Raw genomic sequence first — 55,636 nt, 5'->3', positions numbered from 1 at the left:
CAGCCACTTGGCGATGACGCTGGTATCGAGACCGCCCGAATAGGCGAGGACGACTTTCTGGGGCTGGGCCATGGGAGAGGTTCCTTGGGAGACGATTGCGCGGGCCCCTAACAGCGAGGAGAGGGCGGGGCAATCGGGCTTTCGACCGGGCTTCGGCGTGGCAATTGCAACGTCATGAGATCATGATCGATTGTGCGCGACTTGCGCGGCCGATGGGTGTACAAGCGGGGCGGGATCCTCATCGATGGAGTCCCGCGTCATGTCCCGAACCTCGATCCTCGCTCTTGCGGCCGTGCCGTTCCTCGCCGCTGCCGCCCCCGCTGTCGCGCATGAAATCCTGCACGCGGCGCACGAGGGCCATGTTCACGCCAAGGGCTGCGGCCACCAGGCGATCGAGCACGAGGGGCACGTCGACTATCTGCACGACGGTCACCTTCACCACGGCCACGGCGGCCATGTCGACGAGCACGCGATCGCGGTGAGCGATGCGAATCCCGATGCGGAGGAGCTGGTGAAGAGGGTGTCAGGCGAGCCGCATCCGCACGGTCATGCGGGCGAGGAGCACATGATGGTGCAGCACGGGGACCACATGGATTTCGTCCATGACGGACACCTCCACCACCAGCACGGAGACCACACGGACGATCACGGCGCGGTGAAGCTCATCAGGGCTTGACCGCAAGGGGGAGCGTCGACCGCGGCCTCCCCCCTTTCGGGCATTCGCTGATGGACGGTCGCGCTCCCGCCCGGGGGCTCTATCCCAGCACGCCGCGCTTCCCGAGCCGGCGAGCGAGCCACAGGAGGCCCGCCGCGACCGTGACCACGAAGCTGAGCACCACGACCTGCGGCGCGCCGAAGGCGGCAAAAACACCGTAGATTGCGTCTCCCGCCCAGAGCGCGGCGTAGGCGACGAGCGAGATCGCGAGCACAGCTACGCTCGCCTTGCGGGCCGCAAGCAGCAACACGCTGCCGATCGAGCTGCCGATGGTGCCGAGCGCGAAGGCGACCGCCATCCAGGCCGGAAGGCCCGCATAGAGCTGCGCCTGTCCGGGAGTCATCCCGTTCGCGATCAGCCCCGCCTCGTCATTGAAGGTCTGCACAACGAATTGGAAGGCGCCGAACAGGCTCCACAACAGGCCGAGCCCAGCGGCGATGCGAGCGGCGAGCGGGTGGGGGGTAGCAAGCGGAGAGGCGGTGGTGGTCATGCAAGGCGTCCTTCTGCAGGGCCCGGCAGAGGAGGTCTGCCGGACTTCTGACAGGAAGACGCACGCGCAGATGCGGATTCGACAGGCCCCCGCAAGAACAATCGCGCGAGGGCCCGCGCTCTAGCTGCCGATCAGGTAATCCCGCGTGATCGGCAGGGCGTGGCGGCTGCGGATATACTGGATCTGGTAATTGCCCATGCCCCCGTTCTCGAACACGGTCGCCGCGCCCGCGAGGTAGAAGGTCCACATCCGGAAGAACTTCTCGTCGTACATGGCGACGATCGCGTCCTTGTGTTCCATACAGTTGGCATACCAGGCGCGGATCGTCTTGGCGTAGTGCAGCCGCAGCGTCTCGATGTCCGACGCGATCAGGCGATACTTCTCGGACGCCGCGACAGTTTCCGACAGGGCGGGGATGTAGCCGCCGGGGAAGATGTACTTGCGGGTGAAGGCGTCGGTGGTGCCGGGCGTACCGAAGCGGCCGATGGTGTGCAGCAGCATCACCCCGTCATCGGCGAGGATGTTGGCGCAGGCCTCGAAGAACGTCTCGAACTGCGCGCGCCCCACGTGTTCGAACATCCCGACCGACACGATCCGGTCGAACCGGCGTCCGCTCGCGGCGGTGTCGCGGTAGTCCTCGAGGAGGATCGTCACCTTGTCGGCGACGCCGGCCTCGCGCACGCGCTCGCGGGCGAGTGCGGCCTGTTCCTCGGAGAGGGTGATGCCGGTCACGCGAACGTCGTGGTGCTTTGCGAGGTGGATCGCCATGCCGCCCCAGCCGCAGCCGATGTCGAGCACCGTGTTGCCGGGCTTCAGCGCCAGCTTGGCCGCGATATGCGCAAGCTTCGCGCCCTGCGCCTCGGCAAGCGTGGTCACGCCTTCGGGCCAGTAGGCGCAGGAATATTGCCAGTGTTCGGAATCGAGCATCAGCGCGTAGAGATCGTTGCCGATGTCATAGTGGTGCGCGACGTTCTTCTTCGCGCCGACCCGGTTGTTGATCTGTTCGGCAAAGAAGGTCGCGCGGTTAACGACGCGGTTGAAGGCGCTCGGCGGGCCGATGTCGCCGCCCTTGTCCCACGGGTTGTTGGCGCGCAGCAGGCTGACGAGGTCCATGACGTCGCCTTCCTCGATTACGAGCCGCCCGTCGATGAAGGCCTCGGCCGCGCCCAGGCGCGGGTCCATGATGATGTCGCGCGGCACGCGGTCGTCGGTGAAGCGCAGGACGACTTCGGGAAAGCCCGCGGCCGGCGCGCCATAGGTGCTGGCGCTGCCGTCGGCGAAGACGACGCCGAGGCGGCCCTGGGTGACGCCGCGGGTCAGGAAACGGTCGAGGAGAGGCTTGCTCATGAAACTCCTTTCGAGGGGTTGCGATCAGCGATAGACTGGCGCGCGGGATTGGCAATATCGCAGCTGCGGGAGCGGCGCGGGGCGGGAGTGCGGCTGATGGCAGAGGCCAAGACGACGATCACCGGGATTGCGGCCGAAACGTTCCTCGACGGTGTCGAGCCGGCCGGACGCCGTGACGAGGCGCGGGTGCTCGATACGCTGTTCCGCAAGGTGACCGGGCGCGAACCGAAGATGTGGGGGCCGAGCATCATCGGCTACGGCGAATACGACACCGTCTACGACAGCGGGCGCAAGGTGAACTCGCTCAAGATCGGCTTCAGCCCGCGCAAGCCCAAGCACGTGCTCTATCTCTCCTCCGGCTATAGTGACGAGGCGGAAGCCGCGCAGCGCGACGATGCGCTGGCGCGGCTCGGAAAGCACGAAAGCGGCAAGGCCTGCCTCTACGTCAAGACGCTGGCGGACGTCGATCTCACGGTGCTCGAGGAGCTGATTGCCAACGGCTGGGGGACCATGCAGCGGGTGTTTCCGGAAGGCTAGACCCCGGCGTACCACTGGTAGCCGGCGACATCCTCCCAGAAGCCGCCGCCGCCCTGGCCGATCTTGTCGAAGCTCTCCACCGCCTCGATCGCCTTCACGTATTTCGCCTGCTTGTAGCCCAGCTGCCGCTCGATCCGCATCCTCAGCGGCGCGCCGTTCTTCTCCGGGAGAGGCTCGCCGTTCAGCGAATGGGCGATGATCGTCTGGGGGTGGTAGGCATCGACCATGTCGATGCTCTCGTAATAGTCGCGCCCGTAAAGCGTGTCGGCGCAGCGGAAGACGATGAACTTCGCCTCCTTCTTCACCTTCGCCGCATCGAGAAGGTGGGCGAGCTGGGGCCCCTGCCATTCGCCGATCGCGCTCCAGCCCTCGACGCAGTCGTGGCGGGTGATCTGGGTGCGCTGGGGCAGGGCCTTCACCTCCGCCAGCGACAGCGCGAGCGGCTGCTCGACGAGGCCCGTCACCGCGAGCCGCCAGTCGGGAAAGCCACTGGCGAGCTGCTGCTGGTAGAAGGGATCGGCGACCGTCACCGAGCCATTGCCCCGGAAGGTGGGCGAGCGCTGGTCGGGGCGGAACTCCTTGGCCATCCCCTGCTTGCTCGCGAGCGCGCGGTGAAGCGCGCGGTGCCCGTCCTCGGCGGCCTTGAACAGGCCCTTGGTGGCCGGGCTTTCGTTTATCTTGGAGCACGCGGTCGCGCCCAGGGCGGCGATCCCGGCGATCAGCGAGCGGCGCGGCAGGTCAACCATGGGCGGGCGCTCCCTCTTCGGCGGCAAGGACGGGGTCGGGCAGGGGTGGGGCAGGCGGCGGCGCTTCGGCAGGTGCCTCCTCACGCCGGCCGCCGGTGAACATCTCGAGGATCAGCCGCCAATCGGCGAGCGCCAGCACGATATGGATCACGAAGAAGGCGAAGATGCCCCAGGCGGCGATAAAGTGCAGCGAGCGTGCGGTCTGGCGGCCGGCGAACAGGTCGATGAGCCACGGGGCATAGCCGCCCGCGCCGGGGCTGATCGCAAGCCCGCTGAGCAGCATCAGCGGCAGGAGCACGCCGAAGACGCCGCCATAGAGGATCTTCTGCACCGGATTGTAGCCGTGCCCGTGTCCACCTGCGCCCGTGCCGGAATGCGCCCTGATCGAGGCGATCACCGCGCCGGGTGTCCAGTCGCGAGGCGTCGTGGTGAGATCGCGGCGGAAGTGGCCATTCGCCAGCATCGCTATCCAGATGAAGAGCACGCCCACGCCGAAGGGCCAGGCCATGGTGATGTGCCAGTCGCGGGCGAGCGCGAGGTTGTAGTGCCCCGGGATCGTCGCCCAGCCGGGGAAGCGGATCACGTGGAGCCAGGCGTCGGCAGGGTCGAACCCGTATTCGCCCCAATAGAGATTGCGGTGGGCATTGGAGATGTTCAGACCCGACATGAACAGCACGATGATCGCGACGGCGTTGATCCAGTGCCAGATCCGCGTCGAGAGAGCGTGCTTCTTGGCCATGCGTGTTCCCCTATGCCTCTTCGCGCGCGAGCCAGATCACGTCGCGCGGCTGGTCGAGCAGGTGCTGCCCGCTGTCGATGAAGAGGCTCTGCCCGCTCGTCAGCGCACCGCCGGCGAGGAACAGTGCCGCATCGGCGATCTCCCCGGGGCCCGTCTTGCGCTGGAGCAGGTTCAGCCGGTGCGAAATCTCCGTTTCCTCCTCGCGCTGGTCGTGGCTCGCCAGCACCGCGCCGGGAGCCAGGCCGTAAATCCGGACTCCCGGATCGCCGGCGTGGCCCTTGGCCAGCATCCCGATAGTGGACGCCAGCGCGTGTTTGGCCATGGTGTAGCTGAAGAAATCGGGGTTCGTATTTTCAATTTTCATGTCCGTGACGTGGATCACGGTGCGCAGCGGCTGGCCTGCAGCATGGGCGAGAAAGGCCTGGGCGAGCCGGGCCGGGGCGAGGGCGTTGACCTGCATCGCCTCCCGGTTCGTTGCCGGGTTCAATGCGGTTACACCGTCATAGTCGAAGACCGAGGCCGAGTTAACGAGGCACCGCCAGCCGGGGAGCCGCGCCGCGAGGCTGGTCACCGCACCGACCGCCGCCTCGTCGTCGAGAAGGTCGAAGCGGATCGTCTCGGCCGAAGGCAGCGCTGCGGCGAGCGCCTCGGCGTCCTTGGCGGAGGCGCGGTGGTGGATGACGACGTGCCAGCCCGCCGCGGAGAAGCGGCGGGTGATGGCGGCGCCGATGCGCGTCGCCCCGCCGGTCACGAGGACGGCGGGGCGAGCGGCTGTGCGGGTGCTGTCGGGATCGGGCATGACAGCGGGGCTATCAGCGCCGGGGCTCCGCTTCAATCGGGGAGGGGCTTGCGGACCGCTCCCGGCGCTTCAGCGGATCAGCGGCAGCGGATGTCGCCGCGGTCGATCTCGCGGCCCAGCAGGCCGCCGCCGACAGCACCGAGCACCGTGCCCAGCGTGCGGTCGCCGCGGGTGTCGATCGCGCGGCCGGCGAGGGCACCCACGCCCGCGCCGATCAACAGACCGGTGGTGCCGTTGTCCCGGCGGCAGCGCCAGCGCCCGTCGTCGCCGCGCCACACCCGGTCGTCCCGGCCAAGCCGGCGCGGCTCGTAGTAACGGCCACGGCTGTCGTAGATGCGCTGCTGGTCCTTGGCGCGCTTGCCCCAGGCGTTGGCGTGACGCGGCGGATCGGCCATCGCCGGGGTTGCGACCGGCAGGGTCATGGCGCCGGCGGCGATGATCAAAGCGAGTTTCTTCATGGCAGTTTCTCCTTGCGGTTCTGGCTGCTTCTGAACGCGTGAGTGCCCAAGCGCATTCACGCAGGAAAGATAACACGCGGCAGGACGGGCTTCCGATACGCCGGAAGCCCGCCTCGCACCGGCTTCATCTCAGCGGCAGCGTGCGCCGCCGCGGTCGATCTCGCGACCCAGGAGGCCGCCGCCCACCGCACCCAGGATGGTGCCGAGCGAGCGGTCGCCGCGGGTGTCGATGGTGCGGCCGAGCAGGGCCCCGCCGACAGCGCCGACCAGGAGGCCGGTGGTGCCGTCGGCACGGCGGCAGCGCCAGCGGCCGTCGTTGCCCTGCCAGTAGTCGGCGCGGCGGTCGTCGAAGCGACGGTCGTTCCAGCGACCGCGATCATCCCAGCGGCGGTCGTCGCGGAAGCGGCGATCGTCCCAGCGGCGGTCGTAGTTTGCAACCTCGGCGAAGGGCGAGGCGACCGCGACGTGGCTGGCGGTCACCGGCGCCGGGGCGACGGGAGCGTCGAAGGCCTGCGCGGGGATCGCGGTGGCGGCGACCGATCCGGCGGCGATGAGGAGAGCGATGTTCTTCATGGTCGTTATCCCTGATTAGGGCTCCCCGATGGAGCACGACCCTTTTCGTTCAGTTTGCAAGAACCTCAGCTGAACAATCTTGTCAGCCAGCAGCAGGATTTGTTCAGATTACAGCTTTGCACGATGAACCGTGCCTCATCCGAGCTTGGCGGCCGCCTTGGCGCGCAGATAGGGGGTGAGTGCGGGCAGTTGGGCGAGTTCGGCAAGGTCCTCGCGCGTGGCCTTGCCGCCTGTCAGGGCGCGGAACACCCGCGCGATGCTCCAGTCGGCGGCGCCCAAAGCAACCCGCTCGAGCGAATCGCCCGCCGCGACATCGCCTGTCTCGATCACCCGGAAATACCAGCCGCAGCGCCCGGTCTTGATGACCTGCGCAACCATCCCCTTGTGGCCGAAACGGTGCTCGATCTTCCAGCACGGGCTGCGTGGGCGGCTGACCTCGATCAGCGCCGAACCGCAGCGGAAGCGGTCGCCGATGTGGACCATCTCCTCGGTGAGGCCGGTGACGGCGAGGTTCGAGCCGAACCCGCCCGGCTCTGCGAGCGCCGGGTGGTCGCCGATCACCCCGCGCCAGAAGGCGTGGTGATCGAGCGGATAGAGGTGCAGCGCCTGTTCGGGCCCGCCGTGGACGGTGCGGTCGGCCTGCTCGTCGGGCGCAAGGCCCTCGGCGTGGATCTGGACCGGACCCTCCTGCGGGCGCTTGGCGAAGGCGCTGAGTTCGGCGCCGTGGAACGGGCGGGCGGTGCCGGTGCAGACGGCCTCGATGGTCCAGCGGGTCATGCTTTCCTCGCGATCAGATCGATCCAGTCGCGCTGCTTCCCGTCGCTGGCTCTGCCGGCGTAGATTGTGTGCGACTCGATGGTGAAACCGGCCCCGGCGTAGGCCCCAAGCAGCCATTCGGGCGAGGGGAAATTGTGGAGCCGGCCCAGAAGATCGCGGCCTTCGCCGTCGCCGAGCTTGTAACTCGAAAAGAACCATCCCTCCTGCCTCAGCGCGCGGTGGATGCGGGCGAGCACATCGGGGAGCGCGGCGCGCGGGCAGTGGAGCAAGCTGGCGTGCGCCCACACCCCGGCATAGGCGGCCTCGGCGTCCAGTTCATGGAAGGCCATCACCCGCGCAGCCAGAGCGAAAGCCTCGTTGGCGCGCTTGACGAGAGCCGGCGCCGCATCGGTCGCGTCGATTGCGAAGCCGCGCCTGCGGATGTGGTCGGCATCGCGCCCGCCGCCGCAGCCGAGCTCCAGCACGGCGCTGCCTTCGGGCAGGCGGTCGAGGAAGGCGTCAAGCTGGTGGCTGTGCGCCTCGCCCGAGTGGAACACCCAGTGCGGCGCGCGCGCCTGGTAGAAGGCGATGGTGTCGGGGTCGGCGCTCAAGCCTGCTCGGCAGCTGCCGCAGCCGCTTCACGATCCCGCTGAGCGCGCGACTTCTTTTCGGCCGCCGTCTTCAACTGCCCGCAAGCCGCATCGATATCGCGCCCGCGCGGAGTGCGCACGGGGGCCGAAAAGCCGCCTTCGAAAACGATTTCGGAGAAGCGACGGATGCGCTCAGGCGCCGAGGTCTCGTAACCCGCGCCCGGCCAGGGGTTGAAGGGGATCAGGTTGACCTTGGCGGGGAGGTTGAACTGCTTGAGAAGGCGGACAAGCTCGCGCGCGTCATCGTCGCTGTCGTTCTTGTCCTTGATCATGACGTATTCGAAGGTGATCCGCCGCGCGTTCGACGCGCCGGGGTAGTCGGCGCAGGCCTGCAGCAGCTGCTCGATGCCGTATTTCTTGTTGAGCGGCACCAGCTCGTCGCGCACCTCCTTGCGCACGCCGTGCAGGGACACCGCAAGGTTCACCCCGATCTCCTCGCCGCAGCGTTCCATCATCGGGATGACGCCGCTGGTCGAAAGCGTGATGCGGCGCTTGGAAAGGGCAAGGCCATCGCCGTCCATCACCAGCTTCAGCGCATCGCGCACATGGTCGAAATTATAGAGCGGCTCGCCCATGCCCATCATCACGATGTTGGTGAGCAGGCGTCCGTCGGCGGTGTAGTGGCCGGCCTCGTCATCCTCGTCGATCGCGTCGGCGTCCGAGACCATCGTCCCGCGCGGCCATTCGCCCAGCGCATCGCGGGCGAGCATCACCTGCCCGACGATCTCGCCGGGGGTGAGGTTGCGCACGAGCTTCATCGTGCCGGTGTGGCAGAAGGAGCAGGTGAGCGTGCAGCCGACCTGGCTGGAGACGCACAGCGTGCCGCGGGTTTCATCAGGGATGAAGACCATCTCGAAATCGTGGCCATCGGCGGTGCGCAGCAGCCATTTGCGGGTGCCGTCGACCGAGTGCTGCGCCTCGACCACGTCGGGGCGGCCGATCACGAAGCGCTCCGTCAGCCACGGGCGCATCGGCTTGGCGATGTCGGTCATCGCCTCGAAATCGGTGACGCCGCGGTGGTAGAGCCAGTGGAACACCTGCTTGGCGCGCAGCTTGGCCTGTTTGGCATCAAGCCCTGCTTCCTCGAAGATCTCGCGGATGCGCGGGCGAGGAAGGCCGATCAGGTCGACGCGCCCGTCGGCGCGCGGCGTGATGTCACGCGCGGCGGGCACCGGGTCGACGAGGCCCGGGATGGACATGAGTGCGGTATCGGCCATGGGTGCGCGGGCATATAGTGCCGGTTGAAGGTTTTGACCAGACAAGGCTTCAATCGCCTCCCCGGGCTTGACCCGGGATTCCGCTGATTTCGCGAAGTTGCACCGGAAGAAGCGGGGCCCCGGGTCAAGCCCGGGGAGGCGAGGAGACCAACCTATCGGCTCGCACACCCCACGGTCGCGGCATCGATGGCGGTGGCGGCACCGCTGAGGAAGTAACGATCCGTGAAGCCCGCGCCCGATACGCTCATGCGGGTAGCGGAGCGGATCGCGGCGATGATAGCGGCCTCGCTCTGCGGGTCGGCCGCCCAGGCATTCCGGCCCTTGGTGACGAGGGTGAAGCGCTTTTCGCCCACGGTGAGGCGGACGGTGGCCTTGGCAGGCACCTCGCGGCTGAGGACGATGTGCACCGCCCCGCGCACGCCCTTGCCGGGCCAGGTCGATATCGTCGCATAGGCGGGGGCGGGCAGCTTTCCTCCCGCCTTGGCGATGGCATAGCAGCGCGCCGGAGAGGCATCCCGGAACGCCGCCCAGCTGTCATAGACACCCAGGCTCTCGCGCGCGGCCAACGGCGAAGCGACGGCAAGCAGGGCAAGGGCGGCGAGCCTAGTCATAATCGATCGCCATGACTTCCCACTCGCGCGTGCCCGAGGGCAGGCTGACGACGCGCACGTCCCCGATCCCGGCCCCTCGCAGCGCCCGCGCGAGCGGGGCGTTCCAGCCGATCCGGCCTTGGGCGGCGTCCTGCTCGTCGTCGCCGACCAGCTGCACGGTCTGGCGGTTGTCGTCCTCGTCCGCGATCTCGACCCGCGCGCCGAAGAACACGCGGCTCCGGTCCACGGCGGCACCCGGATCGACCACCCGCAGCACCTTCATGCGCCGCGCGAGATGGGCGAGCTCGCGGTCGATCTCGCGCATCTTCTTGCGGCCGTAGAGGTAGTCGCCGTTCTCGCTGCGGTCGCCGTTCCCCGCCGCCCAGCTGACGATCTCGACGATCGCCGGGCGCTCGGTGGAGAGCAGGTGATCGTAGCGCGCCTTCAGCGCCGCCATGCCGGCGGGCGTGATCGGAGGTCCGGGCGGTTTCATCGCGCGCGGCTTAGCGCAGCCGTGTCAGCGAAGGAAGGTGTCCACGGTGCGCGGAATGCCCGCTTGCTGCGGATACATATGCGAATAGGTCACCGCGTTGCCGATGACGCGCATGATGTAATAGCGCGTCTCGAAATTGGCGGGGATCTTCTCCACCCAGGTGACCCAGTCGATCGCCCCGGTGCGCGGATCGCCGTTCATGCGCAGCCACTCGTTCACCCGCCCCGGCCCGGCGTTGTAGGCGCCGACCGCGAGCGGATAGGAGCCGCCGTAGTAGCTCATCATCCGCGCGAAATAGCCATCGCCCAGCTGGATGTTGTATTGCGGCGAGTTGGTGAGATCGGCGGACAGATACTGGATCCCGAGCTTGCCCGCCTGCTCGCGGGCGGTGCCCGGCATCAGCTGCATGAGCCCGCGCGCGCCGGCATGACTTTCGCGGTTGCGGTCGAACTCGCTTTCCTGGCGGGCGATGGCGTGGACCATCACCCAGTCGTTGACGAAGCCGGGGGTCTGCACCGTCGGGAAGCCGATCCGTTCGAGCCCTGCAAGCCCGTTCTCGCCGGCCTTCAGGCCGAGTACCACGGCCAGCTCGTCGAGCCCGGTCTCGCGCGCCAGCTGGCCGGCCATCAGCATCTTGGCCGGCGTGTCGGCCTCGTCGCCGAGCGCCTCGAAGAAGCGCCGTTCGGTGCGCCAGTCGCGCCGCGCCCGGGCGATCGAGCGGATCGCCTTGACCACCGGGCGCGCCTCGAACTCGGCGCGCGCGCCTGCGTCCATCGCCGGCTGGGGCAGGCTTGCGAAGGAAGGCATGGGCCGGCCGAGCGCGGAGATCGCGAGCTGGCCGTAATAGTAATCGGGGAAGCGCGCGGCGGTCTCGAAATAGCGCGCCGCGCCCGCCCGGTCGCCGGCCTGCCGCGCCGCGCGGCCCGCCCAGTAGTAGCCCTTGGTCTTGGTCAGCGGGGTGCGCGCCCCGTCGCCGTAGCGCTGGAAGAGAGGCGCGGCGGCCATCCCGTCGCCCAGCTCCCACAGCGCCTTGGTGCCGCCCAGCCACATGAGATCGGTGTAGCGATCGCGCAGGGTGAAGCTGGTCAGCGAGATATCGGTGCCCGGCGCGAAGAGATCGTCGACGCGCCCCGCGATCCGCGCCGCATCGCGCCCGCCGGCCGCCTTGGCGAGCGCGAGCAGCTCGCCGACGAAGGCCTCGGGATCGAGCGCGGGGCGGACGAAGGCCGGGCGGCTGGTGAACACCCGCGCCGCCTCCCACGCCTGTCCGCTCGAGCGCAGGAACTTCACGAGATTGAACATATAGCCCGGATCGGTCTCGGCTCCGGCAGGGACGATGATGCCGCTGCTTTCGGGCCGCGCGCCGTTCAAGAGCGCAAGGCGGGCGAGCGCGAGCGGGCGCTGCGGCTCGGCGACATACATCAGCTGACGCGCGGCGGCATCGGCCTTGCCCTGCCACAGCAGCGCATCCATGCGCACGGCGTGGTCATCGGGGCTGAACTGCCCGCTGTAGAGCCCGGCGAGCGCAAGCTCGACCGCGTCGTTCATGGTTCCCCCGCGCCACGCCCGGCGCGCTTCGGTAAGCGCCTCGGGCCGCTGCGCGCCCGACAGGGCGAGGGCATAGCGCGCCCGCGCCGCATTGGTGAGCGGCGGGTTCGCGTCGAAATAGCGCAGCACGTCGTATTGCGAGGGCGCCGAGGTCTCGAGCGCGGCCTCGGCGCGCTGCTTGAGGATCTCGATGCGCGGGAAGCTGGGATAGGCGAGCACGAAGCCCGCGTAGTCGGCGAAGGACGCGGTGCGGCTCGCCTGGAGCATCTCCCAGCGCGCCACCGCCTGGTCGATCGAGGCCGGCTGCCGGGCGACGAGGTCGTTCCCGGGGAAATCCTGCGCCTGCGCCGGACCGGCCAGGGCAAGGCCCGCCCCGAGTCCCAGAATGACAGCACGAATCCGGTGAGACATCAGTATGTTGCGGACCATGCTGGACATAGTGCCAATCGGCTCCTTATTGGGCGGTGAACGAGGGAGGGGCACGGCGTTCCCGCCGCTCGTGCGGGCACCCTAGCGATTCAGGCAGGACAAAGGCAATGTTCAGCGGTTCCATTCCGGCTCTTGCGACTCCTTTTCGCGGCGGGGCGTTCGACGAGGCGGCGTTCCGCCGGCTGGTCGACTGGCAGATCGCGAACGGCTCCGCCGCGCTGGTCCCCTGCGGCACGACAGGCGAGGCCTCGACGCTTTCCAACGCCGAGCACCACCGGGTGATCGAGGTGTGCATCGAGCAAGCCGCGGGCCGCGTGCCGGTGATCGCCGGTTGCGGGTCGAACGACACGAGGAACGCCGCGCTGCACATGACCTTCGCCAAGAAGGCGGGGGCGGCGGCGGGGCTGTGCGTCGCGCCCTATTACAACCGGCCGAGCCAGCGCGGGCTGATCGCCCATTTCAGCTATTTGGCCGAAAACTGCGAGCTGCCGATCGTGCTCTACAACGTGCCCGCGCGCACGGTGACCGACATCCTCGACGACACGGTGGTCGAGCTGGTGCGGAAGTATCCGGACAAGATCATCGCCATCAAGGACGCGAGCGGCGACCTCAGCCGCGTGGCGGACCACCGCATGGGCATCGGGCGCGAGTTCTGCCAGCTGTCGGGCAACGATGAGCTGTGGCTGCCCCACGCGGCCGCGGGCGGGCGCGGGTGCATCTCGGTGACGGCCAATGTCGCGCCCAAGCTGTGCGCCGAATTCCACGCGGCGATCGCGGCGAACGAGCTGAAGAAGGCGCGCGAGCTGAACGACCGCCTGTTTCCGCTGCACTATGCGATGTTCTCCGACGCAAGCCCTGCGCCGGTGAAGTATGCCTTGAGCCGCGTCCACGACTGGATCGAGCCCGAGGTGCGGCTCCCGCTGGTGGAGTGTTCGGACGAAGCCAAGCGCGCGGTGGACGAGGCGCTGGTAAGCGCGGGCGTGCTGGAGGGGTAGTTTAGCGATTTTCCCACCCCCAACCCCTCCCGCAAGCGGGAGGGGAGCGAGACTTGCCAGCTTGCTGGCTAGTCGCAGCGGGGTGGGCCTGCGCAGACGCCTAAACCACCTCGTCCTCGTCGAGCATCCCCTGCGCCAGCCCCTGCGGCTCGCTGGCGAGGATCGCCTCGGTGATAGAATCGATCCGCGCGCCGACGCGGTCGGGGTGGTCGATCGCCGCGATGTGGAACAGCGCGTCGCCCTGGTGGACCACCGGCAAGGTCGCGTGGCCGATGATGATGCCCTCGAGGGGACTGACGATCTCCTCGGGACATTCGCCGAACAGGCCCGCGACGGTGCCCAGCACCTCCCCTTTCCGCACCGGATCGCCGCTTGTCCGCACCATCTGTGCCACCCCGCCGCGGGGCGCGCGCACCCACACCGAGCGGTTGGCGCGCGCCGGGATGCCGACCGTGGTGAGGCCGTCGTCCGCCTCGATCATCCCGAGATGGGCGAGCACCCGCGTTACGCCCTCGACCCCGGTCTCGATCGAAAGGCGGTCGAAGCGCAGCGCCTCGCCCGCTTCCATCAGCAGCATATCGACCCCCTGCCGCTCGGCGAAGTCGCGCAGGGACCCATCGCGCAGGGGGCTCTCGATGATCACCGGCGCGCCGAAGGCCATGGCCAGTTCGACCAGGTGGCGGTGCCCGGCGGCAATGCGGATCTGCGGCAGGTTGTAGCGTCCCGTGGCGGCCGAATGGATGTCGATGCCGAGCGAACAGCGCCGCACCACCTCGCAGGTGAAGATATGCGCAAGCTGCCCGGCGAGCGAGCCGCCCGCGCTCCCCGGGAAGCTGCGGTTCAAGTCGCGCCGGTCGGGCAGGTAGCGCGAACGGCCGATGAATCCGAAGATGTTGGCGACCGGCACCAGCAGCACCGTCCCGGCAAGCGCCTCGGGCCGCAGCGTCTGGGCGAGGCGCTGGACCACGGCGGTGCCGATGATCTCGTCGCCGTGGATCGCGGCGCTGACGAAGACGCGAGGGCCCGGCTTCGCCCCGTGCAGCACCCTGACCGCGAGCGCCGAGGAGGCGCCGTTCGCCATGGTGGTGATCGGGAAGGCGACATCGGCCTGGGTTCCAGGAGCGATGTGTTGCCCGGCAATCGCGAAGCTTTCGGTCGTGTCCATGGCGCGCTCCCGTTTGCCTGCGCGCCGCAGCCTAGCCACAACCCGGCCCCTTGCAAGCATCGGGCCCGCGTTTCCCCCCTCGCTTTTTTCGCGCGCCCGGCCTAAGGCCCGCGCCCTCATGGCCCGCCCCAAACCCCTCACCTTCGACAAAATGAAGACCGTCGCCGAGAACCGCCGGGCGCGCTTCGACTACCATGTCGAGGACGTCTACGAGGCCGGGCTGATGCTCCAGGGCACCGAGGTCAAGGCGCTGCGCGCGGGCGAGGCTTCGATCGCGGAAAGCTATGCCGAGGTGAAGGACGGGCAGGTGTGGCTGATTAACGCCAACATTCCCGAATACAGCCACGGCAACCGCCTCAACCATGAGCCGCGCCGCCCGAGGAAGCTGCTGCTCCACGAGCGCGAGATCGACAAGCTGTTCGGCGCGGTCGAGCGCAAGGGCATGACGCTGGTGCCGCTGTCGGTCTACTTCAACCGCATGGGCCGGGCGAAGGTCGAACTCGCGCTCGCCAAGGGCAAGCAGACCCACGACAAGCGGGCGAGCATCAAGGAACGCGACTGGAAGCGGGACAAGGCCCGCCTGATGCGCGAGCGCGGCTGAGATGGCCGCGCGGGACAATTCTCGCGAGGGGGCGATTCACCACCTAGTCAGTTGTCGCGTGCTACCCATATGGGCAGCCACCATGCCGAGCCTGTCCGCCCCCTGCGATGTCCGCCGCGCACCGCGCCTGTCGGAGGCACGCCGATGAGCGCGCCGCAGACCCCGCGCGCGCGCGGCCTCAAGGGCTGGGCGGCCGAGCAGATCCGCAAGAACACCCCCACGCGCGAGGAAATGGCGGCGAACAAGTATCTCGCCCCTATCGCGCACCGCTTCCTCAGCCCTGAGCTGTGGCGCTTCACCCGCCGTTCGGTGCCGCGCGGGGTGGCGCTGGGGCTGTTCGCCGGGTTCATCATCCCGATCGGGCAGATCTTCCTCGCCGCCTTCCTCGCCCTGCCGGCGCGCGCCAACGTGCCGCTCGCCGCGCTCGTGACCTTCGTCACCAATCCCTTCACGCTGCCCTTCTGGCTGGTGGTCGCGAACAAGGTCGGCAGCGTCACCTTGCGGCTCGATGCGGCCGGGCCCGCGTTTGCCGGGGGCAAGGCGCAGTCGGGCGCGTGGCACGCCTTCATCGAATTCTCGCAGATGGCGGGCGCCACCGCCTTCGGCTTCGTGGTGCTCGCGATCGTCGCCCCGGCGCTCGGCTATGTGGTGTCCGGATGGGTGTGGCGCGCCGTGGTGTCCCGCAAGCGCGCCAGACGGTTGAAGGCGATGGAAGCGCGGCTCGACCAGCGGCTCGGCGCGCAGTAGGGACTGGCGCTTCACCCCGCGCCCATTCGCCCACAGGAGCCCTGCCGCCTTGTCCCGCCGTCCCGGTTCCCGATCCTCTCCCGACCACCTTCCCCTCGATCCGGCTGCGGCGGCAGGCGATGCGCCGCCCGCGCAGCTCGTCGGCGGGCTCGCCGCCGCGCTGGTGGCGAGCGCCGGGGTGCTGTGGTTCGCCACCGGGAGCGGCATCGTCGCGCTCGCCTTCATCCTTGCCGCGAGCGTGCTGCTGGGCGGGGTGGTGATGCTCGACCGGATGCGCGCCGCGCCGTCCGCCGAAAGCGCCGCCGGTGCCGACTGGAGCGTCACCGTCGCCGCCATCGAGAGGCCGGGCGAGGCGATCGCGATCACCGACCGGGCCAACCGCATGGTCTGCGCCAACCGTTTCTTCCTCGACAGCTTCGGCGCCAATGCCGCCCCGCCGCAGCTCCCGCTCGGGCGCGCGGCGCTCGAGGCGGTGACCCTGCTGGCGCGCAACGCCTGGCGCGACGGGACCGCCGCGCTCGAGGATCTCGAGGCGGCCGACGAGACCCGCTGGCAGATCGCCGCGACCCGCGCCGGGCGGGGCGAGGATCACCTCATCTGGCGGCTGAAGCCGATTGCCCGCACCGCCGCCACCAGCCTCCAGGCGCTCGACCTTGCCGGGCCCTTCGGCAAGATGCTGAGCCGTGCGGGGATCGAGACCGCGATCACCACCGCCGACGGGGTGATCCGCATGGTCAGCCCCGGCTTCGCCGAACGCGCCGCCGGCGACGAGCGGGCGAGCCTCGTGGGGCAGGATTTCGTGAGCTTCCTGCGCTCGGACGAGCGCGACCGCATCTTCTTCGCCCGTGAGGGCCGGGGCGGGACGCCGCAGACCCTCGTCGATGTGCCGCTGGTCGACCCGGCCGAGCGCGTCACGCCCGCCGGACCTGACGAGGCGACCTCGCTGATGCTGCTGATCGATTCGGGCGTGGGCATCGGTTCGGGCTTCGACGGGGCGGCGCAGGCGGGGGTGGCGCAATTGGACGCGCTGCTCGCGCAGCTCCCGCTCGGCCTCGCCATGACCGACCGCGACGGGCGCTTCCTGTTCGGCAACGAGGCGTTCCTGCGCTCGGTCGGCCGCGAGGGGCGGGGGCTGCCCCCGTTCCCCACCGATCTCGTGGTGCGCGAGGACAAGGCGGCGCTGTCCGACGCGGTGCGCCGTCACGGACGCGGGCCTTCGACCAGCGGCGATGTCGCGGTGCGGCTGATTTCCAGCCCTGAAGAGCCGGTGTCGCTCGGCCTTGCGGGCGTGCGGGGCTTGGGCGAGGCGGCGGTGCTCCTCTCCCTTGCCGACACCAGCCAGGAGAACCAGCTGCGCCGCCAGGTCGCGCAGGCGACCAAGATGCAGGCGGTCGGCCAGCTCGCGGGCGGCGTCGCGCATGATTTCAACAACGTGCTCACCGCGATCATCGGCACCTGCGATCTCATGCTGCTGCGCCATATCCCGGGCGACAGCGACTATGACGACATCCAGCAGATCCGCGCCAATTCCAACCGCGCCGCCTCGCTGACCCGCCAGCTGCTCGCCTTCTCGCGCCAGCAGACGCTGCGGCCCGAGATCATCCAGCTGCCCGACGTGGTCAGCGAGGTGAGCCCGCTCATCAAGCGGCTGCTCGGCGAGAAGATCACCTACTACGTCCAGCACGACCGCAATCTGGGACCGGTGCGGGCCGACCCGCAGCAGCTCGAGCAGGTGATTATGAACCTTGCCGTCAATGCCCGCGACGCGATCCAGTCGCGGGGCAACGGGCAGGGGCGGATCAGCCTGTTCACGCGCTCGCTTCAGGCCAAGCAGGTCATCCAGCTGGGCTCCGAGGTGCTGCCGGCGGCGGACTACACCGTGCTGATCGTCCAGGACACCGGCGGCGGCATCCCGCCGCACGTCCTGCCCAAGCTGTTCGAGCCGTTCTTCACCACCAAGGAGCAGGGCAAGGGCACCGGCCTGGGCCTTTCGACCGCCTACGGGATCGTCAAGCAATCGGGCGGGTTCATCTTCGCCGACAACATCACCGACAAGACCGGGCACCCGGTGGGCGCACGGTTCACGGTCTACTTCCCGGTCTACCGCGGCGAGGTGCCCAAGAAGCGCCCGGTGCAGGAGCTGGTGTCCTCCGACTGGTCGGCGGGCGGCAAGGTGCTGCTGGTCGAGGACGAGGACATGGTCCGCGCCGTCGCCGAACGCGCGCTGACCCGCGCGGGCTACGAGGTCACGGCCTGCGCCAACGGCGAGGAGGGGCTCGCCGCGATCACCGAGGGCGGCGCCTTCGACCTCGTGGTGAGCGACGTGGTGATGCCCGGGATGGACGGCCCGGCGATGGTCCGCGCGATCCGCGCCCGGCGGCCGGGGATGCCGGTGCTGTTCATGTCGGGCTATGCCGAGGAGCAGCTGCGCCGCGACATCGACATCCCCGATATGCACTTCATCGCCAAGCCCTTCAGCGTCGCGGCGATCGGCGACAAGGTCGGCGCGGTGCTGCGTCAGGCCAAGGCGGCGGCGGGGGCGTGAGCCTGCCGCCGGGAATGCGGCAGGCCGTTCGCGTTCACCTTGGATAAAGCCGCAGGATCGTTCATCCTCTCCCTGTGACCGGAAGGGGAGGGATGGGAATGACCGAGTGCAAGGGCAGCCTGTGGGGTGCCGCATCGCTGGCGGCGGTGCTGGCGGCAAGCGGCGTCGCCGCGCAAGGCGTGCCCGATCCCGACGCCTCGGCGCAGGGGCAGGTCGCGCTCACCATCTACAACAACAACCTCGCGCTGGTGCAGGACCTGCGCCAGATCGACATCGCGCAAGGCCGCAGCCGGGTGGAGTTCCCCGATGTCTCGGCCGCGATCCGTCCCGAGACGCTGAGCTTTTCCGCCGCGAACACGACCATCGTCGAGCAGAACTTCGACTATGACCTCCTCACCCCCGGCAAGCTGATGGAGAAGGCGGTCGGCCAGACCGTCACCCTGCTGCGCACCAATCCCGCAACCGGCGCCGAAACCCGCGAGCGCGCCAAGGTGCTGTCCGTCGCGGGCGGCGTCGTCATCCAGATCGGCGACCGCATCGAGGTGCTGCGCGACGACGGCCTGCCGGTGCGCGTGATCTTCGACCGCGTGCCCCCCGGCCTGCGCGCGCGGCCCACCCTCTCAGTCAACCTCGATTCGTCGCGCGGCGGGACGCGGCCCGTCAGCTTGCGCTATCTCACCGGCGGGCTCGGCTGGAGCGCGGATTATGTCGCGCTGTTCAACGAGGCGGCGGGCACCATCGACATGCAGGGCTGGGTGACGCTCACCAACACCTCGGGAACCACCTTCCGCGAGGCCGACACCGTGCTGGTCGCGGGCAACCCCTATGACAGCGGCGGGCGCGGCGGCTATCGGCAGCGCGGCACGACCCGCGCCGGCACCGAGACGCCGGATCGCGAGCGCTTGGGCGACTTCTACCTCTATCCCATCAAGGGCCGCACCACCGTCGCCAACGCGCAGACCAAGCAGGTCAGTTTCCTCGACGTCCAGGCCGTGCCCGCGCGCCGCATCTACGCCGTCACCATCGGCTGGCAGCAGAACGACGACGCACCGCGCAACGCCGAAAGCCGCATCGCCTTTTCGACCGCGCGGGCGCAAGGCCTCGGCGACGCGCTCCCCGCGGGCGCGGTGCGCTTCTACCAGCGCGACCGCGAGGGCACTGCGCAGTTCATCGGCGAGAAGGCGATCGCCCACACCCCGATGGGCAGCGACCTCGCGCTCGCCACCGGGGATGCCTTCGACGTCACCGTTCAGGCCGAGATCGAGAAGCGCGAGACGATCACCGCCGCCGAATGGGAAAGGTCCGCGCGCTTTCGCATCACGCAGGGCGGGCGCACCTCCACCGTCGAGGCCGAGCGGCCCAGGACCTTCTACCGCACCACGATGCGCTACACCCTCACCAACGCGCGCGGCAGCCCCACCGAGGTCGAGCTCGACCAGACCGGCCTCGCGCCCGGCTGGTGGAGCGACGACACGCGGGTGACGAGCGAGGACGTGAAGGGCGAGCAGGTCAACGCCGACCGCCGCAAATACCGTATCACCATCCCCGCGAACGGCGAGCGGGTGGTGCGCGTTACCTACGAAACCCGCTACTGAGGCGGAGCCGTGGGACGCTGGGTCTGCAATCGCCTTTCCCTTCCGGAAGGCGCCGGGGGCGGGGCGAGGCCGCAGGCCTCGCGCGTGGCCGCTGGCATGGAGCCCCCACCCCCAACCCCTCCCCGAGGGGAGGGGAGAAGATGGGCGGGCCTCGTCGCCGCGCTGTGCCTCGCGTCCGCCGCACCTCTCGCCGCGCGCGAGGTGGTCGACGCCGCGGCGCCTTCCGATATCGCCGTCACCGTCTACCGCGATCCCGACCGCCCCGCGGATGCCGCGCTCGACCGCCGCAATCCGCAAGGCCTCGCGATGATCTCCGAGACGCGCCGCGTCACGCTGCCGAGGGGCCAGTCCACGATCCGCTTCGAAGGCGTCGCGGAAGGCATGATCGGCGTCTCGGCGATCGTCACCGGCCTGCCCGGCGGCACCATCGAGAAGAACCGCAACGCCCAGCTCCTCAGCCCGGCCGCGCTGGTCGACGGGACGCTCGGCAACCGCGTCACCATCACCCGCACCGATCCCGCCACGGGCGCGGCCCGTTCGCAGCAGGCGATCGTGCGCACCCGTGCCGACGGCGGGCTGGTGCTCCAGACAGACGAGGGCTTCGAGGCGGTGCGCTGTTCGGGCCTGCCCGAGAGCCTATCTTTCTCGCGTGTCCCGCCGGGTCTCTCGGCGCAGCCGGTCTTCTCGGTCGACACCCTCTCGCCCGAAGGCGGCACCTACGAGGTAACGCTCACCTATCTCGCCTGGGGCTTCGACTGGCAGGCGAACTACGTCGCGACGCTCGCGGAGAAGGGCGCGGGCGGCGAGGTCGGGATGGCGCTGCTGAGCTGGCTCACGCTGGTCAACGACAATGCGCAAGGCTTCGGGCAGGCGCGGCTCCAGATCGTCGCCGGCCGGCTTAACGTGGAGAGCGACTATCGCAGCCTCGCCGATCCGCCGCGCGCCGCGCCGCTGCGGCTCGAATGCTGGCCGATCGGCAGCACCGCGGCCGGGGTCCCCTTCGCTCCGCCGCCGCCGCCCCCTCCGCCGCCACCGCCGATGAGGGCCGCGCCCGCGCCCGCCATGATGGCGCGCGAGGCGGACATGATCGTCGTCACCGGCGCGCGGGTGATGACCGCGAGCGAGGAGGACCTTGGCGATCTCAAGCTGTTTCGCGTACCCGGACGCATCGACGTTTCCGCCAAGGCGATGAAGCAGGTCGCCTTCCTCGACAAGGAAGCCGTCAGGGGCCGCTACCTCTATCAGGCGTCCTGCGATCCCTCTGCCGATTTCGGGAACGGGGGCGAGGAGCCTGCCCCGGCAAGCCTGTTGCTGATTACCCGCAACGAGGAGGCAAGGGGCCTCGGCATCGCCCTGCCGCAGGGGGCGCTGACGCTCTACGAACCAGGCCCGCGCGGCGACCAGCTCGCCGGCAAGGCCGCTGTGCGCGACTATGCGCGCGGGCAGGAGATGGAACTGGCGCTGGGCGAGAGTCGGCAGGTCTTTGCCCGCTGCGCGGCGCTTGCCGCGGCAGGGCGGGGCGTGCGCGACTGGACGCGGATGCGCGCCGAGCTGACCAACGCCAATCCGCATCCGGTGACCGTGCGGCTCCAGCTCGCCCCGCCCGGCACGGCGCTGCGCGCGCCGGGGAAGGTGGTGGTGAAGAACGGGATGCAGACGGTGGAAGTGACCCTGCCGGCCAATACGGCGCGCAGCTTTGACTGGCAGCTGCGCGGGGCGGCAGGCGGGTAGGAAAGCCCCGCGCAAGACGCCGCGCGATTTATTTTCGTTCCCTACTTGTTCCAGTAGAACAAATGGTATACATCGGCTCCCACAGGGCGGCGGAAAAGTCCTTTTCCTCCCCTAGGCAAGCGAAGGAGCGCGTGCGATGGCTACCCAACTGAAACTGGTCGAAGAGGACAGGAAAGCCGTGGATCGTCAAAAGGCTCTGGAAGCCGCGCTGTCGCAGATCGATCGTGCCTTCGGCAAGGGTTCGGCGATGAAGCTGGGCTCGAAGGAGACCATGCAGGTCGAGGCGATCTCGACCGGTTCGCTGGGTCTCGACATTGCCCTGGGCATCGGCGGCCTGCCGCGCGGCCGGGTGATCGAGGTCTATGGCCCGGAAAGCTCGGGCAAGACCACGCTCGCGCTGCACGTCATCGCCGAAGCGCAGAAGGCGGGCGGCACCGCGGCCTTCGTCGACGCGGAGCACGCGCTCGATCCGGTCTATGCCAAGAAGCTCGGCGTCGATATCGACGAGCTGATCGTCTCGCAGCCCGACACGGGCGAGCAGGCGCTGGAGATCACCGACACGCTGGTGCGCTCCAACGCGATCGACGTGCTGGTGGTGGATTCGGTCGCGGCGCTGGTGCCGCGCGCGGAGATCGAGGGCGAGATGGGCGACAGCCACGTCGGCCTCCAGGCGCGCCTGATGAGCCAGAGCCTGCGCAAGCTGACCGGCTCGATCAGCCGCTCGCGCTGCATGGTGATCTTCATCAACCAGCTGCGCATGAAGATCGGGGTGATGTACGGGAACCCCGAAACCACCACCGGCGGCAATGCGCTGAAGTTCTACGCTTCCGTGCGTCTCGACATCCGCCGCACCGGCCAGATCAAGGAGCGCGACGAGATCACCGGCAACACCACGCGGGTGAAGGTCGTCAAGAACAAGGTCGCGCCGCCCTTCAAGCAGGTCGAGTTCGACATCATGTACGGCGAGGGCATCTCGAAGATCGGCGAGATCCTCGATCTCGGGGTCAAGGCGGGCCTCGTCGAAAAGTCGGGGAGCTGGTTCTCCTACGATTCGATCCGCATCGGGCAGGGGCGCGAGAACGCCAAGACCTACCTGCGCGAAAACCCGGAAGTTTGCGACCGGCTGGAAGCTGCGATCCGCAGCCGCACCGACCAGGTCGCCGGGGAGATGATGACCGGGCCGGACGCGGACTCGGACATGTGATTCCCAAGCGGGCGTGAGCCCGGGCCCGGCGGAGTGTCCCGCTCCCGTGCGGCCCGGCTGTCCCCACTACACGCCCGGACAAGCGGAACGCCGGCGTGGGCCTCCCCCAAGGGCCCGCGCCGGCCTTTCGCTTTGTGGGGGGCGGCGATCGGAGACCTCGTTCACGCCCTCTCCAGCGGCGGCCTGCCTGTGCCCTCGTCCCCGCCAGAGCCCTGCTCGACCCCCGCCAGAGCCCCGCTCCGCCCCCGTCAAAGCCGCCTCTTTTCGCGGTCCATTGCGCAAATCGCTCGTGTTCCCTAACTGCACGGCCATGACGTCGACCAACGAGATCCGCCGTTCCTTCCTCGACTTTTTCGGGAGGAACGGCCACGCCCCCACGCCGAGCGCGCCGCTCGTTCCCTACAACGATCCGACGCTGATGTTCGTCAACGCCGGGATGGTGCCGTTCAAGAACGTCTTCACCGGCCTCGAGACCCCGGCCAGCCCCCGCGCGGCCTCCGCCCAGAAATGCGTCCGCGCCGGCGGCAAGCACAATGACCTCGACAATGTCGGCTACACCGCGCGGCACCATACCTTCTTCGAAATGCTGGGGAATTTCTCCTTCGGCGACTATTTCAAGGAACAGGCGATCACTCACGCCTGGACCCTGCTGACGAAGGAGTGGGGCCTGCCCAAGGACCGGCTCACCGTCACCGTCTACCACACCGACGACGAGGCCGCGGGCCTGTGGCGCAGGATCGCGGACCTCCCCGAGGACCGCATCATCCGCATCCCCACCAGCGACAACTTCTGGTCGATGGGCGACACCGGCCCCTGCGGGCCCTGCTCGGAAATCTTCTACGATCACGGCGAGCACATCCCCGGCGGCCCTCCCGGCAGCCCCGAGGAGGACGGCGACCGCTTCGTGGAGGTCTGGAACCTCGTGTTCATGCAATACGAGCAACAGGCCGATGGCACGCGCCGCGACCTGCCCAAGCCCTCGATCGACACCGGCATGGGGATCGAGCGCGTCGCCGCCGTCCTGCAGGGCGTCCACGACAACTACGACACCGACACCTTCAAGGCGCTGATCGCCGCCTCGGAATCGCTTACCGGCGTCGCGGCGAAGGGCGACAATGCGGCCTCGCACCGGGTCATCGCCGATCACCTGCGCTCCACCAGTTTCCTCATGGCCGACGGTGTGCTCCCCTCGAACGAAGGGCGCGGCTATGTCCTCAGGCGCATCATGCGCCGCGCGATGCGCCACGCCCACCTCCTCGGCGCGAGCGAGCCGCTGATGCATCGCCTCGTGCCTGCGCTCGTCGGCGAAATGGGCCAGGCCTATCCCGAACTCACCCGCGGCCAGGCGCTGATCCAGGAAGTGCTCGAGCGCGAGGAGACCCAGTTCCGCCGCACCCTCGACAAGGGCCTGAAGCTCCTCGACGAGGCGACCGGCACGCTCGCCGAAGGAGCCGAGCTCGACGGCGAGGTCGCCTTCCGCCTCTACGACACCTACGGCTTCCCCTACGATCTCACCGAGGACGCCCTGCGCGCACGCGGCATCGGCGTCGACAAGGCGGGCTTCGACGCCGCGATGGCCCGCCAGAAGGCCGCCGCGCGCGCCGCGTGGAAGGGCTCGGGCGAGGCGGCCTCGGGCGAGGTGTGGTTCGACATCGCCGAGCGCGAGGGTGCCACCGAGTTCACCGGCTATGCCGCCACCAGCGGCGAGGGCCGCGTGGTCGCGATCGTCAAAGGCGGCAAGGAAGTCGACCGCGCCTCCGCAGGCGAGGAGGTGGTGATCCTCACCAACCAGACCCCCTTCTACGGCGAGAGCGGCGGCCAGACCGGCGACGCCGGCACCATCGCCAGCCTTTCCGGGCTGAAGGCGACCGTCACCGACACATCGAAGCCGCTCGGCCGGCTCCACGCGCACCAGGTGCGCATCGACGCGGGCGCGGTCGCGGTCGGCGACACGGTCGAACTCAAGGTCGACGCCGAGCGCCGCGACCGTATCCGCGCCAACCATTCGGCGACGCACCTCGTCCACGCCGCGCTGCGCAACCGGCTTGGGCAGCACGTCACCCAGAAGGGCTCGCTGGTCGCCGAGGACCGGCTGCGCTTCGACTTCTCGCATCCGGGCGCGCTCACCGCGCAGGACATCGCCGCCATCGAGGAAGAGGTGAACGCCGAGATCCGCGCCAACGAGACGGTCGGCACCCGCCTGATGACCCCCGACGATGCGGTCGCCGCAGGCGCGCTGGCGCTGTTCGGGGAGAAATACGGCGACGAGGTCCGCGTGCTATCAATGGGCCGCGCCGGCAAGGAAGGGCGCAACTATTCGGTCGAGCTGTGCGGCGGCACCCATGTGCGCGCGACGGGCGATATCGGGGTGTTCCGGATCGTCTCGGAAAGCGCGGTCTCCTCGGGCGTGCGTCGCATCGAGGCGCTGACCGGCGAGAGCGCGCGGCAATGGCTGGTCGGCCGCGAGGAAGCGCTGAAGGCCGCCGCCGGCGTGATCCGCGCGACCCCGGAAGAAGTGCCCGCGCGCCTCGCCGCGCTGCTCGAGGAGAGGAAGCGGCTCGAGAAGGAGCTGGCCGAGGCCAGGAAGGCGCTGGCGCTGGGCGGAGGCGGCGCGGGCGCAGGTGCCGCGAGCGCGGACGAGACCGTCGCAGGCGTGACCTTCTCGGGCCAGGTGCTCGACGGCCTCGATCCCAAGGAACTGCGCCCGCTGCTCGATGCGGCCAAGCAGCGCATGGGTTCGGGCGTTGCGGTGCTGGTCGCGGTGAACGAGGGCAGGGCGAGCATCGCCGCCGCCGTCACCGACGATCTGACGGCGCGGTTCAGCGCCGTCGACCTCGTTCGCGCCGGCGTGGAGGCGCTCGGCGGCAAGGGTGGCGGCGGACGGCCCGACATGGCGCAGGGCGGCGGCCCGGACGGCAGCAAGGCGGCCGAGGCGATTGCCGCGGTGAAGGCCGTGCTGGCCGCCTGAGCCTCCGCGATTGTCGTGCAATGACAGAAAATTAACGGGACACGCCTGATATCCCCGATCGCACGTAAGGGGAGCACACTATGCGGACGATCATCAGGATCCTTGGCCCGGGGATGGCAACGCTGGCCGCCGCCTTGATGCCTTATGCCATCGCCCAGGCCCAGGCCCAGGCCCAGGACGCAGCGCCGCGGGTGACACCGGCATCGTCCGCCGGTCAAAGCCCGCCCGAGCCGGTGCGGATCGCGCCGCCGCCGGCGATGATCTACACCTCCGAGGCCCCCGCGACCGGCAGCCAGGTGCCGCCTGCCGACGTCTTCGTGCGGATCACCGGCGGCGGCAGGGAATTGTGGTCGGGCGACCTGCGTGTCGAAGCGCAGCGGGGCGCTCAGTTCAACATGACCTTGCAGCAAGGCGATGCGGTCTGCGCCGACCAGAGCGAGCGCCAGATCTACGCGCGGCGTCAGACGGGTCTCAATTTCACCTTGCGCCAAGCCTATGGGCGCAGCGAGGGCCAGCCGCTGTCGCTGACCGCATCATGGACGCGGCCGTCTGCGGATTGCGCGCTTCCCGGGACGCGCACGGTCGGGATCGAAACCGCCATCGTGCTTGCGCCTGGACAGAGCCGGGCGATCGAAGGCGATGGGGGGCTGCGCATCGAGCTCACCCGGCGGCGGTGATGCGCGGACCCGTCCGGGCCGGGGCGCTCCCTGCTTTCCTGCTGGCCGCGTGCCTCGGGATGGCGGCCCCGGCGGCGGGACAAGAGCGCGAAATGCCGGCCGCGCAAGACGACGCGCCGCAGCGCGATCATCGCCGAGGTGGTGCCGATCGATCTGGCCCATGGCTACGAGTTCAAGGTCTATGCCCATTGGACCCGGCGACCCGACGACTGCGCCGAAAGCGGCCAGCGCGTCTCGCAGATCAAGGTGTTCGTCCCGATCGGCGCGGGCGAGACGCGGGTGATCGAGGGAGCGGGCGGGCTGGTGGTGACGGTCACGCGCCGGACGTGATCCGGGCGGCCGTCAGGTGCCCTCCGCCATCCGCGAGCTGCGCAGCTTGGGCTTTTCGCTGAGCCCGCCGTCGCGTTCGAGCTGTTCGCGGTATTCGTCGCGCTTGGCGTGGATCGAGGCGATCACCGGTCCCATCGCGACGCCGATCTCGACCAGCACGGCTTCCGAGAGTTGCAGCGAGGCCTCCAGCGTCTCGGGCACGGCGTGGCTCGCCCCGGCGCGGTAGAGCGCGGCGGCATGATCGGGGTCGCGCGCGCGGGCGACGATCAGGAGATCGGGATAGGTCTGCCGCAGCTTGGTCACGAGCCGCTGGGCGAGCACCGGCTGGTCCATGGTCAGCACCACCGCCGGGGCGGTCTCGACCCCGAGCCGGGCGAGCGCGTCGCCGCGCGCCGCATCGCCGAAGGTCGCGCGGTAGCCGTCGCGGATCGCGGCGGTGACGAGGTCGGGGTCGGTGTCGATCATCACATAGGGCTTGCCATGCGCCTGCATCATGTCGGCGACCAGCCGTCCGACGCGGCCCCCGCCGACGATGATCGTGCGCTCGGCCGCGTCGTCCTCGAGCGGCGCGGCAGGCGCGCCGTCGACCCGCCGGGCGAGCATGGCGCCGAGCCGGGCGAGGAGCGGGGTGATGGTGAGGCCGATCGCGGTGACGGTCTGCCAGAAGCGCGCGGTTTCGGTGTCGACCACCAGCGCGCTGGTCGCGGCGGCGAGCACGATGAGGGTGGTCTCCGACGGGGAGGCCATCAGCACGCCGGTCTCGGCTGCCGTGCCGCGCCGGGCGCCCATCAGCCGCAGCAGGATGCCGGTGACGACCGCCTTGAACACCAGCACGCCGACCACGGCGGCCGCGAAGGCGCCGAAGCTCGCCGCGATCTCGGCAAGGTTGATGCTCATGCCGACGGTGATGAGGAACACGCCCAGGGCAAGGCCCTTGAACGGCTCCATGATGAGTTCCACCTCGGTGTGGTATTCGGTCTCGGCGATCAGCAGCCCGGCGATCAGCGCGCCGACGATGGGGGACAGGCCGACCAGCGCGGTGGCGAGGCTCGCGCCGATCACCACCAGCAGCGAGGCGGCGAGGAACAGCTCGGGGTTCTTGGTGCGCGCGGCCTGGGCGAACAGGCGGGGGAGGGCGAACCGGCCCGCCACCAGCAGCACGCCGACCACCAGCGCGCCCTGCCACAGGGTTTCGGCCAGGCCCGACCACCCCTCGTCCGCCGCATTGGGGGCAAGCGCGCCGAGGATGAAGATGATCGGCACGATCATGATATCCTCGAACAATAGCATCGACAGCGCCGCGCGGCCCACCGGGGTGCGCGTGCCGCTGATCGGCAGGACGATGGCGGTCGAGGAGAAGGCGAGCGCGAAGCCCACCGCCAGCGCGCCCGCAAGGCTCATGCTCCCCGCCACCCCGAGGAAGGCGGCGAGCGAGGCGCCGATGATCAGCAGTTCGAGCGCGCCGAGGCCGAACACCAGCCGGCGCATCTCCCACAGGCGGTTGAAGGACAGCTCCAGCCCGATCGCGAAGAGCAGCAGCACGATCCCGAAATCGGCGAAGGGCGCGAGCGCCTCGCGGTCGCTGATCGTGACGTAGTAGAGCCAGGGCACCCGCTCGACCAGCGAGCCGAGCCCGAAGGGGCCGACCGCCACGCCGATCAGGATGAAGCCGATGATCGGCGTGATGCGGAACCGGGCGAAGACCGGGATGACGATGCCCGCCGCGCCGAGGATCACCAGCGCGTCCGACAGCATCGGGGAGAGTTCGAGTTCGCCAGCCACGTGGTGGGCTTAACCGGCGGGGGCGGGGCTGTCACCCCTTGCGACCCGGGCACGAAAAAGCCGGGCGGTCCGATGGCGCCGCCCGGCTTTCGCGGTGTCGGGTCGGATCAGGTCAGGCCCAGGAGGCCATCTCCGTCTCGAGGTTCTGGACGATCGTCTCGAAGAACTGCTCGGTGGTCTGCCACGCCTGGCCCGGGCCGATCAGCAGGGCAAGGTCCTTGGTCATGTAGCCCTTTTCGACGGTCTGGATGCAGACCTTCTCGAGCGTTTCGGCAAAGCGCACTACGTCGGGCGTCCCATCGAACTTGCCGCGATACATCAGGCCGCGGGTCCAGGCGAAGATCGAGGCGATCGGGTTGGTCGAGGTCGCCTTGCCCTGCTGGTGCTGGCGATAGTGGCGGGTGACGGTGCCGTGCGCGGCTTCGGCCTCGACGGTCTTGCCGTCGGGCGAGAGCAGCACCGAGGTCATCAGGCCGAGCGAACCGAAGCCTTGCGCCACGGTGTCCGACTGCACGTCGCCGTCGTAGTTCTTGCACGCCCAGACGAACTTGCCCGACCACTTCAGCGCCGAGGCGACCATGTCGTCGATCAGGCGGTGTTCGTAAACCATGCCCTTGGCCTTGAACTGCTCGGCGAAGCCTTCGGTGTCGAACACCTCCTGGAACAGGTCCTTGAAGCGCCCGTCATAGGCCTTCATGATCGTGTTCTTGGTGCTGAGGTACACCGGCCAGCCGAGGTTGAGGCCGTAGTTGAAGCTTGCGCGGGCGAAGTCGCGGATCGAATCGTCCAAGTTGTACATCGCCATCGCGACGCCGGCGCTGGGGAAATCGAACACGTCGAGGTCGATCTTTTCGCCGTTTTCGCCGTCCCACACCAGCCGCAGCTTGCCGGGGCCGGGGATCAGGGTGTCGGTCGCCTTGTACTGGTCGCCGAAGGCGTGACGGCCGACCACGATCGGATCGGTCCAGCCCGGCACGAGACGCGGCACGTTGTCGATCACGATCGGCTCGCGGAACACCACGCCGCCCAGGATGTTGCGGATCGTGCCGTTGGGGCTCTTCCACATCTTCTTGAGGCCGAATTCCTCGACGCGCTGTTCGTCGGGGGTGATGGTGGCGCACTTCACGCCGACGCCGTACTGCTTGATCGCGTTGGCGCTGTCGACCGTCACCTGGTCATCGGTCGCGTCGCGGTTCTCGATCGACAGGTCGTAGTAGTGAAGGTCGATGTCGAGGTAGGGCAGGATCAGCCTTTCGCGGATCCACTGCCAGATGATGCGGGTCATCTCGTCGCCGTCGAGCTCGACGACGGGGTTGGCGACTTTGATTTTCTGCATGGCCTATGCCCTATCCTTCTTGCCCCGTCGGATGCGGGGCCGTTCATGATCGACAGGAAGCTGTCCTGAGCCCGTCCGAGGCCCGTAGATCCCGCGGGGGCTTTAGCAGAGGGACGGGGGCTTGCAAGCACGCGGCTTGCGAATGATACGCAACAGGAGTTGCGCGCGCCGCAGGCACGAAAAAGCCCGCCGGAAGGGCGGGCTCGGCGGAAGATCAGCCGATGGTGGGCGTAGCAAGGATTGAACTTGCGACCCCTACGATGTCAACATAGTGCTCTACCACTGAGCTATACGCCCGCACCATCGGATCGGCACCTCCCGTGGGAAGCGCGGAGCGGCCCTGTATCGCAGCCCTTTGCAAGGTGCAAGCGATTCGCGCCGTGCTTGTCTCAGGCGCCCGCTTCCTCGAAGACGCGTTCCACTTCCAGCACCAGATCGCGCAGGTGGAAGGGCTTGGAAAGCACCCGTGCGGCGGGCTGTTCGCGGCTGGCGCGCAGCGAGACCGCGGCAAAACCGGTGATGAACATCACCTTGGTGCGCGGGGAAATCGCCGCGCAGCGCTGGGCAAGCTCGATCCCGTCCATCTCGGGCATGACGATATCGGAGAGCAGCAGGTCGTAGTCGCCTGTCTCCAGCAGCGGCACGGCATCGGTGCCGCGATCCACCGCGCTCACCTCGTAGCCGGCATTGGTGAGTGCCCGTTCGAGATAGGCGCGCATGGCGTCCTCGTCCTCGGCGAGCAGGATGCGGGGGGTGCGTGTCGCTGTCATGCGGGCGGGTTAACAGACCCGGCTTAAGAAATCTTTGTTCAGCGGCGCGATTTGCTCCGGTGCGGGGTGGATTGTGCGGCGGGCGGGGTGATCGGGCTTTGACAGGGGAGGGCAAACCCGGCAGCAAGGCTGGCGATCATGTCGCCGCGCGCCAGCCCCTCCCGGCCCAATCCCACGCCCTTCCGCGTTTCGACAAGCGGGGGGAGGGTGCCGGGTCTCGAGGATGCGCCCGCCTTCACGCTCACCCGCCCGCCGCGCCTGCGCCTGCCGGTGCTGATCGCCGTGCCCCACGCGGGCCGCGCCTATCCGGCGAGCGTGACCGAAAGGATGCGCGATCCTGCGCTGGCGCAGCTGCGGCTCGAGGATCGGCACGTCGACCGGCTGGGGGTGGGGGTCGCGCGGGAGACCGGCGCCGCGCTGCTGGTCGCCCATGCCCCGCGCGCGCTGCTCGATCTGAACCGTGCCGAGGACGATGTCGACTGGGACATGGTCGAGGGCGGCCGGCCCGCAGGGCTCGCCGCGCCCGATCCGGGCCAGCGCGGCAACGCCCGCGCGCGCAGCGGCCTCGGGCTGGTGCCGCGCCGGCTGCCGGGTTCGGGCGAGATCTGGCGCGGCCGGCTCGCGCCCGAGGAGCTTGCGGGGCGCATCGAACATATCCACCGCGCCTATCACGAAGCGCTCGCCGCCGAACTTGCCCGCATCCATGCCGAATGGGGCGCGGCGCTGCTGATCGACCTGCACTCGATGCCGCCGCTGCGTGCCGCCGAGGGCGAGGTGCGCGCGCCGGTGCTGGTGCTGGGCGACCGTTTCGGGGCTTCGTGCCATCCGGCGCTGATGGGCCGCGCGCTCGCCCATTGCGACGCGCGCGGGGTGCCCGCGGCACAGAACCGGCCCTATTCGGGCGGCTATGTGCTCGACCGCCACGGCGCGCCGCGCGGGGGCGTCCACGCGATGCAGATCGAGGTGTGCCGGGCGACCTATCTCGACCGCAGGCTGGCCGAACCGGGCGCGGGCCTGCCGGCGGTGGCCGCGATGCTGGCGGGGCTGGTGCGCGAGCTTGGCGCGGAGGCCGCGCTGCTCGGCGGGCAGGACGGGTTGCAGCACGCCGCGGAATAGTGTGCTGCTGATGGCAGGGTGACGCTCGGCCGGTGCCAGGCCCCGCCTTGCCCCGCTCCAGACCCCCCTCAGGCCCCTCCTAGGCTTCTGCCAGACCCCGCACAGGCCATCGCTGCGGCGGTGTTTCACGTGAAACATCGGCGGGCCGCAATGCCCGAACGCAAAACGGGCAGGGGCCCTGCGGCCACCTGCCCGTTCATGTGTAAAGGGGTCCCGGAACCCTGCGGGTCCCGGCCTGCCAAGATCAGTTCAGCGCCGGCGCCGGGGTGCCGTCAGCGTTCATCGGCACCTTGCCGAGCGCCATCTGCCGCTCGAAGATCACGCGCATCAGGTTGAGCGAGAAGAGGTGCGCATAGATCAGCGCCAGCATCCCGTTCTTCTGCAGCTCCTCCAGGGTCGCACCCGGCAGATCGCGCAGCTTGTTCTCGTCCACCATGCGGAAGCCGCGATAGACGAAGGGGGTGTCGGGCATATCGTTGCGGGTGATGGCGATCTCGCCGTCCATCAGCAGGCCGTGCCGCTCCAGCTCTTCCATGAACAGCTTGGTGCGCTGGCCGGCTTCCTCGAAGCGGCGGCAGAAATCGAGAACACTTTCAGTATATTCGCTCGGCTTGCCGTCCTCGAACAGGGCCACGCCCTCCTTGTCCTTGCCGAGCATTCCCGGGGTCGGATCGAAGCACAGCGACATATCCTCGCTGCCCGGCTGAAGCTTGGCGAGGATGAAGGGGTAGCGGCGCGCATAGGCGGGCAGGTAGATCGGCTCGGCGATCATCTTGTCCTCGCCGACGAAGACGTTGACGCCCTCGTTGAGGCCGAACAGCGCGATCGGCAGGGCGCCTTCGCCGGTGGTGAACACGATCGGGAAATCGCGCTGCGCGTCGATGAACTCGTCGGTGGTCAGCGGGATCGCGTGGGTTTCGGTGAGGTAGGACGCATCGCCGAGCGAGCCGGCCTTCCAGTCGGCATGGTCGACGCTGTTGACGGGCAGCAGGTCCTTGTAAAACAGCGGAAGTTGGGGTTGCGGCGCGCTGGCCATGACGACATCTCCGGTAGACGTGTAGTGGATGATCCCCTCAGCGAAACCCGAGCGCCCCGCCGAAAGCGCGGCCCTTAGGCGTTTGCGGTGACGGGTGCAAGCGGCTGCGGATCAGGCCGAGGCGGGGGCGGCGATGAGCTTGCCCGGATTGAGCAGCCCCGCCGGATCGAGCGCCTGCTTGACCCGCGCCATCACCGCCAGCGCGACCGGATCGTGGAGCCGGGCAAGCTCGTCCACCTTCATCTGGCCGATGCCATGTTCGGCGCTGATCGAGCCGCCCCATGCGGTGACGAGATCGTGCACCCGGGCGCTGACCGTCTTGCCCTCGGCCTCCTCCCACACGCCGCGCGCGGCGCCGGTAGGGGCGAGGACGTGGAAGTGGACATTGCCGTCGCCCAGGTGCCCGAAGGCGAGGGCAGTCGTGCCGGGGAAGGCCGCCTCGATATCGGGCACGGCGGCGAGGATGAACTCGGGCATCCGCTCGACGGGCACCGAGATGTCGTGCTGCACCGCCGGCCCGCGCGCGCGCTCGGCGGCGGAGATGCCGTCGCGCAGGTGCCAGAACGCCTCGGCCTGCGCATCGCTCGCAGCGATCGCGGCGTCGGCAATGAGGCCGTCTTCGAGCGCCGCGCCGAGTGCGGCTTCCAATGCCTCGCGCAAAGCGGCGTCGTCGGCGGCAGGGGAGACGCATTCGACGAGCGCGTTCCACGCGTGCCGGGCCGCCAGCGGCGCGCGCGCGGAAGGCTGGTGGGCGAGCACGGATTCGAGGCAATGCGCCGGCACCACCTCGAAGCCCTCGAGCGTCTCGCCCATCGCGCGTTCCACGTGCCGCAGCAGGGTGCGCGCCTCGACAATCCCGCCGAGCCCGACCCAGGCGGTCGTCCGCCCGGTCGCGGCGGGCAGCAGGCGCAGCGTTGCGGCGGTGACGATGCCGAGCGTGCCTTCCGATCCGATCATCAGCTGCTTCAGGTCGAAGCCGCGATTGTCCTTCTTGAGCGGGGTCATGAGGTCGAGCACCTCCCCGCTCGCGAGCACCGCCTCGATCCCCAGCACCTGCGCGCGCATGGTCCCGTGCCGCAGCACCTGCGTGCCGCCGGCATTGGTGGCGATCAGCCCGCCGATCGTCGCCGAGCCCTTGCCGCCGAGCGTGAGCGGGAAGCGCAGGCCCGCCGCCTCGGCCGCCTCGTGCAGGGATTGCAGGATCACCCCGGCCTCGCACACCGCCTGCCCCGCGTCGGCCGAGATGCTGCGGAGCGCGTTCATGCGCCGCAGCGAGAGCAGGATCGCGCGACCGCTCGCATCGGGGGTCGCGCCGCCCGCCATGCCGCTGTTGCCGCCCTGCGGGACGATCGGCACGCCATGCGCAGCGCACAGCCTGACCAGCGCGGCGACCTCGGCGGTGGTGGCGGGCGAGGCCAGCGCCAGCGCCCGGCCGGTGTAGCGCCCGCGCCAGTCGGTCAGCCACGCGTCCATGAGCGCGGGATCGGTGGTAATCCCGCGCGGCCCCAGCAGCCCGGCGGCAGCGGCGAGGAAGTCTTCGGTCAGCTCGGGCGTGCGCGCCCCACAAGGGGCGGAAGGTTCGGGAATCATCGTGTCCTTCATGCCACACTTCGGGGACAATATGCCAAGCATTTGGGGGCTTCGTGACCGGCAGTTAAGCCACGGTTCAATCGCCGGTGCTAGGTCGGCGCCGAGCATCTTTGACCCGCCTGCCGGTCAGGCCGCCTTCGCCTTCGGCGCCGCTTCGAGGAGTGATTGTCCCGTCCCATGCACGGCCTGCTCGCCCTGACGCCGCTCGCGCTGGCGCTCCCGCTGCTGGCAGCGGCTCTCGAGCCTGTCGGGGCGGCCGGTGCGCAGGGACCGGCGCGGCAATGCCACGCGCGCGCGATGCCGCAGGCGCGGGGGGTGCCGCATTCCCTGAATCCGTTTATCGCCCTGCGCGATGCATCCACGGCGCAGCAGATCCGCATCGAACAGCGCGTGGTGATCCGTGTGACGCCGCCGGCGCCCTCGGCACGCCGCAACCTGCTGGCCGAACTTCCCCCGGGCGATGCCGCGCCCCGCTACGAGGAAAAGCGCAAGGAGAAGTGCGTGCCCCTCGAGGATATCGCCGCGGTCCAGACCGGCAGCGGCAACCGCCTCGTGCTGTTCATGCGCGACCGGCGGATGCTCTCGGTCAATCTCGAAAAATCCTGCCTCGCCCGTGACTTCTACTCCGGCTTCTATGTCGAGAAGAGCAAGGACGGGCGACTGTGCGTCTCGCGCGACAGGCTCCAGTCGCGCACCGGCGCGAGCTGCGAAGTCGAGACGATGCGCCAGCTTGTCGCCAGAGGCGGCTGACGGACGCGCAGACTGGGCGCGATTCCTTGACTTTTGCACCGCTTTGCGTTGAAAGGCGCCCCAGCCTGACGCAGCGCCTGCGCGCGCGGCGCACCAGCAAACCCGGCAGCACCCCTGCCGCCCATTCTCGGACAGCACACACCTGATGACTTTCGCCGATCTCGGCCTCTCGCCCGAATTGCTCAAGGCCGTGGAAGACGCGGGCTACACCGTGCCGACCGCCATCCAGGCGCAGGCCATCCCGACCGTGCTGATGATGAAGGACCTGATCGGCATCGCCCAGACCGGCACGGGCAAGACGGCGAGTTTCGTGCTGCCGATGATCGACGTGATGGCCTCGGGCCGCCGCCGCGCGCTGATGCCGCGCTCGCTGATCCTCGAGCCGACGCGCGAACTCGCCGCGCAGGTCGCCGAAAACTTCGAGAAATACGGCAAGAACCACGATCTCAAGATGGCGCTCCTGATCGGCGGCGTGCAGATGGGCGACCAGCTCAAGGCCCTGTCGGACGGCGTCGACGTGCTGATCGCCACCCCGGGCCGCCTGATGGACCTGTTCGAGCGCGGCAAGATCCTCTTGAACGGCTGCGAGCTGCTGGTCATCGACGAGGCCGACCGGATGCTCGACATGGGGTTCATCCCCGATATCGAGTTCATCTGTTCCAAGCTCCCCGAAACGCGCCAGACGATGTTGTTCTCGGCCACCATGCCCGCGCCGATCGAGAAGCTGGCCAAGAAGTTTCTCAACAATCCCAAGCGCATCGAAACCGCGCGCGCGGCGACCACCAATGCCGACATCACCGCCTTCAAGGTGCCGGTCAAGTCGCGCGCCAAGCGCGACACGCTGCGCTGGTTCCTCGAGAACGACCTGGTCGAAAACGCGATCATCTTCGCCAACCGCAAGACCACGGTGCGCGAGCTGAACCAGAGCCTCCAGCGCCACGGCTTCCGCTCGGCGGAGATCCACGGCGACATGGACCAGCCCTCGCGGTTGAAGGAGCTCGAGCGGTTCAAGTCGGGTGACGTCAACATTCTCGTCGCTTCCGACGTCGCCGCCCGCGGGCTCGACATCAAGGGCGTCAGCCACGTCTTCAACTTCGACACGCCCTGGCACCCGGACGATTACGTCCACCGCATCGGCCGCACGGGCCGCGCGGGCGCCAAGGGCCGCGCCTTCACCTTCGTCGCCGAGGAGGATGCCGAGGCGATCGCCAATGTCGAGAAGCTGACCGGCAGCGCCATCAAGGTGTTCGGCAAGGCCGACGTGCGGGTCGACCTCAGCGAGGTGCTCGCCAAGGCGGGGACGGCGAAGGGCGATGACGTCGAGGAGCGTGAGGAGCGCCCCGCGCGCAAGCCCCGCCGCGAGCGCGAGGATCGCGAAGCGCGTGGCGAGAGCAAGCCGCGCCGCGAGCGTGAGCGTGACCGGGAGCCGCCGCGCGAGGATCGCAAGGCCCGCAGCCGCCGCGACCGCGACGACGACGAGCCCGGCAAGCCCGGCGAGTGGAACGGGCCGGTGCCGGGCTTCCTGAGCCTCTCCGCGCTCTGACACAGCCTTGCCGGGGGGCGCGATGGAGGAGTTCGACTACGCCGTCACCCTGTTCGGGCTGCTGCTCGGCCTCGCGCTGACCGAGGCCTTGGCGGGCCTCGCGCGCGCGCTCAAATCCCGCCACCATGTCCGGATCGGCTGGTCGACCGCAATGCTCGGCATTCTGGTCGCCTGCGATGTGGTGACCTTTTGGGTCTATGGCTGGCAGATGCGCCAGTTCGTCAGCGCAAGATGGCCGGTGATGTTCGCCGGCTTCGTCGTCACCGGCATCTATTTCGTCGCTGCATCGCTGATCTTTCCGGCCAGTCCGCAGGACGACCACGAAGCCCATTTCGCGGCCAATTACCGGCTGGTGCTGGCAGGCGTGCTGATCTGCAATATCGCACTCTACGCCTGGGTGGTGAGTATCGTGGGTGCCGACAGGATGTTCACCGCGCGCAATATCGTGATCAGCTGGTCGCTGCTTCCCGCGACCCTCATCGCGATCTTTGCGCGCGAGCGCGGCGTCGTGCTGGGATGCATCGGCTGGATGATCGCGCTCTACCCGCTTTCGCTGGTCTGGCCCTGACCCCGTACCGGCAGCGCTTGCCCAAGGGTTAACGCTTTTTTGGCGGTTCCCCTCGTATGGCGCGGGGATGATCGAAGCCGCCTTTGAGTCCGTCAGGGACGATGTCGCCGAACTGGTGCCGATGGCGCTGGTCTTCGCCACGGTGGCCTTCGTCATGAAGCGCGAGGCGATCGTTGCGGCGTTCCAGCGCGCGCGGGGCGAGACGGTCACCAACCTGTGGCTGTGGCTCATCAATGCCGCGGTGATCGTGCCGCTGGTGGGCGTGCCGATCGTGACCGGCACCTCGCTGATTCCGCGCCCTGCCTTTCTCGAGAACTTCTGGCTCAGCGTGCCCGAAATCCTGACACTTATCGCGGCGATCCTGCTCACCGATTTCGCCGCCTATTGGCGCCACCGCTTCGAGCACGCGAAGATCCTGTGGCCGACCCACGCCACCCACCACGCCGACGAGGCGATGACCTGGCTGAGCGTGCGGCGGAAGCATCCCTTCGGACAGGTCATCAGCATGGCCTGCGACAACCTCGTCGCGATCGCACTGGGCCTGCCGTTCTGGTCGATCGCCGCGGCGATCCTGCTGCGCGGGTGGTGGGGCTACTTCATCCATGCCGACGTGCCCTGGACATTGGGCCCGGTCGGCAAGGTGCTGATCTCGCCCGCCGCACACCGGCTCCACCATATCCGCGACGAGGAGCTGATGGGCCACAACTACGGCAACACCGTGGTGCTGTGGGACTGGCTGTTCGGGACCTATCTGGACCCCGCGCCGCACGTGAATTGCGCGACCGGCATCGCCGAGGGCACCCGCGACTTCGCCGGGGAGCTCGCGCGGCCTTTCGAGGCGCGCTACTGGCGCAAGCCCGCCGCTGCCCCGGCGGTCGAGCAGCCCGCGGCCTGACGCCGGGGCCTCAGCCGACCACCGTTACGAAGCTGTCCAGCACCCGCTTCTCGCCCACATCCTCGAACAGGATGGTGAGCTTGTTGCCTTCCTGATCGATCACGCAGCCCGTGCCGAACTTGGCATGGGTGACCATCGCGCCGATCGCGATGTCGCTGCGGGCAGGGGCGGCAAAGCTGGCGGCGGAGCGGGTGTTCTCGCGCACGCGGGCGGGCTTGGGGTCGTAACCGCTGGCGACGGCGCGCTGCCAGCCGGGGCCGCGCTGCTGGGCGCGGTCGGGCCGGCTCTGGGCGACATGGGCGAAGGGGTCCTCCTGCTCGCTCCAGTTGGCCCGCCACAGCGAGGCGCCGCCGGTCAGCGTGGTCTCGCTCTCGATGTGCTCGGCCGGCAACTCCTCGATGAAGCGCGAGGGGATGGAACTGGTCCACTGGCCGTAGATGCGGCGGTTGGCGGCGTGGATGATCGTGCAATGCCGCCGCGCGCGGGTGATCGCGACATAGGCGAGGCGCCGCTCCTCCTCGAGGCTGGCAAGGCCCCCCTCGTCGATCGCGCGCTGCGAGGGGAAGACGCCTTCCTCCCAGCCGGGCAGGAACACGTTGTCGAACTCGAGGCCCTTGGCGGCGTGGATGGTCATGATCGTCACCGTCTCGCCCTCGCTCGCGCGGTCGTTGTCCATAACGAGGCTGACATGCTCGAGGAAATCGCCGAGCGTGAGGTATTCCTCCATCGCGCGGGCGAGTTCCGAGAGGTTTTCCGCGCGGCCTGCGCTTTCCGGCGAACGGTCGGCGGCGAGCATGGCGTTGTAGCCGGATTCCTCCAACACCAATCGCAGGAGATCGGCAGGTGAGAGCGTCTCAGCCTGCTCGCGCCAATGCAAGAACTGGCGCATCAACCCGCCAATAGTGATCGCGGCACGCTTGGGCAGCTCGTCGCTGTCGGCCACTTGCAGCGCGGCCGCTGCCAGCGGCAGGCCGGTGCGCCGCGCGTGGGAGTGCATCGCTTCCAGCGCCTTGGCGCCGAGCCCGCGCTTGGGGACGTTGTGGATGCGCTCGAAGGCGAGGTCGTCCTGCGGCTGGGCGATCAGGCGCAGATAGGCCAGCGCATCGCGGATCTCGGCGCGTTCGTAGAAGCGAAAACCCCCGATGATCCGGTAGGCGATGCCGATCTGGATGAAGCGGTCCTCGAACTCGCGCGTCTGGTACTGGGCGCGCACGAGGATCGCCACCTGGTCGAGGCTCGCGCCCTCGCGCTCCAGGCGCTCGATCGCCTCGCCGACGCGGCGTGCCTCTTCGGGCGCGTCCCACACGCCGATGACCTTGACCTTCTCGCCGCCGTTGACTTCGGTCCAAAGCGTCTTGTCGTGGCGCTGCGAGTTCGCGCGGATCAGGCCCGAGGCGGCGCCGAGAATGTGCGGCGTCGAGCGGTAGTTCTGCTCGAGCCGGATCACCTCGGCGCCCGGAAAATCCTTCTCGAACCTGAGGATGTTGGCGACCTCGGCCCCGCGCCACGAGTAGATCGACTGGTCGTCGTCCCCCACCACGCAGATGTTCTTGTGCCCCTGCGCCAGAAGCCGCAGCCAGAGGTACTGGACCGCGTTGGTGTCCTGATATTCGTCGACCATGATGTAGCGGAAGCGGCGCTGGTAATCGGCGAGGATGTCGTGGTGCTGCCTGAGGATGTTCACCATGTGCAGCATCAGGTCGCCGAAATCGCAGGCGTTCAGTTGCTTCAGCCGCTCCTGATAGCGCCCGTAGAGTGCCGCACCCCGGCCGTTGGCATAGGCCTCGTTTTCCACCGCATCGAGATCGCCGGGGTTGAGACCACGGTTCTTCCAGCGGTCGATGAGCCCCGCCAGCTGGCGGGCGGGCCAGCGTTTCTCGTCGAGATCGGCCTCGGTGATGAGCTGCTTCAACAGGCGCAGCTGATCGTCGGTGTCGATGATCGTGTAATTGTGCTGCAGGCCAACAAGCTCGGCATGGCGGCGCAGCATTTTGGCGCAGATCGAATGGAAGGTGCCGAGCCACGGCAGCCCCTCGGCCGCTGGCCCAAGGTGGTGCGCCACGCGCTCGCGCATCTCGCGCGCGGCCTTGTTGGTGAAGGTCACGCACAGGATCTGCGATGGGTAGGCGCGGCCCGTCGCCACCAGATGTGCAAGCCGCGAGGTGAGCGCGGCGGTCTTCCCCGTGCCCGCGCCCGCGAGCATCAGCACCGGGCCTTCGGTGGCAAGCACGGCGGCACGCTGCGGCGGGTTCAGCCGCGCGGCATAGGCGGGAACCGGGGGGGACTCGGCCGGGGTGGGCAAGGTGTTGCTCATGGTCTCATGCGAACAGGTAGGGAACAATGATGACCGGAGCAAGCGGTGCCGCGCCCTCATGCACCTGTTGCGCGGCAAGTGCCGCAAACGGCCCGCCGCTTTTCAGCCACATTTGCCGCCCGGCGGTTGCGATGGCGGGATGGCCAAGCCCCGCTACCATTGCCTCGGCGCGAACAGGCGCCATACTCACAAGTAACCGGCAAACAGGGAACAGTACCGCCGGAATCAAATGCGTTCGTGATGCTGGGTTAAGTAATGATGGAGATACCCATGCTCAAGTCTTTCAAGAATATCGCTCTCGCCGGCGCGGCCATGACTCTGGCGATGACCCCGGCGATGGCCGGGGCGCAGGAACAGCCGGTGCCGGATACTGACGAACAGACCGAAACCGCCAACCCGAACGTCCCCCAGACCGAACCGGACCCGACGGTGACCGATGGCGTCGCCCCGATGCCGGAGACGACCACGCCGCCGACCAATCCGGACAGCGTGCCGGCTGATGCAGCCACCACCACGCCGGATGCCGCCGCCGACGCCGCTGCGACCCCGACGATGACCCCTGCCCAGCAGCAAGCTGCCATCCAGACGTGGCCGCAGGAGACCCAGGTCTACTACCAGTCGCTCAGCGAAGAGCGTCAGCGGATGTTCTGGGCCCTGTCGGACACCGACAAGGTGCGCCTGAGCAACCTGCCGGAAGAGCAGAAGGAACTGGCCTGGACCCAGATCGAGGCCCAGATCACCAAGGCCCAGGGCTAATCCCCGGGCAGGGCCGGGACGGCATCGGCAAGCCGCAGCAGATGGAGCTTGCCCTTGCCGACCCGGCGCTCGGCCTCGAGCCTGAGGCCGGCCACCACGGCGTTCTCCTTGGCTGATGTCTCGAGCGCAATCCACGTCTCGGGGCCGATCCAGCCGAGGCGTAGGAGCCGGTCGAGGGCAACCTCGCCGGCTCCTGTTTCGTAGGGCGGATCGGCCAGGATCAGGTCGAGCGGACGCGGGGCCGCACGCAGCGCCATCACCGATCCCGCCTCCACCCGCGTCCGCGCCTGCGCGCCGAGGCTTGCGATATTGGCGCGGATCGCGTCGAGCGCGGCGCGGTCCTGCTCGACGAACAGGCAGGATGCCGCCCCGCGCGATAGGGCTTCGAGCCCGAGCGCGCCCGATCCTGCGAAGAGGTCGGCCACCTGCAATCCCTCGAAATCGCCAAGACGGCTGGTGAGCATCGCGAACAGGGTTTCGCGTGCACGATCGGCCGTCGGACGGGTCGCCTCACCCTTGGGCGCGATGAGCCTGCGCCCGCGCCACTCGCCCGCGACGATCCGCATCAGCGCGCGCCCCGCGGCGGGCGCGGCGAGGAGGGGCGCCTGCGCGTGGGCTTGCCCGATGCCGGACCTTCAGGTGCGCCTCGCGGGCCGCGTCCGCCGGGCTTGGGCGCGCGGCGGTCGCTTTTGGCTGAAGCGGCCGGAGCGGCGGCGGGCGGCGCCGGACGGCGCGCCGGCTTCGGCACCGTCGCCATCGCCACCTTTTCCGCCTTCTTCACCCCGCCACGCGGGATCGGCTGGCCCGTCATCTCGGCAATGAAGTGCGCGGTGGGCTTCCCCGTCAGTTCAACCGCCTGCCCGCGTGGCAGGTCCCCGATGTTGAAGGGGCCGTAGCCCACCCGGATCAGCCGATTGACCTGAAGACCAAGGTGTTCGAGCACCCGGCGCACCTCGCGGTTTTTGCCTTCGGTGATCGTCATCTCGATCCACAGGTTGCGCCCCGACGATCGCTCGAGATTGGCGTCGATCGAGCCATAGCGCACCCCGTCGATCTCGACGCCCTCGACCAGATCCTCGAGCTGCTCCTGGCTCACGGCCCCGAAGGCGCGCGCGCGATAGGTGCGCGGCACTTTGGTGGCGGGAAGCTCCATCGCCCGCTTGAGGCCGCCGTCATTGGTGAGCAGCAGCAGGCCCTCGGTATTGAGATCAAGCCGCCCGATCGGCATGAGCCGCGGCGTGCCTTTGGGCAGGGCGTTGCGCAGCGCCGTGTAGATTGTCGGGCGCCCTGCGGGATCGCGCTCGGCGGTGATGAGGCCGGTCGGCTTGTGGAAGGCGAACAGCCGCGTCGCCTCTGCGGCGGCGACGGTCTTGCCGTCCACCGTCACGCCCTGGAGACTTGTGAGGATGGTGGCGGGCGTGTCCAGCACCTTGCCGCCCACCGCCACGCGCCCCTCGGCGATAATCCGCTCGATCTCGCGGCGGCTGGCGATACCGGCGCGGGCGAGCAGCTTGGCTATTCTTTCGCCTTTCGGGCGTTCGCCATCGGCGCGGGTCTCGGAACGTGGAGGCTGGATGGGCATGGCCGGGCCTTAGGTCGCGGCACCGTGCATGGCAATGGGAAGGCCCGGCGGACCTCGCACGAACGGAACTCACCGCCGAGGCGGGAAAGGCCGGCGCGGCCTGCCCCGCCGCGCATGGCTTGGCCTTGCTTGCCCTGGGATCTGCGCGAGTGCGGATGGCGCTGCACTACGAGGATGCGGCAATGCTGAACCGGGAGCGGACGTGCTGCCGAGCGGCGCAGCGGGCGAAGCTGAAGCGAAGGGGCTGAAGCGAGGGGGCTTCAGCTTCGGGCCCCGGCGGCAGCCGCTTGGGGCGCAGGTCTGGTCAGGTTTGCGACCGCCCGGGTGCGAGCCCAATGTGCGGCCCTGGCCAGCGCGGGCACGCCGTTCGCAGCGCAAGCCTTACGGTTGCCGCCGTCCGCATGGCTCCTCAGTTTGCCGCGCGCAGAGCCTCGCTCACGATGGCATCGAAGCGCGCGATGCCACCTTCGAGGGTGCCCAGCGTGATGTGCTCGACTGCGCCGGATGCCAACCCCTGTTGGCCGAGCTCGGCGGCGCGAAAGTCCTCGCTGGCGAAGACCCCGCCATCGAGCAGGTTCCAGCTTTTCTCCCAGTGGGCCAGCGCCTTCTCGCTGGCAGGTGCCTCCGGGATCAGCATGAAGTCCTCGACCAGCGTGAGGTCTGCCGCCTGCGGCATCAGCACCATGACGTTGACGTAATCGGGGCTCGGCACGATCACCGTCGAGGGCAGCAGCTGGTAGGCGAAGGTGACGACGCGGCGCAGCTGCGCCATGTCGGTGAGGTCCACCCCCGCCATTTCCTCGAGCCGCCCGACCGCCGAGCGCTGGTGCGGGCCGATCTGGTCGCCCGCAGTGATCCCGTCCTTGAAGAAGGGGCCGATGGTCGCCGCGTGGAGCCGGGTGACGTGGTAGCTCTCGAGGAAGGCGTCCATGATGAGCTTCCAGTTGCCCTTAACGGTGTGCAGCTTGCGCCGGAACAGGTGCGCCTCGCCGAGCCCGAAGGCGGCGAAATCCGCGCCGAGTGCGCGGGCGTGGGCGAAGTCGGCGCCCTCCTGCGGCGCGAACCAGATGAGGCCTCCTGCCTCGCAATTCGGCAATTCGACGAGGCCGTAGTCCGCCTTGTCCAGCCCCGGGAAGGTCTCGGGGCGGGGGAGCGCCATGAGCCCGCCGTCGAGCCGGTAGGTCCAGGCATGGTAGGGGCACACGAGCCGCTTGGCGCACACCGCCTCGCTGCCTTCGACCAGCCGCGTGCCGCGGTGGCGGCAGACGTTGAGGAAGACGTGGGCAACCCCTTGCGCGTCGCGAGTGACGAGCAGCGGCCGCCCGGTCGCATCGTGCGGCACCGCCATGCCGGGCTCGGGCAGCAGCGCCGAGGGGCAGAGCACCTGCGGCAGCCGGTCGAACAGCGCCGCCTTCTCGCGTGCGAAGTGATCGGGGCAGGTGTAGTTCACGGCGGGCACGGTCTGGATGCCTGCCGCCTGCTTCGCCTCGCCGCCGCGGATAGCCTCGGCGAGCGCCAGCTGGCCGGCCGTCGGCTGCAAACCGGGGACAGTCGTATCGGCGCTGTTCATGCTCTCTTCCCCAATCCTCTCGCGCGCGGCTAGTGTTGCAGAATTCGGCGCCAACGGGAAGGACGAGAGCAGCATGGCCGACACTTCGGCAGCGACGGTGAGAAAGCCGGGCCTGGGCACGCTGCTGCGTTCGCTGCGCAGCCCCAAGAGCGGCTACATGGTGCTGTTCGGCTTCGCGCAAGGGTTGCCCCCGGCGCTGTTCCTCGGCACGCTCTACGCCTGGCTGTCCGAGGCCGAGGTCGATCTCGAGACGATGGGCGTGTTCTCGCTGGTTGGGCTGGCCTATGCCTTCCAGTTCCTGTGGTCGCCGCTGCTCGACAAGGTCGACATCCCGGGCTTGCGCAAGCTCGGCAAGCGTAAGCAGTGGATCGCGCCGATGCAGCTCGTCATCGGCATCGCGCTCGTGGTGATGAGCGGCCTCGATCCCAAGAGCGCGCTCGGCTGGTTCAGCCTGCTCGCCGCGATCGGCGCCTTCGCGTCCGCCACGCAGGACATCGCCATCAACGCCTGGCGCATCGACGTCGCCGACGAGGTGGCGACGATCGATATCCTCTCGACCATCACCCAGATGGGCTTCCGCCTCGCCTCGCTGGTCGGCGGGGCGATCGGCCTCATCATGGCGGATCGCTACGGCTGGCCCTTCGTCTACGTCATGTTCGGCGGCTTCATGCTGGCCATCGGCATCGCCGGACTGTTCGCGCCCGATGCGCACGTCACCGAGGACCGCGTCGCCAACGCCGCCGCGAACCGCGAGGAGGTGGCCGAGCTCTACGCCGTGGGCGAAGTGACACCGGGGGTGCGAGGCCGGGCGCTGCTCGCGGTCGGGGTGCTATGGGCCGCGGCGATCGTCACGGTGGTCGTGTTCATGGTCCGCTCGATGACCGAAAGCCCGGAAACCCGGCCCGACGTCGCACTGTTCACCACCACTGCGGGGCCGCTGATCGTGCTCGCCACGATCGTCCTTCCGGCCTTCATCGCCGCCTGGGTGGTGGGGCAGCAACGCGCCGGGGTGAACGTCATCGCGGCGGGCGAGGGCGAACCGGCCACGCGCGAGGTTACCGCCGCCGACCATCTCTACCGCGCGCTGGTGCTGCCGCTGGTGGAATTCGTCAGCCGCATGGGCTGGTCGCTGATGCTCATCCTTGCGCTGGTGCTGACCTACCGGATCACGGATTCGGTATGGGGCGTGTTCGCCTATCCCTTCTATCTGAAGGAGCTCGGCTACACCGGCGAGGACGTCGCCTTCGCGTCCAAGATCCTCGGCATCTTCGCGGTGCTGATCGGGCTTGCTCTGGGCGGCTGGCTGATCACCGTCTTCGGGCGGATGTTCATGCTCACCGTCGGTGCCTTCGTCGCTGCGGCGACCAACCTCCTCTATGCGAACCTCGCGGCGGGCGGCGCGGCGATGCAGGCGGCGAGCGATGCGATCGGCTTCACCTGGGCGGTCAACACCATAGCGAACGGCCTGGCGCCGCTGTTCTTCGTCGCCGCGCCGCCTTCGGCGGGACTGGCGCGGCTCGCCTTCACGATCTTCTGGGAGAACCTCGCGATCGGCATCGCGGGCGCGGCCTACATCGCCTGGCTCTCGAGCATCGTCGCCAGGCGCTTTGCAGCGGTGCAGTTTGCGCTGCTCTCCTCGCTCACGCTATTGATCGGGACGCTGGGGCGCGGGGCATTGGGGCAGATGATCGAGGTGCGGGGGTACTACGATGTGTTCATCTTCACCACGCTGATCGGCGGGATCGCGGTGGTGCTGTGCATCGCCGAATGGGTGCGGCAGGCGCGCACCGGCGGGGCGGGGGTGGTTGCCCCGGACACGGCGCTGGAAGCGGCCTAGTCGGGCATCTCGTCGTTGAGCCGCAGCACCTCGCCCGCGAGGTAAAGCGAGCCGGCGATCAGCACCGGCAGGCCGTCGTCAGGGAGCATCGCCATTGCGCTCGGCACATCGGGCGCGGCGCGTGCAGCGGGACCGAAGGCGCTCGGCGGGTGCCACTCGTGCCCCGGCACCGGCACGGCGGTGATGCTGGCGAGGGCAGGCCCGAGCGGGCCGATCAGCGAGGCGGGGTCCTTGCCGGCGATCATGCCGATCACGAGGTGCAGGCGCTGACCCGCAAAGTGCTCCCCGATCATCGCGCCGGCCTGCGGATTGTGCCCGCCGTCGAGCCACACCGCGCGCGTGCCGGTGAGCGGGCCCGGCGAGAGGCGCTGCATCCGTGCTGGCCATCGGGCGCTGCGGAGCCCCGACGCGATAGCCTCCGCGCTCACGGGCAAGGCGGCTTGATGCCGCAGCATCGCAACCGCAAGGCCGGCATTTGCGATCTGGTGCGCGCCGGCAAGGGCGGGGAGGGGCAGGTGCAGCTCGCCAGCAGCGTCGCCGTAGGTCAGTCCGTCTGCGGCGCCCACAACGCGCCAAGCGGCGGGAGCGGGGAGGAGGATGGCGCCCTTGTCCCCCGTGACGGCGGCGATGCTCGCCGCTTCGAGCGCCGGGCGCGCCATGCTGACCAGCGGCACGCCGGGCTTGGCGATCCCTGCCTTCTCGAAGGCGATCCGTGCCATCGGCTCTTGCGGCACGCCCTGCTCGGGCGCTAGGAGGAAGCGTTCGTGATCGAGGCCCAACGCCGCGATCCCGCAGGCCGCGAGCACCTCGGGCCCGAGCACGTTGGTCGCATCGAAGCGCCCGCCCATGCCGACCTCGACGACGCAGACGTCGGCGTACGTGCGCGCGAAGGCAAGGAAGGCAGCGGCGATGGTGACCTCGAAGAAGCTCGGGCCGAGGTCCTCGCCTGCGTCGAGCACCTCTTCCAGGGTCGCGGCAAGTTCCGCGTCCGAAACCAGTTGTCCGGCAATCCGGATGCGCTCGTTGTAGCGCACGAGGTGCGGGCTGGTGGTGACATGGACCTTGTAGCCCTCGGCCTCCAGCATCGCGCGAAGGAATGCACAGGTCGATCCCTTGCCGTTGGTGCCCGCGACGTGGAAGGTGGGCGGCAGCTGGCGGTGCGGATTGCCGAGGCGCTCCATCAGCGCGCGGATCGTACCGAGGCCCAAACGCCCCTGCGGCAGGCTTAGGCGCCCAAGCCGATCAAGCTGGGCCTGAACGCGCGGGTCGTCGGATTTGCCGAAGTCTCTCACAGGAAGCCCCTCCCGCCTGCGGGAGGGGTTTGGGGTGGGAACGAATCACGTGCGGACATGGCTCGCACTTGCCCACCCCCTGCCCCTCCCGCAAGCGGGAGGGGGGACTTACGCCGCCTTCACGGGCGACAGATAATCCAGCACGCTGGCCAGCGTCGCCTTCAGCTCGCGGCGGTGGACGACCATGTCGACCATGCCGTGCTTGTGCAGGTATTCGGCGCGCTGGAAGCCCTCGGGCAGCTGCTCGCGGATGGTGTCCTGGATGACGCGCTGCCCGGCGAAGCCGATGAGCGCGCCCGGCTCGGCGATGTGGATGTCGCCGAGCATCGCGTAGCTCGCGGTGACCCCGCCGGTGGTGGGGTCGGTGAGGACGACGATATAGGGCAGGCCCGCGTTGCGCAGGCGCCGGGTCATGACGGTCGCACGCGGCATCTGCATGAGGGAAAGGATCCCCTCCTGCATCCGCGCGCCGCCGGCCGCGGTCACCACGACATAGGCGCATTTGCGATCCAGCGCCTTCTGCGCGCCCTCGCAGAAGGCCTGGCCCACGGCCATGCCCATCGATCCGCCCATGAAGCTGAAGTCCTGCACGCCGACGACAGCGGGCTTGGCGTCGATGAAGCCCGAACCGGTCACGAAGGCGTCCTCATGCGGGTTCGCGGCGCGCGCGGCCTTGAGGCGGTCGGTGTATTTCTTGGTGTCCTTGAACTGGAGCGGGTCTTCGGTGACCTTGGGGAGGGGAAGCACCTCAAAGCCCGGATCGAGCAGCAGCGCCAGCCGCGCGTCGGCGCCGATCCGCCCGTGATGCTCGCACTTGGGGCAGACCGAAAGGTTCGCCTCGTAATCCGCGACGAAGAGCATCTCCTGGCAGGAGGGGCACTTGATCCACAAGTCCTTCTCGGTGGACTTCTTCTCGGGCGCGAAGCCCAGCGAATTGCGGACGCGGGTGAACCAGTTCATGGGCGGTGTCCTAATCGAATTCTTTCGTCATTGCGAGCCGGAGGCGAAGCAATCCATGGACAAACGGTCGAGCAGGCCGCGACGTTCCTCGATGGATTGCCGCGTCGCTGCGCTCCTCGCGATGACGAAATTCTAGCGGGCGGTGTGCACCGCTGCGGCGAGGGCGGCCGTGAGGGTCTTGAGGTGCTTGGGCGCATCGGCGCGATGCTCGCCGCAGATTTCGACCAACGCCGATCCGACGACCACACCGTCAGCCACCTTGGCGATTTCGGCGGCTTGTTCGGGCGTCCTCACGCCGAAGCCGACCGCGACCGGAATGTTGGTGGATTGCTTGATGCGCGCCACATTGGCTTCGATGCTGGCGATCTGCGCTTGCTGCTTGCCGGTGATCCCGGCGACCGAGACGTAGTAGAGGAACCCTTCCGACCCCTCGAGCACCTGCGGCAGGCGCGCCGCATCGGTGGTGGGGGTGGCAAGGCGGATCGGGGCGATGCCCTTGGCGCGCAGGGCCGGGCCGAGCGCGTCATCCTCCTCGGGCGGAATGTCGACGCAGATGACGCCATCGACGCCTGCTGCTGCGGCGGCCTCGGCGAACCACTCTGGCCCGCGGCGCACCATCGGGTTGGCATAGCCCATCAGCACGAGCGGCACTTGCGGGTGCCGTGCGCGAAAGTCGGTGGCGTAGCGCAGCACGTCCGCGGTCGTGGTGCCTGCGCCGAGCGAACGCAGATTGGCGCTCTGGATCGCGGGGCCATCGGCCATGGGATCGGTGAAGGGCATGCCCAATTCGATCACATCCGCCCCGGCTTCCACCAGCGCATCGAGATTGGCCGCGGTGTCACCATCGCCCGCGGTGATGAAGCACACGAGGGCGGGGCGGGGCTGGGCGAAGGTGGTGGTGAGGCGGGTCAATTGATTGCTCATTTCCATTGCAGCGCGAACGATCTCAAAGGCATAGTTACATCGACGACGCCATCAATATCCCAAACCGAGTCCCGCAGATGGAATAATGCTGAATTTGTATGGCCTTGAAAGCGAGAATTCTGCCGGACTACTGAAATCGGAACTAACGCGGCTCTATAAATGGAGTAGTCTTCTCGGAACAGCACGCCAGCCAAGATGTCAAAACCGTCCTGACTCAAATTCCGGATTGCGCTTAGCTGCCTTGATCCGTTGTTGGCAGTGACCCGTCTAGCTTTGATTTGGTATCGAATCCGATCAGCACCCACAGCATCTGCCGCAGGCATAGAAGCAGGAGCCTGCCTCCACTCGAAGGCTTTGCAAAACAGAGTCTCAGCTAAATCTCCAACCGGGTTGTTAGAACTGCGGATGAGTTCGCGCCTACGGAGCTCCTCACCGATCGCGCTGTGAAGACCCAAAAGCGCCAGTGGCGACATCTGCGACAGATCGACCCCATGAGCTGTCAAAGCTCCACCCCCAGACGCTCCGCCACGGTGAAGATGTCCTTGTCGCCGCGCCCGCACAGGTTGGCGAGGATGATCGAGTCCTTCGGCATCGTCGGCGCGACCTTCTTCACCGCGGCGATGGCGTGCGAGGGCTCCAGCGCGGGAATGATCCCCTCGGTCGCGCAGAGCAGCTGGAAGGCGTCGAGCGCCTCCTCGTCGGTGACGGCAGTGTAATCGACGCGGCCGCTTTCCTTCAGCCATGCATGCTCCGGCCCGATGCCGGGGTAGTCGAGGCCGGCGCTGATCGAGTGGCCCTCGGTGATCTGGCCGTCCGCGTCCTGGAGCAGGTAGGTGCGGTTGCCGTGGAGCACGCCGGGCGATCCTCCGAGCAGGCTCGCCGCGTGCTCGTCGCCATCAAGCCCGTGACCCGCCGCTTCGACGCCGAGCATCTTGACGCTCGGATCATCGAGGAAGGGGTGAAACAGCCCCAGCGCATTCGATCCGCCGCCGATCGCCGCGACCAGCAGATCGGGGATGCGTCCGGTGCGGGCGAGCATCTGGGCGCGGGCTTCCTTGCCGATCACGCTCTGGAAGTTGCGGACCATCTCGGGGTAGGGGTGGGGGCCCGCCGCGGTGCCGATGATGTAGAAGGTGTCGTGGACGTTCGCGACCCAGTCGCGCAGGCCCTCGTTCATCGCGTCCTTCAGGGTCGCGCCGCCGCTGGTCACGGGGACCACCTCGGCCCCCAGCAGCTTCATGCGGAACACGTTGGGCGACTGGCGCTTCACGTCCTCGGCGCCCATGTAGATCACGCAAGGCAGGCCGAAGCGCGCGCAGACCGTCGCCGTTGCCACGCCGTGCTGGCCCGCGCCGGTTTCGGCGATGATGCGGGTTTTGCCCATGCGGATCGCCAGCAGGATCTGCCCGATGCAATTGTTGATCTTGTGCGCGCCGGTGTGATTGAGTTCGTCGCGCTTGAACCACACTTGTGCGCCGCCCAGCTCTTGCGTCAGCCGGGGCGCGAAGTAGAGCGGGCTCGGACGGCCGACATAGTGCTCCAGCAGGTCGTCGAACTCGGCCTGGAACGCCGGGTCAGCCTGCGCCTTCCTGTATTCGCGCTCGAGATCGAGCACCAGCGGCATCAGCGTCTCGGCGACATAGCGCCCTCCGAACTGGCCGAAATGGCCGCGATCGTCAGGCTGGTTGCGGAAGGAATTGGGAGAGTTCATGGGACCATCAATGCCGTTCGTGTCGAGCGCAGTCGAGACACTTTTCTGCGCCGCAGGGGTGGCCTCTCGACTTCGCTTGAGGCGAACGGGAGGGGTTATGCGTGGCGTGCCGCTTTGCAGAAGGCGGCGATCTTGTCCACGTCCTTGAGGCCGGGGGCGCTCTCGACACCGGAGGAGGTGTCGACAAGGCCCGCGCCCGTCAGGCGGATCGCCTCGGCGACATTGGCAGGCGTGAGCCCACCGGCAAGGCCCCAGGCGAGCGGCCCGCGATAGGCGGAAAGCAGGCTCCAGTCGAAGGCGAGGCCCATGCCGCCGGGGAGTTGGCCCTTGGGCGTCTTGGCGTCGAACAGGAGGAAATCGGCGGCGCCTGCATAGGCGGCGGCGTGCGCGATGTCGTCCGGACCCGAGACCGAGAGCACCTTCCACACCGGCAGGCCGAAGCGCTGGCGCACTTGCGCGACCCGCTCCGGGCTCTCGTGGCCGTGGAGCTGGATCGCGTCGAGCCGCCCGGCGTGCACCGCCTCGGCAAGGAAGGCGTCCTCCGCATCGACGAACACCCCCGCCTTGCGGATCGCGCCTTGTGCTCGCCCCGCCAAACCGGCGGCGGCGGCGCTCGTCAGGAAGCGGGGCGAGGGGGGAAAGAAGTTGAAGCCCACCCACTCGGCGCGCGCGGCGATGCAGGCGGCGAGCGTCGCCGGCGAGGAAATGCCGCAGATCTTGACGAGGGCGTAAGTCATGCTCCGGCCAGCTAGGCCTCGTTCAGCCGCTTTTCCAGCACCACGAAGGTGATCTGCGGACCCGCATCGGCATCGGCCGGGCGCAGTTCGTGGAACGGGCGGGTCTCGCCGGTTAGGGCGTAGCCGCGCCGGACATACCAGGCGATGAGGCTCTCCCGGCTGTCGATCACCGTCATCTCCATCCGGGCAAGGCCGATCGCACGGCCATGATCCTCGGCAGCGTCGAGCAGCGTGCGGCCAAGCCCGCCCGACTGGAGCGTGGGCGCAACGCACAGCATCCCGAGATAGCCGAGCCGGGCATCCTTGCGCGTCACCGCGACGCAGCCGATCAGCGCGCCTGCGTCCCGCGCGGCGAGGATCGTCACCGCCGGGTCAGCGAGCAGCGTCTCCAGCTCGTCAAGTCCGATCCGCTCGTCGTCGAGGATGTCGGCCTCGTGGTTCCAACCCTGGCGCGCCGAATCCCCGCGATAGGCGCTCTCGAGCAGTGCCTTGAGCGCGGGCGCATCCGCGGCGGTGGCGGGGGTGATGGCAATGGTGTCGGCCACGCGTGTATGCCTAGAGCGTCGCCTCAATCGCGCGGGCCGCGGCGACCGGGTCCTCGGCGCGGCTGATCGGGCGGCCGATGACGAGCACGCTCGCGCCATTGTCGCGCGCCTGGCGGGGGGTGACGACGCGCTTCTGGTCGCCGGTGCCGCCGCCGTTCCGCGCTCCGCTCGGCCTGAGGCCGGGGACGACGAAGAAGCCGTCGCGCCACGCTTTCCTCACCATGCCGACCTCCTGCCCCGAGCAGACGATCCCGTCGAGCCCCGCGGCATGGGCAAGTTCGGCGAGGCGCATCACCTGCGTCTCGGCGCTGCCGTAGACGCCGGTTGCGGTGAGGTCGGCGGCATCGAGGCTGGTGAGCATGGTCACGGCGACGACCTTCGTGCCGTTGGCCGCCGCCGCCTTGGCGTCCTCCATCATCGCCCGCCCGCCGCCGGCGTGGACCGTGACGATCGCGGGCTCGTAGACGTGGATCGCCTGCATTGCGGCGGCGACGGTGTTGGGGATGTCGTGGAACTTGAGGTCGAGGAAGATCGGCAGGCCGAGGTGGGCGATCTCGTGAACCCCGTGCGCGCCGTGGGCGCAGAAGAACTCGAGCCCGAGCTTGACCCCGCCGATATGCGCGCGGACCTTCTCCACCAGCGCCTTGGCCGGTTCGAGCTGGGGGATGTCGAGGGCGAGATAGACCGGATTGCTCATCAGTCGCCACCTCCGCCGCCGCCATCGCCGCCGCCGCCGTCACCGCCGCCTGAGTCCGGGCCGTCATGGTCGCCCGCATCGAAGGGCTCGCGCGGTTCTCCCGCGGCTTTGCCGGACTTGTCCACAGGGCTGTCCGCCGCCAGCACCGGCACCGCGCCGGTGCCCGCGCTGTCGGCCCGATGCGCGGTCGCGGTGTTCCGAAGCGAGGTCTCGAGCGTGCGGATCCGCCGGTTCGTCCCCCACATCACGGAGCGGTGGAACAGCCACATCGGCAGGAACCCGGCGGCAAAGGCCAGCAGCGCCAGCATCGGCACCTTGGTCTCGAGCACCAGGTTCTGCCACAGGCGCAGCTCGACCGGCTGCCAGTTGTAGGCGGCGAAGATCACGAAGCCGAGCGCGACCAGAACCCACAGGATCGTGCGAAGGATTGTCACTTGGGCGTTCTCTCCCGGTGGCTGCGACCGGGGGCGAGCCTAGGCGATTTCCCGATTGAGTCCAGCACCGCGCGCCTCACGCGAAGACGCGGGCGAAGATCGTGTCGACGTGCTTGAAATGGTAGCCCAAGTCGAACAGGCTCTCGAGCTGTTCGGCCGAAAGCCGCGCAGTCACGTCCACGTCGGTCTTGAGCAGGTCGAGCAGCGACAGCGCGCCGTCCGCTTCCCACACCTTCATCGCGTTCCTCTGGACGAGGCGGTAGCTTTCGTCGCGGGTCAGGCCCGCCTGCGTCAGCGCGAGCAGCACGCGCTGCGAGTGGATGAGGCCGCCCATGCGGTTCATGTTCTTGGCCATGCGTTCCGGATAGACGACGAGCTTCTCGACCACGCCCGTCAGCCGCGCGAGGGCGAAGTCGAGGGTGATCGTCGCGTCCGGCCCGATGTAGCGCTCCACCGAGGAGTGCGAGATGTCCCGCTCGTGCCACAGCGCCACGTTCTCGAGCGCCGGTGTGACGGCAGAGCGCACCACGCGTGCAAGGCCGGTCAAGTTCTCGGTGAGCACCGGATTGCGCTTGTGCGGCATGGCGGAGGAGCCCTTCTGGCCGGGGGAGAAATACTCCTCGGCCTCGAGCACCTCGGTGCGCTGCAAGTGGCGGATCTCGGTGGCGAGCCGCTCGATCGAACTCGCGATCACGCCCAGCGTTGCGAAGAACATCGCGTGGCGGTCGCGCGGGATGACCTGGGTGGAGACCGGCTCGATGGCGAGGCCGAGCTGCTCCGCCACATATTCTTCCACCGCCGGATCGACATTGGCGAAGGTGCCCACCGCGCCCGAGATGGCGCAGGTCGCGATCTCGGCGCGGGCTGCGACCAGCCGGGTGCGGCAGCGGGCGAACTCGGCATAGGCCTGCGCGAGCTTCAGGCCGAAGGTCACGGGCTCGGCATGGATGCCGTGGCTGCGGCCGATGGTGGGGGTGAACTTGTGCTCCTCGGCGCGGGTGCGGATCGCGGCGAGCAGCGCGTCGAGGTCGGCGAGCAGGATGTCGCTCGCCCGGGCAAGCTGCACCGACAGCGTCGTGTCGAGCACGTCAGAGCTGGTCATCCCCTGGTGCATGAAGCGCGCTTCCTCGCCCACCGCTCGCGCGACCCAGTCGAGGAAGGCGATCACGTCGTGCTTGGTCACCGCCTCGATGGCGTCGATCGCTTCGACGTCGATGGCGGGGTTCGTCGCCCACCAGTCCCACAGCGCCTTGGCCGCGCTCTGCGGCACCACGCCGAGATCGGCGAGCTTCTGGGTCGCGTGCGCCTCGATCTCGAACCAGATGCGATACTTCGCTTCCGGCTCCCACAGGGCGGTCATGGCGGGGCGGGCGTAGCGGGGGACCATGTTCGACTCCGGTTCGGCTGTTTGGCCGAGCGCCTAGGCAAGGGGGGGCGTCAAGGCAAGGTCGGCGCAAGGGGAGGCATGGTCGCCACCACCCGCCGCGCGCCCGCCAGCGTCAGGTGATGCGGGTCCCAGTAGTTGAGGATGCCGTCCTGGATGACGAGGCACCGCCCGGCGCGGCACAGGGGCGCGGCAGGATCGACATAGGTGAAGCGCGGATCGCGGGCGGCGAGCGCGCGCAGCGCCGCGTTGATCGCAAGGCCCTGCGCCTTGTCGGCCCCGAAGGCAGTGGGGCAGTCGGCGTTCCAGTAGGCCCGGCAGCGCGGCCAGCCGCCGGTGACCTGCGGCCCGGCAGGCCAGGCGGCGGGCACGTTCCCGATGAGGATGATCCGCGTGCCCTCTGGCAGGCTGTCGGCGATGCGCTGCATACCTGCGGTCAGCCGATGGACGCCTTCTGCTGCGGGGAGCGGTTCGCGGGCGCCCGTGGCGTAGATCTGGCGCGCCCACAGCTGGCTCCAAATCACGGTGCGGATTGCGCGCTGCTTCACCAATCCGACAAGGCGCTCCGGCATCGCCCGGCAGCGCGCGGCGTCGATCTCTTCCCTGGCGTTCGAGACCCCCGGCGCGGCCAGGCAGGACGGCTGGCTGAGCAGCGCGCCCTCGCCGAAGCGCTCGGCGAGCGCCTCGCGATAATGTTCGGCATGGCTGTCGCCGAACAGCACATAGGGGACCGGGCCGGACGGCGGGACATATTCGGGCGCGGGGACGTCCCAGCGCAAGGCGCCGAGCGGCCCGATCTCGGCGGCCGACACCGGGAGCCATGCGCGCAGATGGCCCGCGACGCCCGCCGCCGCCGGAAGGG

53 protein-coding genes and 1 tRNA gene (2 of these 54 cut by a window edge) are annotated in these 55,636 nt (G+C 68.9%); 19 read left to right on the top strand and 35 right to left on the bottom strand.

The annotated features are described in order from the left end of the window. Positions 1 to 72: the 5' end (the start) of an argininosuccinate synthase gene (locus OPU67_RS05680; protein ID WP_267618241.1), read on the bottom strand. Its footprint begins 1,149 nt before the window's first position; the window shows 72 of its 1,221 coding nt (coding positions 1-72); it begins with the start codon at positions 70 to 72; its stop codon lies beyond the left edge, outside the window. A gap of 187 nt (positions 73 to 259) precedes the next feature. On the opposite strand from OPU67_RS05680, the gene OPU67_RS05675 reads away from it, so the two are divergent. Continuing rightward, positions 260 to 676 (top strand): hypothetical protein, encoded by a 417-nt coding sequence (locus tag OPU67_RS05675; protein ID WP_267618240.1) that lies wholly within the window; start codon positions 260 to 262, stop codon positions 674 to 676. Between the two features lie 79 nt (positions 677 to 755). Here the strand turns inward: OPU67_RS05675 and OPU67_RS05670 are convergent, their stop codons facing one another. Together OPU67_RS05670 and OPU67_RS05665 are read right to left on the bottom strand one after the other, a co-directional pair. Next, on the bottom strand, positions 756 to 1,205 hold the full coding sequence (locus tag OPU67_RS05670; RefSeq protein WP_267618239.1) for a hypothetical protein: 450 nt from the start codon (positions 1,203 to 1,205) through the stop codon (positions 756 to 758). Between the two features lie 120 nt (positions 1,206 to 1,325). Continuing rightward, complete coding sequence (locus OPU67_RS05665) at positions 1,326 to 2,552, bottom strand: SAM-dependent methyltransferase (protein ID WP_267618238.1); 1,227 nt, start codon at positions 2,550 to 2,552, stop codon at positions 1,326 to 1,328. Between the two features lie 96 nt (positions 2,553 to 2,648). Between OPU67_RS05665 and OPU67_RS05660 the strand changes: the two genes are divergently transcribed. After that, positions 2,649 to 3,089: a DUF1801 domain-containing protein gene (locus OPU67_RS05660; RefSeq protein WP_267618237.1), complete on the top strand. Its 441-nt coding sequence runs from the start codon at positions 2,649 to 2,651 to the stop codon at positions 3,087 to 3,089. Here OPU67_RS05660 and OPU67_RS05655 read toward each other — a convergent pair. The 11 genes from OPU67_RS05655 to OPU67_RS05605 form a co-directional block, all read right to left on the bottom strand. Beyond that, positions 3,086 to 3,835 carry a molybdopterin-dependent oxidoreductase gene (locus tag OPU67_RS05655; protein ID WP_267618236.1) on the bottom strand — a complete coding sequence of 250 codons (750 nt, stop codon included), beginning with the start codon at positions 3,833 to 3,835 and terminating at the stop codon, positions 3,086 to 3,088. The genes OPU67_RS05660 and OPU67_RS05655 overlap by 4 nt on opposite strands. Beyond that, positions 3,828 to 4,574, bottom strand: coding sequence for a cytochrome b/b6 domain-containing protein (locus OPU67_RS05650; RefSeq protein WP_267618235.1), 747 nt, complete (start codon positions 4,572 to 4,574; stop codon positions 3,828 to 3,830). Before OPU67_RS05650 ends, OPU67_RS05655 begins: the two co-directional genes overlap by 8 nt. A 10-nt stretch (positions 4,575 to 4,584) precedes the next feature. Beyond that, positions 4,585 to 5,373, bottom strand: coding sequence for an SDR family oxidoreductase (locus tag OPU67_RS05645; RefSeq protein ID WP_267618234.1), 789 nt, complete (start codon positions 5,371 to 5,373; stop codon positions 4,585 to 4,587). 77 nt (positions 5,374 to 5,450) lie between these two features. Next, positions 5,451 to 5,831, bottom strand: coding sequence for a glycine zipper 2TM domain-containing protein (locus OPU67_RS05640; protein ID WP_267618233.1), 381 nt, complete (start codon positions 5,829 to 5,831; stop codon positions 5,451 to 5,453). 129 nt (positions 5,832 to 5,960) lie between these two features. Continuing rightward, positions 5,961 to 6,404 (bottom strand): glycine zipper 2TM domain-containing protein, encoded by a 444-nt coding sequence (locus OPU67_RS05635; protein ID WP_267618232.1) that lies wholly within the window; start codon positions 6,402 to 6,404, stop codon positions 5,961 to 5,963. Positions 6,405 to 6,539: 135 nt separating this feature from the next. Next, positions 6,540 to 7,181 (bottom strand): MOSC domain-containing protein, encoded by a 642-nt coding sequence (locus OPU67_RS05630; protein WP_267618231.1) that lies wholly within the window; start codon positions 7,179 to 7,181, stop codon positions 6,540 to 6,542. After that, entirely contained in the window at positions 7,178 to 7,771 is a 594-nt protein-coding gene (locus tag OPU67_RS05625; protein ID WP_267618230.1) for a class I SAM-dependent DNA methyltransferase, read from the bottom strand. The genes OPU67_RS05630 and OPU67_RS05625 overlap by 4 nt, the downstream gene beginning before the upstream one ends. Further along, positions 7,768 to 9,027 carry a 23S rRNA (adenine(2503)-C(2))-methyltransferase RlmN gene (gene rlmN, locus OPU67_RS05620; protein ID WP_267618229.1) on the bottom strand — a complete coding sequence of 420 codons (1,260 nt, stop codon included), beginning with the start codon at positions 9,025 to 9,027 and terminating at the stop codon, positions 7,768 to 7,770. The genes OPU67_RS05625 and rlmN overlap by 4 nt, the downstream gene beginning before the upstream one ends. A gap of 152 nt (positions 9,028 to 9,179) precedes the next feature. Continuing rightward, a complete protein-coding gene (locus tag OPU67_RS05615) occupies positions 9,180 to 9,638 on the bottom strand; it encodes a hypothetical protein (protein ID WP_267618228.1) in 459 nt (152 codons plus the stop codon). Further along, positions 9,631 to 10,110: a transcription elongation factor GreB gene (greB, locus tag OPU67_RS05610; protein ID WP_267618227.1), complete on the bottom strand. Its 480-nt coding sequence runs from the start codon at positions 10,108 to 10,110 to the stop codon at positions 9,631 to 9,633. Before greB ends, OPU67_RS05615 begins: the two co-directional genes overlap by 8 nt. A 24-nt stretch (positions 10,111 to 10,134) precedes the next feature. After that, positions 10,135 to 12,069, bottom strand: a complete 1,935-nt coding sequence (locus tag OPU67_RS05605; protein ID WP_267618226.1) for a lytic transglycosylase domain-containing protein — start codon at positions 12,067 to 12,069, stop codon at positions 10,135 to 10,137. 125 nt (positions 12,070 to 12,194) lie between these two features. Between OPU67_RS05605 and dapA the strand changes: the two genes are divergently transcribed. After that, the gene (gene dapA / locus OPU67_RS05600; RefSeq protein WP_267618225.1) at positions 12,195 to 13,082 is read left to right on the top strand and encodes a 4-hydroxy-tetrahydrodipicolinate synthase; all 888 of its coding nucleotides are present in this window, start codon (positions 12,195 to 12,197) and stop codon (positions 13,080 to 13,082) included. A 100-nt stretch (positions 13,083 to 13,182) separates the two neighbouring features. Here the strand turns inward: dapA and OPU67_RS05595 are convergent, their stop codons facing one another. Beyond that, positions 13,183 to 14,247 (bottom strand): succinylglutamate desuccinylase/aspartoacylase family protein, encoded by a 1,065-nt coding sequence (locus OPU67_RS05595; RefSeq protein ID WP_267618224.1) that lies wholly within the window; start codon positions 14,245 to 14,247, stop codon positions 13,183 to 13,185. A gap of 118 nt (positions 14,248 to 14,365) precedes the next feature. Between OPU67_RS05595 and smpB the strand changes: the two genes are divergently transcribed. The 9 genes from smpB to OPU67_RS05550 all read left to right on the top strand — a co-directional run bounded on the left by smpB (position 14,366) and on the right by OPU67_RS05550 (position 26,645). Next, the gene (gene smpB / locus OPU67_RS05590; RefSeq protein WP_267618223.1) at positions 14,366 to 14,848 is read left to right on the top strand and encodes an SsrA-binding protein SmpB; all 483 of its coding nucleotides are present in this window, start codon (positions 14,366 to 14,368) and stop codon (positions 14,846 to 14,848) included. A 144-nt stretch (positions 14,849 to 14,992) separates the two neighbouring features. Further along, the gene (locus OPU67_RS05585) at positions 14,993 to 15,595 is read left to right on the top strand and encodes a DUF2062 domain-containing protein (protein WP_267618222.1); all 603 of its coding nucleotides are present in this window, start codon (positions 14,993 to 14,995) and stop codon (positions 15,593 to 15,595) included. A gap of 49 nt (positions 15,596 to 15,644) precedes the next feature. Next, complete coding sequence (locus OPU67_RS05580; protein WP_420708961.1) at positions 15,645 to 18,140, top strand: response regulator; 2,496 nt, start codon at positions 15,645 to 15,647, stop codon at positions 18,138 to 18,140. Positions 18,141 to 18,238: 98 nt separating this feature from the next. Next, positions 18,239 to 19,735, top strand: a complete 1,497-nt coding sequence (locus OPU67_RS05575; RefSeq protein WP_267618221.1) for a DUF4139 domain-containing protein — start codon at positions 18,239 to 18,241, stop codon at positions 19,733 to 19,735. A 201-nt stretch (positions 19,736 to 19,936) separates the two neighbouring features. Further along, entirely contained in the window at positions 19,937 to 21,466 is a 1,530-nt protein-coding gene (locus OPU67_RS05570; RefSeq protein WP_267618220.1) for a DUF4139 domain-containing protein, read from the top strand. A gap of 136 nt (positions 21,467 to 21,602) precedes the next feature. Then, complete coding sequence (recA, locus tag OPU67_RS05565; RefSeq protein WP_267618218.1) at positions 21,603 to 22,670, top strand: recombinase RecA; 1,068 nt, start codon at positions 21,603 to 21,605, stop codon at positions 22,668 to 22,670. Positions 22,671 to 22,980: 310 nt separating this feature from the next. Continuing rightward, on the top strand, positions 22,981 to 25,638 hold the full coding sequence (gene alaS / locus OPU67_RS05560) for an alanine--tRNA ligase (RefSeq protein ID WP_267618217.1): 2,658 nt from the start codon (positions 22,981 to 22,983) through the stop codon (positions 25,636 to 25,638). A gap of 113 nt (positions 25,639 to 25,751) precedes the next feature. Further along, entirely contained in the window at positions 25,752 to 26,315 is a 564-nt protein-coding gene (locus OPU67_RS05555; protein WP_267618215.1) for a hypothetical protein, read from the top strand. Positions 26,316 to 26,456: 141 nt separating this feature from the next. Continuing rightward, positions 26,457 to 26,645: a hypothetical protein gene (locus OPU67_RS05550; protein WP_267618214.1), complete on the top strand. Its 189-nt coding sequence runs from the start codon at positions 26,457 to 26,459 to the stop codon at positions 26,643 to 26,645. A gap of 12 nt (positions 26,646 to 26,657) precedes the next feature. Here the strand turns inward: OPU67_RS05550 and OPU67_RS05545 are convergent, their stop codons facing one another. The 4 genes from OPU67_RS05545 to cpdR all read right to left on the bottom strand — a co-directional run bounded on the left by OPU67_RS05545 (position 26,658) and on the right by cpdR (position 30,533). After that, positions 26,658 to 28,427 carry a cation:proton antiporter gene (locus OPU67_RS05545; protein WP_267618213.1) on the bottom strand — a complete coding sequence of 590 codons (1,770 nt, stop codon included), beginning with the start codon at positions 28,425 to 28,427 and terminating at the stop codon, positions 26,658 to 26,660. A gap of 112 nt (positions 28,428 to 28,539) precedes the next feature. Further along, a complete protein-coding gene (locus OPU67_RS05540; RefSeq protein ID WP_267618211.1) occupies positions 28,540 to 29,763 on the bottom strand; it encodes an NADP-dependent isocitrate dehydrogenase in 1,224 nt (407 codons plus the stop codon). 222 nt (positions 29,764 to 29,985) lie between these two features. Next, positions 29,986 to 30,060 (bottom strand) — tRNA-Val (locus OPU67_RS05535). Positions 30,061 to 30,152: 92 nt separating this feature from the next. Next, positions 30,153 to 30,533 carry a cell cycle two-component system response regulator CpdR gene (gene cpdR / locus OPU67_RS05530; protein ID WP_267618210.1) on the bottom strand — a complete coding sequence of 127 codons (381 nt, stop codon included), beginning with the start codon at positions 30,531 to 30,533 and terminating at the stop codon, positions 30,153 to 30,155. A gap of 138 nt (positions 30,534 to 30,671) precedes the next feature. On the opposite strand from cpdR, the gene OPU67_RS05525 reads away from it, so the two are divergent. Continuing rightward, a complete protein-coding gene (locus OPU67_RS05525) occupies positions 30,672 to 31,649 on the top strand; it encodes an N-formylglutamate amidohydrolase (protein WP_267618209.1) in 978 nt (325 codons plus the stop codon). 244 nt (positions 31,650 to 31,893) lie between these two features. On the opposite strand, the gene OPU67_RS05520 is transcribed toward OPU67_RS05525, so the two are convergent. Together OPU67_RS05520 and OPU67_RS05515 are read right to left on the bottom strand one after the other, a co-directional pair. Further along, entirely contained in the window at positions 31,894 to 32,685 is a 792-nt protein-coding gene (locus OPU67_RS05520) for a SapC family protein (RefSeq protein ID WP_267618208.1), read from the bottom strand. A 111-nt stretch (positions 32,686 to 32,796) separates the two neighbouring features. After that, positions 32,797 to 34,287: an FAD-binding oxidoreductase gene (locus OPU67_RS05515; protein ID WP_420708960.1), complete on the bottom strand. Its 1,491-nt coding sequence runs from the start codon at positions 34,285 to 34,287 to the stop codon at positions 32,797 to 32,799. A gap of 153 nt (positions 34,288 to 34,440) precedes the next feature. Between OPU67_RS05515 and OPU67_RS05510 the strand changes: the two genes are divergently transcribed. The 4 genes from OPU67_RS05510 to OPU67_RS05495 all read left to right on the top strand — a co-directional run bounded on the left by OPU67_RS05510 (position 34,441) and on the right by OPU67_RS05495 (position 38,031). Then, positions 34,441 to 35,025 (top strand): hypothetical protein, encoded by a 585-nt coding sequence (locus tag OPU67_RS05510; protein WP_267618207.1) that lies wholly within the window; start codon positions 34,441 to 34,443, stop codon positions 35,023 to 35,025. A gap of 145 nt (positions 35,026 to 35,170) precedes the next feature. Beyond that, positions 35,171 to 36,568, top strand: a complete 1,398-nt coding sequence (locus OPU67_RS05505; protein ID WP_267618205.1) for a DEAD/DEAH box helicase — start codon at positions 35,171 to 35,173, stop codon at positions 36,566 to 36,568. A 22-nt stretch (positions 36,569 to 36,590) separates the two neighbouring features. Beyond that, entirely contained in the window at positions 36,591 to 37,136 is a 546-nt protein-coding gene (locus tag OPU67_RS05500; protein WP_267618204.1) for a hypothetical protein, read from the top strand. Positions 37,137 to 37,203: 67 nt separating this feature from the next. Then, entirely contained in the window at positions 37,204 to 38,031 is an 828-nt protein-coding gene (locus OPU67_RS05495) for a sterol desaturase family protein (protein ID WP_267618203.1), read from the top strand. 10 nt (positions 38,032 to 38,041) lie between these two features. On the opposite strand, the gene OPU67_RS05490 is transcribed toward OPU67_RS05495, so the two are convergent. Further along, the gene (locus OPU67_RS05490) at positions 38,042 to 40,345 is read right to left on the bottom strand and encodes an ATP-dependent helicase (RefSeq protein WP_267618202.1); all 2,304 of its coding nucleotides are present in this window, start codon (positions 40,343 to 40,345) and stop codon (positions 38,042 to 38,044) included. A gap of 270 nt (positions 40,346 to 40,615) precedes the next feature. Here OPU67_RS05490 and OPU67_RS05485 point away from each other — a divergent pair, with 270 nt between their 5' ends. After that, a complete protein-coding gene (locus tag OPU67_RS05485; RefSeq protein ID WP_267618201.1) occupies positions 40,616 to 41,101 on the top strand; it encodes a hypothetical protein in 486 nt (161 codons plus the stop codon). On the opposite strand, the gene rsmD is transcribed toward OPU67_RS05485, so the two are convergent. The 3 genes from rsmD to OPU67_RS05470 form a co-directional block, all read right to left on the bottom strand. Then, positions 41,098 to 41,667, bottom strand: coding sequence for a 16S rRNA (guanine(966)-N(2))-methyltransferase RsmD (gene rsmD, locus OPU67_RS05480; protein ID WP_267618200.1), 570 nt, complete (start codon positions 41,665 to 41,667; stop codon positions 41,098 to 41,100). The two genes, OPU67_RS05485 and rsmD, sit on opposite strands and share 4 nt — an antisense overlap. Continuing rightward, positions 41,667 to 42,683, bottom strand: coding sequence for a pseudouridine synthase (locus OPU67_RS05475; protein ID WP_420708959.1), 1,017 nt, complete (start codon positions 42,681 to 42,683; stop codon positions 41,667 to 41,669). Before OPU67_RS05475 ends, rsmD begins: the two co-directional genes overlap by 1 nt. 409 nt (positions 42,684 to 43,092) lie before the next feature. After that, positions 43,093 to 44,253 (bottom strand): aromatic ring-hydroxylating oxygenase subunit alpha, encoded by a 1,161-nt coding sequence (locus OPU67_RS05470; protein WP_267618198.1) that lies wholly within the window; start codon positions 44,251 to 44,253, stop codon positions 43,093 to 43,095. A 73-nt stretch (positions 44,254 to 44,326) separates the two neighbouring features. Here OPU67_RS05470 and OPU67_RS05465 point away from each other — a divergent pair, with 73 nt between their 5' ends. Next, entirely contained in the window at positions 44,327 to 46,090 is a 1,764-nt protein-coding gene (locus OPU67_RS05465) for an AmpG family muropeptide MFS transporter (RefSeq protein ID WP_267618197.1), read from the top strand. Here the strand turns inward: OPU67_RS05465 and OPU67_RS05460 are convergent. The 10 genes from OPU67_RS05460 to OPU67_RS05415 all read right to left on the bottom strand — a co-directional run. Next, the gene (locus tag OPU67_RS05460) at positions 46,087 to 47,382 is read right to left on the bottom strand and encodes a bifunctional folylpolyglutamate synthase/dihydrofolate synthase (protein ID WP_267618196.1); all 1,296 of its coding nucleotides are present in this window, start codon (positions 47,380 to 47,382) and stop codon (positions 46,087 to 46,089) included. The genes OPU67_RS05465 and OPU67_RS05460 overlap by 4 nt on opposite strands. A 108-nt stretch (positions 47,383 to 47,490) precedes the next feature. After that, positions 47,491 to 48,342, bottom strand: a complete 852-nt coding sequence (gene accD / locus OPU67_RS05455; RefSeq protein WP_267618195.1) for an acetyl-CoA carboxylase, carboxyltransferase subunit beta — start codon at positions 48,340 to 48,342, stop codon at positions 47,491 to 47,493. Between the two features lie 132 nt (positions 48,343 to 48,474). Further along, complete coding sequence (gene trpA, locus OPU67_RS05450; RefSeq protein ID WP_420708958.1) at positions 48,475 to 49,266, bottom strand: tryptophan synthase subunit alpha; 792 nt, start codon at positions 49,264 to 49,266, stop codon at positions 48,475 to 48,477. A 499-nt stretch (positions 49,267 to 49,765) separates the two neighbouring features. Beyond that, positions 49,766 to 50,977, bottom strand: a complete 1,212-nt coding sequence (trpB, locus tag OPU67_RS05445) for a tryptophan synthase subunit beta (protein ID WP_267618194.1) — start codon at positions 50,975 to 50,977, stop codon at positions 49,766 to 49,768. A gap of 95 nt (positions 50,978 to 51,072) precedes the next feature. Next, on the bottom strand, positions 51,073 to 51,714 hold the full coding sequence (locus tag OPU67_RS05440) for a phosphoribosylanthranilate isomerase (RefSeq protein WP_267618193.1): 642 nt from the start codon (positions 51,712 to 51,714) through the stop codon (positions 51,073 to 51,075). A gap of 11 nt (positions 51,715 to 51,725) precedes the next feature. Continuing rightward, on the bottom strand, positions 51,726 to 52,259 hold the full coding sequence (locus OPU67_RS05435; RefSeq protein ID WP_267618192.1) for a GNAT family N-acetyltransferase: 534 nt from the start codon (positions 52,257 to 52,259) through the stop codon (positions 51,726 to 51,728). 10 nt (positions 52,260 to 52,269) lie between these two features. Further along, positions 52,270 to 52,956, bottom strand: a complete 687-nt coding sequence (gene pyrF, locus OPU67_RS05430) for an orotidine-5'-phosphate decarboxylase (RefSeq protein ID WP_267618191.1) — start codon at positions 52,954 to 52,956, stop codon at positions 52,270 to 52,272. Further along, positions 52,956 to 53,390, bottom strand: a complete 435-nt coding sequence (locus OPU67_RS05425) for a hypothetical protein (RefSeq protein WP_267618190.1) — start codon at positions 53,388 to 53,390, stop codon at positions 52,956 to 52,958. The genes pyrF and OPU67_RS05425 overlap by 1 nt, the downstream gene beginning before the upstream one ends. A gap of 76 nt (positions 53,391 to 53,466) precedes the next feature. After that, entirely contained in the window at positions 53,467 to 54,777 is a 1,311-nt protein-coding gene (gene purB / locus OPU67_RS05420; RefSeq protein WP_267618189.1) for an adenylosuccinate lyase, read from the bottom strand. 50 nt (positions 54,778 to 54,827) lie between these two features. Beyond that, on the bottom strand, positions 54,828 to 55,636 hold the final stretch of the coding sequence (locus OPU67_RS05415; protein WP_267618187.1) for an acyltransferase family protein. The gene runs 1,078 nt beyond the window's last position; only the last 809 of its 1,887 coding nucleotides appear in the window; its start codon lies beyond the right edge, outside the window; its stop codon occupies positions 54,828 to 54,830.

Source organism: Erythrobacter sp. WG, assembly GCF_026586795.1.
Lineage (GTDB): Bacteria > Pseudomonadota > Alphaproteobacteria > Sphingomonadales > Sphingomonadaceae > Erythrobacter.
This window is presented reverse-complemented; position numbering and strand designations above follow the sequence as displayed.

What these genes read in the sequence shown, in the direction of transcription:
- OPU67_RS05585 (WP_267618222.1), top strand. Translation starts at nt 14,993, where the DNA reads ATGAGCGCGCCGCAGACCCCGCGCGCGCGCGGCCTCAAGGGCTGGGCG.
- OPU67_RS05470 (WP_267618198.1), bottom strand. Translation starts at nt 44,253, where the DNA reads ATGAACAGCGCCGATACGACTGTCCCCGGTTTGCAGCCGACGGCCGGC.
- OPU67_RS05640 (WP_267618233.1), bottom strand. Translation starts at nt 5,831, where the DNA reads ATGAAGAAACTCGCTTTGATCATCGCCGCCGGCGCCATGACCCTGCCG.
- cpdR (WP_267618210.1), bottom strand. Translation starts at nt 30,533, where the DNA reads ATGACAGCGACACGCACCCCCCGCATCCTGCTCGCCGAGGACGAGGAC.
- OPU67_RS05630 (WP_267618231.1), bottom strand. Translation starts at nt 7,181, where the DNA reads ATGACCCGCTGGACCATCGAGGCCGTCTGCACCGGCACCGCCCGCCCG.
- OPU67_RS05605 (WP_267618226.1), bottom strand. Translation starts at nt 12,069, where the DNA reads ATGTCTCACCGGATTCGTGCTGTCATTCTGGGACTCGGGGCGGGCCTT.
- recA (WP_267618218.1), top strand. Translation starts at nt 21,603, where the DNA reads ATGGCTACCCAACTGAAACTGGTCGAAGAGGACAGGAAAGCCGTGGAT.
- accD (WP_267618195.1), bottom strand. Translation starts at nt 48,342, where the DNA reads ATGAACTGGTTCACCCGCGTCCGCAATTCGCTGGGCTTCGCGCCCGAG.
- OPU67_RS05490 (WP_267618202.1), bottom strand. Translation starts at nt 40,345, where the DNA reads ATGAGCAACACCTTGCCCACCCCGGCCGAGTCCCCCCCGGTTCCCGCC.
- OPU67_RS05465 (WP_267618197.1), top strand. Translation starts at nt 44,327, where the DNA reads ATGGCCGACACTTCGGCAGCGACGGTGAGAAAGCCGGGCCTGGGCACG.
- OPU67_RS05520 (WP_267618208.1), bottom strand. Translation starts at nt 32,685, where the DNA reads ATGGCCAGCGCGCCGCAACCCCAACTTCCGCTGTTTTACAAGGACCTG.
- OPU67_RS05665 (WP_267618238.1), bottom strand. Translation starts at nt 2,552, where the DNA reads ATGAGCAAGCCTCTCCTCGACCGTTTCCTGACCCGCGGCGTCACCCAG.
- rlmN (WP_267618229.1), bottom strand. Translation starts at nt 9,027, where the DNA reads ATGGCCGATACCGCACTCATGTCCATCCCGGGCCTCGTCGACCCGGTG.
- OPU67_RS05595 (WP_267618224.1), bottom strand. Translation starts at nt 14,247, where the DNA reads ATGGACACGACCGAAAGCTTCGCGATTGCCGGGCAACACATCGCTCCT.
- OPU67_RS05655 (WP_267618236.1), bottom strand. Translation starts at nt 3,835, where the DNA reads ATGGTTGACCTGCCGCGCCGCTCGCTGATCGCCGGGATCGCCGCCCTG.
- purB (WP_267618189.1), bottom strand. Translation starts at nt 54,777, where the DNA reads ATGGTCCCCCGCTACGCCCGCCCCGCCATGACCGCCCTGTGGGAGCCG.
- OPU67_RS05500 (WP_267618204.1), top strand. Translation starts at nt 36,591, where the DNA reads ATGGAGGAGTTCGACTACGCCGTCACCCTGTTCGGGCTGCTGCTCGGC.
- OPU67_RS05615 (WP_267618228.1), bottom strand. Translation starts at nt 9,638, where the DNA reads ATGACTAGGCTCGCCGCCCTTGCCCTGCTTGCCGTCGCTTCGCCGTTG.
- OPU67_RS05495 (WP_267618203.1), top strand. Translation starts at nt 37,204, where the DNA reads ATGATCGAAGCCGCCTTTGAGTCCGTCAGGGACGATGTCGCCGAACTG.
- OPU67_RS05670 (WP_267618239.1), bottom strand. Translation starts at nt 1,205, where the DNA reads ATGACCACCACCGCCTCTCCGCTTGCTACCCCCCACCCGCTCGCCGCT.
- greB (WP_267618227.1), bottom strand. Translation starts at nt 10,110, where the DNA reads ATGAAACCGCCCGGACCTCCGATCACGCCCGCCGGCATGGCGGCGCTG.
- alaS (WP_267618217.1), top strand. Translation starts at nt 22,981, where the DNA reads ATGACGTCGACCAACGAGATCCGCCGTTCCTTCCTCGACTTTTTCGGG.
- OPU67_RS05575 (WP_267618221.1), top strand. Translation starts at nt 18,239, where the DNA reads ATGACCGAGTGCAAGGGCAGCCTGTGGGGTGCCGCATCGCTGGCGGCG.
- OPU67_RS05505 (WP_267618205.1), top strand. Translation starts at nt 35,171, where the DNA reads ATGACTTTCGCCGATCTCGGCCTCTCGCCCGAATTGCTCAAGGCCGTG.
- trpA (WP_420708958.1), bottom strand. Translation starts at nt 49,266, where the DNA reads ATGAGCAATCAATTGACCCGCCTCACCACCACCTTCGCCCAGCCCCGC.
- OPU67_RS05635 (WP_267618232.1), bottom strand. Translation starts at nt 6,404, where the DNA reads ATGAAGAACATCGCTCTCCTCATCGCCGCCGGATCGGTCGCCGCCACC.
- dapA (WP_267618225.1), top strand. Translation starts at nt 12,195, where the DNA reads ATGTTCAGCGGTTCCATTCCGGCTCTTGCGACTCCTTTTCGCGGCGGG.
- OPU67_RS05645 (WP_267618234.1), bottom strand. Translation starts at nt 5,373, where the DNA reads ATGCCCGATCCCGACAGCACCCGCACAGCCGCTCGCCCCGCCGTCCTC.
- smpB (WP_267618223.1), top strand. Translation starts at nt 14,366, where the DNA reads ATGGCCCGCCCCAAACCCCTCACCTTCGACAAAATGAAGACCGTCGCC.
- OPU67_RS05675 (WP_267618240.1), top strand. Translation starts at nt 260, where the DNA reads ATGTCCCGAACCTCGATCCTCGCTCTTGCGGCCGTGCCGTTCCTCGCC.
- rsmD (WP_267618200.1), bottom strand. Translation starts at nt 41,667, where the DNA reads ATGCGGATCGTCGCGGGCGAGTGGCGCGGGCGCAGGCTCATCGCGCCC.
- OPU67_RS05440 (WP_267618193.1), bottom strand. Translation starts at nt 51,714, where the DNA reads ATGACTTACGCCCTCGTCAAGATCTGCGGCATTTCCTCGCCGGCGACG.
- OPU67_RS05660 (WP_267618237.1), top strand. Translation starts at nt 2,649, where the DNA reads ATGGCAGAGGCCAAGACGACGATCACCGGGATTGCGGCCGAAACGTTC.
- OPU67_RS05515 (WP_420708960.1), bottom strand. Translation starts at nt 34,287, where the DNA reads ATGAAGGACACGATGATTCCCGAACCTTCCGCCCCTTGTGGGGCGCGC.
- OPU67_RS05540 (WP_267618211.1), bottom strand. Translation starts at nt 29,763, where the DNA reads ATGCAGAAAATCAAAGTCGCCAACCCCGTCGTCGAGCTCGACGGCGAC.
- OPU67_RS05475 (WP_420708959.1), bottom strand. Translation starts at nt 42,683, where the DNA reads ATGCCCATCCAGCCTCCACGTTCCGAGACCCGCGCCGATGGCGAACGC.
- OPU67_RS05555 (WP_267618215.1), top strand. Translation starts at nt 25,752, where the DNA reads ATGGCAACGCTGGCCGCCGCCTTGATGCCTTATGCCATCGCCCAGGCC.
- OPU67_RS05525 (WP_267618209.1), top strand. Translation starts at nt 30,672, where the DNA reads ATGTCGCCGCGCGCCAGCCCCTCCCGGCCCAATCCCACGCCCTTCCGC.
- OPU67_RS05485 (WP_267618201.1), top strand. Translation starts at nt 40,616, where the DNA reads ATGCTCAAGTCTTTCAAGAATATCGCTCTCGCCGGCGCGGCCATGACT.
- trpB (WP_267618194.1), bottom strand. Translation starts at nt 50,977, where the DNA reads ATGAACTCTCCCAATTCCTTCCGCAACCAGCCTGACGATCGCGGCCAT.
- pyrF (WP_267618191.1), bottom strand. Translation starts at nt 52,956, where the DNA reads ATGAGCAATCCGGTCTATCTCGCCCTCGACATCCCCCAGCTCGAACCG.
- OPU67_RS05650 (WP_267618235.1), bottom strand. Translation starts at nt 4,574, where the DNA reads ATGGCCAAGAAGCACGCTCTCTCGACGCGGATCTGGCACTGGATCAAC.